At 64.9% G+C, this 57,671-nt stretch carries 34 protein-coding genes and 1 tRNA gene (1 of these 35 only partly in view); 12 read left to right on the top strand and 23 right to left on the bottom strand.

The window, feature by feature from the left end:
• Positions 1 to 38: 38 nt before the first annotated feature.
• Entirely contained in the window at positions 39 to 2,600 is a 2,562-nt protein-coding gene (locus U5709_RS09370) for an ABC transporter permease (RefSeq protein WP_321973269.1), read from the top strand.
• Positions 2,601 to 2,693: 93 nt separating this feature from the next.
• Here U5709_RS09370 and U5709_RS09375 read toward each other — a convergent pair whose 3' ends face one another.
• Together U5709_RS09375 and U5709_RS09380 are read right to left on the bottom strand one after the other, a co-directional pair.
• Positions 2,694 to 3,038 carry an Hpt domain-containing protein gene (locus U5709_RS09375; protein WP_321970819.1) on the bottom strand — a complete coding sequence of 115 codons (345 nt, stop codon included), beginning with the start codon at positions 3,036 to 3,038 and terminating at the stop codon, positions 2,694 to 2,696.
• A gap of 66 nt (positions 3,039 to 3,104) precedes the next feature.
• The gene (locus tag U5709_RS09380; RefSeq protein WP_321973270.1) at positions 3,105 to 5,006 is read right to left on the bottom strand and encodes a diguanylate cyclase; all 1,902 of its coding nucleotides are present in this window, start codon (positions 5,004 to 5,006) and stop codon (positions 3,105 to 3,107) included.
• 231 nt (positions 5,007 to 5,237) lie between these two features.
• Between U5709_RS09380 and U5709_RS09385 the strand changes: the two genes are divergently transcribed.
• Entirely contained in the window at positions 5,238 to 6,122 is an 885-nt protein-coding gene (locus U5709_RS09385) for a methionyl aminopeptidase (RefSeq protein ID WP_321970817.1), read from the top strand.
• A 333-nt stretch (positions 6,123 to 6,455) separates the two neighbouring features.
• Here the strand turns inward: U5709_RS09385 and U5709_RS09390 are convergent, their stop codons facing one another.
• A complete protein-coding gene (locus U5709_RS09390) occupies positions 6,456 to 7,130 on the bottom strand; it encodes a histidine phosphatase family protein (protein WP_321970816.1) in 675 nt (224 codons plus the stop codon).
• A 155-nt stretch (positions 7,131 to 7,285) separates the two neighbouring features.
• Here U5709_RS09390 and U5709_RS09395 point away from each other — a divergent pair, with 155 nt between their 5' ends.
• The 3 genes from U5709_RS09395 (at position 7,286) to U5709_RS09405 (ending at position 9,325) form a co-directional block, all read left to right on the top strand.
• Positions 7,286 to 8,197: a LysR family transcriptional regulator gene (locus tag U5709_RS09395; RefSeq protein ID WP_321970815.1), complete on the top strand. Its 912-nt coding sequence runs from the start codon at positions 7,286 to 7,288 to the stop codon at positions 8,195 to 8,197.
• A 67-nt stretch (positions 8,198 to 8,264) separates the two neighbouring features.
• Positions 8,265 to 8,888 (top strand): flavodoxin family protein, encoded by a 624-nt coding sequence (locus tag U5709_RS09400; RefSeq protein ID WP_321970814.1) that lies wholly within the window; start codon positions 8,265 to 8,267, stop codon positions 8,886 to 8,888.
• A 65-nt stretch (positions 8,889 to 8,953) separates the two neighbouring features.
• Positions 8,954 to 9,325 carry a MerR family transcriptional regulator gene (locus tag U5709_RS09405; RefSeq protein WP_321970813.1) on the top strand — a complete coding sequence of 124 codons (372 nt, stop codon included), beginning with the start codon at positions 8,954 to 8,956 and terminating at the stop codon, positions 9,323 to 9,325.
• 54 nt (positions 9,326 to 9,379) lie between these two features.
• Here the strand turns inward: U5709_RS09405 and U5709_RS09410 are convergent, their stop codons facing one another.
• A complete protein-coding gene (locus U5709_RS09410; RefSeq protein WP_321973271.1) occupies positions 9,380 to 11,626 on the bottom strand; it encodes an LTA synthase family protein in 2,247 nt (748 codons plus the stop codon).
• A 466-nt stretch (positions 11,627 to 12,092) separates the two neighbouring features.
• Here U5709_RS09410 and U5709_RS09415 point away from each other — a divergent pair, with 466 nt between their 5' ends.
• From U5709_RS09415 to U5709_RS09425, 3 genes are all read left to right on the top strand, one after another.
• The gene (locus U5709_RS09415; protein ID WP_321970811.1) at positions 12,093 to 12,728 is read left to right on the top strand and encodes a hypothetical protein; all 636 of its coding nucleotides are present in this window, start codon (positions 12,093 to 12,095) and stop codon (positions 12,726 to 12,728) included.
• Positions 12,729 to 12,898: 170 nt separating this feature from the next.
• On the top strand, positions 12,899 to 15,340 hold the full coding sequence (locus U5709_RS09420; RefSeq protein WP_321973272.1) for a glycoside hydrolase family 3 C-terminal domain-containing protein: 2,442 nt from the start codon (positions 12,899 to 12,901) through the stop codon (positions 15,338 to 15,340).
• A gap of 21 nt (positions 15,341 to 15,361) precedes the next feature.
• Entirely contained in the window at positions 15,362 to 15,856 is a 495-nt protein-coding gene (locus U5709_RS09425; protein ID WP_321970809.1) for a GtrA family protein, read from the top strand.
• 113 nt (positions 15,857 to 15,969) lie between these two features.
• Here the strand turns inward: U5709_RS09425 and U5709_RS09430 are convergent, their stop codons facing one another.
• The 3 genes from U5709_RS09430 to U5709_RS09440 all read right to left on the bottom strand — a co-directional run bounded on the left by U5709_RS09430 (position 15,970) and on the right by U5709_RS09440 (position 33,559).
• Positions 15,970 to 16,782, bottom strand: a complete 813-nt coding sequence (locus tag U5709_RS09430) for an ABC transporter ATP-binding protein (protein WP_321970808.1) — start codon at positions 16,780 to 16,782, stop codon at positions 15,970 to 15,972.
• 78 nt (positions 16,783 to 16,860) lie between these two features.
• Entirely contained in the window at positions 16,861 to 17,925 is a 1,065-nt protein-coding gene (locus U5709_RS09435; protein ID WP_321973273.1) for a glycosyltransferase family 2 protein, read from the bottom strand.
• A 514-nt stretch (positions 17,926 to 18,439) separates the two neighbouring features.
• Complete coding sequence (locus U5709_RS09440) at positions 18,440 to 33,559, bottom strand: SpaA isopeptide-forming pilin-related protein (RefSeq protein WP_321973274.1); 15,120 nt, start codon at positions 33,557 to 33,559, stop codon at positions 18,440 to 18,442.
• 537 nt (positions 33,560 to 34,096) lie between these two features.
• Here U5709_RS09440 and brnA point away from each other — a divergent pair.
• Positions 34,097 to 34,366: a type II toxin-antitoxin system BrnA family antitoxin gene (gene brnA / locus U5709_RS09445; RefSeq protein ID WP_321971740.1), complete on the top strand. Its 270-nt coding sequence runs from the start codon at positions 34,097 to 34,099 to the stop codon at positions 34,364 to 34,366.
• Positions 34,367 to 34,687: 321 nt separating this feature from the next.
• Here brnA and ilvC read toward each other — a convergent pair whose 3' ends face one another.
• The 8 genes from ilvC to U5709_RS09485 form a co-directional block, all read right to left on the bottom strand.
• Complete coding sequence (gene ilvC, locus U5709_RS09450; RefSeq protein WP_321973275.1) at positions 34,688 to 35,683, bottom strand: ketol-acid reductoisomerase; 996 nt, start codon at positions 35,681 to 35,683, stop codon at positions 34,688 to 34,690.
• Positions 35,684 to 35,863: 180 nt separating this feature from the next.
• A complete protein-coding gene (gene ilvN / locus U5709_RS09455; RefSeq protein WP_321971742.1) occupies positions 35,864 to 36,364 on the bottom strand; it encodes an acetolactate synthase small subunit in 501 nt (166 codons plus the stop codon).
• Positions 36,364 to 38,262, bottom strand: coding sequence for a biosynthetic-type acetolactate synthase large subunit (gene ilvB / locus U5709_RS09460; RefSeq protein WP_321973276.1), 1,899 nt, complete (start codon positions 38,260 to 38,262; stop codon positions 36,364 to 36,366). The genes ilvN and ilvB overlap by 1 nt, the downstream gene beginning before the upstream one ends.
• Entirely contained in the window at positions 38,259 to 39,923 is a 1,665-nt protein-coding gene (gene ilvD / locus U5709_RS09465; RefSeq protein WP_321971744.1) for a dihydroxy-acid dehydratase, read from the bottom strand. Before ilvD ends, ilvB begins: the two co-directional genes overlap by 4 nt.
• A gap of 806 nt (positions 39,924 to 40,729) precedes the next feature.
• Positions 40,730 to 41,095 (bottom strand): 50S ribosomal protein L20, encoded by a 366-nt coding sequence (gene rplT / locus U5709_RS09470; protein ID WP_321971745.1) that lies wholly within the window; start codon positions 41,093 to 41,095, stop codon positions 40,730 to 40,732.
• Positions 41,096 to 41,145: 50 nt separating this feature from the next.
• Complete coding sequence (gene rpmI / locus U5709_RS09475) at positions 41,146 to 41,340, bottom strand: 50S ribosomal protein L35 (protein ID WP_321971746.1); 195 nt, start codon at positions 41,338 to 41,340, stop codon at positions 41,146 to 41,148.
• Between the two features lies 1 nt (position 41,341).
• The gene (gene infC, locus U5709_RS09480) at positions 41,342 to 41,950 is read right to left on the bottom strand and encodes a translation initiation factor IF-3 (protein WP_321971747.1); all 609 of its coding nucleotides are present in this window, start codon (positions 41,948 to 41,950) and stop codon (positions 41,342 to 41,344) included.
• A gap of 260 nt (positions 41,951 to 42,210) precedes the next feature.
• Entirely contained in the window at positions 42,211 to 42,720 is a 510-nt protein-coding gene (locus U5709_RS09485) for a ferritin (RefSeq protein ID WP_321971748.1), read from the bottom strand.
• 96 nt (positions 42,721 to 42,816) lie between these two features.
• Here U5709_RS09485 and U5709_RS09490 point away from each other — a divergent pair.
• A tRNA-Leu gene (locus U5709_RS09490) sits at positions 42,817 to 42,898 on the top strand.
• Between the two features lie 193 nt (positions 42,899 to 43,091).
• Here U5709_RS09490 and U5709_RS09495 read toward each other — a convergent pair.
• The 6 genes from U5709_RS09495 to U5709_RS09520 all read right to left on the bottom strand — a co-directional run bounded on the left by U5709_RS09495 (position 43,092) and on the right by U5709_RS09520 (position 52,998).
• Complete coding sequence (locus U5709_RS09495) at positions 43,092 to 43,730, bottom strand: MBL fold metallo-hydrolase (RefSeq protein ID WP_321971749.1); 639 nt, start codon at positions 43,728 to 43,730, stop codon at positions 43,092 to 43,094.
• Between the two features lie 9 nt (positions 43,731 to 43,739).
• Positions 43,740 to 46,094 (bottom strand): bifunctional (p)ppGpp synthetase/guanosine-3',5'-bis(diphosphate) 3'-pyrophosphohydrolase, encoded by a 2,355-nt coding sequence (locus U5709_RS09500; protein ID WP_321971750.1) that lies wholly within the window; start codon positions 46,092 to 46,094, stop codon positions 43,740 to 43,742.
• A gap of 25 nt (positions 46,095 to 46,119) precedes the next feature.
• The gene (gene recJ, locus U5709_RS09505) at positions 46,120 to 49,431 is read right to left on the bottom strand and encodes a single-stranded-DNA-specific exonuclease RecJ (protein WP_321971751.1); all 3,312 of its coding nucleotides are present in this window, start codon (positions 49,429 to 49,431) and stop codon (positions 46,120 to 46,122) included.
• On the bottom strand, positions 49,431 to 50,960 hold the full coding sequence (secD, locus tag U5709_RS09510; protein WP_321973277.1) for a SecDF P1 head subdomain-containing protein: 1,530 nt from the start codon (positions 50,958 to 50,960) through the stop codon (positions 49,431 to 49,433). Before secD ends, recJ begins: the two co-directional genes overlap by 1 nt.
• A 474-nt stretch (positions 50,961 to 51,434) precedes the next feature.
• A complete protein-coding gene (gene tgt, locus U5709_RS09515; protein ID WP_321971753.1) occupies positions 51,435 to 52,622 on the bottom strand; it encodes a tRNA guanosine(34) transglycosylase Tgt in 1,188 nt (395 codons plus the stop codon).
• A gap of 103 nt (positions 52,623 to 52,725) precedes the next feature.
• Positions 52,726 to 52,998, bottom strand: a complete 273-nt coding sequence (locus U5709_RS09520) for an HPr family phosphocarrier protein (protein ID WP_321971754.1) — start codon at positions 52,996 to 52,998, stop codon at positions 52,726 to 52,728.
• A gap of 266 nt (positions 52,999 to 53,264) precedes the next feature.
• On the opposite strand from U5709_RS09520, the gene U5709_RS09525 reads away from it, so the two are divergent.
• Positions 53,265 to 54,758, top strand: a complete 1,494-nt coding sequence (locus U5709_RS09525) for a hypothetical protein (protein ID WP_321973278.1) — start codon at positions 53,265 to 53,267, stop codon at positions 54,756 to 54,758.
• 214 nt (positions 54,759 to 54,972) lie between these two features.
• On the opposite strand, the gene queA is transcribed toward U5709_RS09525, so the two are convergent.
• Entirely contained in the window at positions 54,973 to 56,133 is a 1,161-nt protein-coding gene (queA, locus tag U5709_RS09530; RefSeq protein WP_321971757.1) for a tRNA preQ1(34) S-adenosylmethionine ribosyltransferase-isomerase QueA, read from the bottom strand.
• Between the two features lie 239 nt (positions 56,134 to 56,372).
• Positions 56,373 to 57,134 carry a DeoR/GlpR family DNA-binding transcription regulator gene (locus U5709_RS09535; RefSeq protein ID WP_321973279.1) on the bottom strand — a complete coding sequence of 254 codons (762 nt, stop codon included), beginning with the start codon at positions 57,132 to 57,134 and terminating at the stop codon, positions 56,373 to 56,375.
• A 316-nt stretch (positions 57,135 to 57,450) separates the two neighbouring features.
• On the opposite strand from U5709_RS09535, the gene U5709_RS09540 reads away from it, so the two are divergent.
• Positions 57,451 to 57,671: the 5' portion of a class II fructose-bisphosphate aldolase gene (locus tag U5709_RS09540; protein WP_321973280.1), read on the top strand. It continues 631 nt past the right edge of the window; 221 of the gene's 852 nt are visible here — the first part of the coding sequence; its start codon is at positions 57,451 to 57,453; the stop codon falls past the right edge of the window.

A 57,671-nucleotide genomic window follows, 5' to 3' on the forward strand; every position in this document is an offset into this window, starting at 1 on the left:
CCCGCTGGCCGCCTCCGAGCTCACCTGGTAGGTGCGCCATGTCTCCCCTGATCAAGCGGCTCCCGCGCGAGCTGTACCGCAACCTGGGCAAGTACGTGGGCATCTTCCTTCTGATGTGCGGCGCCGTCGCCATGACGTCGGGCTTCCTTCTGGCCTGCCACTCCATCAGCGAGCTGATCGTAGGCATGCGCGAGACCTACAACATCGAGGACGGCCGCTTCACCACCACCTTCGAGGCCACGGACGCCCAGCTAGACGCCGCAACCGACGCCGCTGAGCCCGCAGGCGGCGTGACTATCTACAAAAACTACGCCATCGACGCGGACCTCAACAAGGCAGACGGCGACGACGGCACCAACCGCACGCTTCGCACCTACGCGCACCGCACCGAGGTCGACCTCGCCGCCTACGCCGAGGGCGAGGAGCCCGCGGGCACCGACGAGGTGGCCATCGACCGTGTCTTTGCCACCAACAACAACCTGGCCATCGGCGACAGGCTCGAGCTTGAGGGCCGCACCTACACGATCTGCGGCATCCTCACGCTGGCAGACAGCCAGGCGCTCTTCCTCAACAACTCCGACTTCACCGTGAACACGATCACGTTCGGCGTGGCCGAGGTGAGCGAGGCGGGCTTCTCGGCGCTCGAGGAGGCAGGCGGAGCCCCGGCCTACATCTACTCCTTCTGCTTCACCGACCGCGACCTCACCGTGGCCGAGCGCACCGACGCCGAGAAGGACATGGTCTCGGCGCTCACCGACGAGGGCGCGCGCGTGATCGACCTCACCGACGCCGACTCCAACCAGGGCATCTCCTACGCCACCGACGACATCGACGGCGACTCCGCGATCTGGGAGACGCTGCTTTTGATCATCGTGGCCATCATGGCGTTCATCTTCGTGGTGCTGACCTCCGGCACCATCGAGGAGGAGAGCGCGATCATCGGCACGCTGCTGGCAAGCGGCTACCGCCGCCGCGAGGTCGTGGCCCACTACCTGGCGCTGCCCACCATCGTGGGCGCCGTCGCGGCACTTCTGGGCACGGCGCTGGGCACGCAGTTCATGATGGAGCCCATGAAGAACCTCTACTACGGCTCCTACAGCCTGCCGCCCTTCGTGCTCAGCTGGGACTGGAGCATCGTGGCCAAGACCGCCGTTGCGCCCTTCGTGGTTCTCGTGGGCATCACCCTCGTTGGCCTTCTGCGCAAGATGGGCAAAACGCCGCTGCAGTTCCTGCGCCACGAGGCGTCAGGCAAGTCCGGCACCAAGCGCGGCTTCACGCTGCCCGAGTGCATGGGCTTCGTGGCACGCTTCCGCCTGCGCGTCTTCCTTCGCAACCTCGGCAATTTCGTCACGCTGTTTTTGGGCATCGCCTTTGCCGCGCTGCTCATGCTCTTCTCGCTTGGTGTGCTTCCCACCATGCAGCACTACGCCGACAACCTGAAGAACAGCCTTGTGGCCGAGCACCAGTACACGCTGAAGGCTCCGCTTGAGCTCGAGGGCACCTCCGGCGAGCGCGAGACCTGGCAGGCCGTGGCGCGCCTGCAGCAGGTCGACGGCACCAAACTCGACGAGCTCCAGGACGCGGCAGACGCGAGCGATCTGACCGCCCTCTACGAGAAACTCGATGACGTTGCCTCTGACCTGGGCGTTTCTCGCCAAGACGTGCTGGACATGGTCGAGAAGGTCGAGGACATTGACCTTGACGACGAGAACATCCACCCCGTGAACACCACCGACAACGGCGCCTCCAAGATCTCGCAGGCCGAGAAGTACGCCGTCTACACGCTGGAGTACGACCGCGGAGCCGACAACGGCACCGAGACCATCACGGTCTACGGCATCCTTGAGGACTCCGCGTACTGGAAGGACGTCAACGTCGGCGATGGGCGCGTGGTCGTGGGCTCGGGCCTCGTGGACAAGTTCGGCTGGCAGGACGGCGAGAAGATCAGCCTCGACGACAAGTACGAGGGCAAGACGCGCGAGGTCACCTACGCCGGCAGCTCCCGCACCTGGGGCGCCAACTCCAACATGAACCTGTACATGAGCCTGGCCGACTTCAACGAGTTCTTTGGCAACGACGCCGACTACTTCAACGGCTATGCCAGCAACGAGGCTCTGACCTTCGACTCCACCTACTACGCCGGCGACACCACCCCCGACGACATGCAGGCCGTGGGCGACCAGTTCGTAGACATGATGGGCGAGATGCTCGGCACGCTGGTGGGGCTCTCCGTCTTCATCTTCGTGCTATTCATCTATCTGCTGACCAAGGCCGTCATCGACCGCAGCGCCCGCTCCATCAGCTACATGAAGGTCTTCGGCTACCGCGACGGCGAGATCTCCAAGCTCTACGTCCGCTCGATCACCATCTGCGTGGTTGCGTCGCTTGTGCTCAGCATGCCGCTCATCATCGTGGGCCTTAAGGCCATCTTCAAGGCGATGCTCGTGAGCTACAGCGGAAACATCCAGATCTGGGCTCCGGCAAGCGTCATCGCCGAGACCATGGCCGCTGGCTTCGTGAGCTACCTGGTGGTGGCGCTTCTGCACATGCGCTCGATCAGGCGCGTGCCCATGGCAGAGGCCCTGAAGGTCCAGGAGTAGCAGCCGCCAAAAGGTCTGTCCCCAAACCGCTGCAGATTGGGGACTGTCCCCTTTCTGCAGCGGTTTGGGGACTGTCCCCTATTCGCAGGTGGTTTAGGCGCTGAGGGCGGCGACGGTCTTGTCGTACTGCTCCCCGACGGCCGGGAAAAGCTCGGGCGCTCGGCCGATCGTCTCGGCGCCGCGCAGCTCCTCGGTGATCTGGACCGCGGGGCCCGTCAGGTTCGAGAGGCCAAGATTCATGCAGATGCCTTTGAGCGTGTGCGCCGCGAGGAAAGCCGCCTCGGCGTCGCCTTCGGCCAGCGCGGACTTAAGGTTCGCGAAGCTCTGGTCCTGCAGGAACTTCTTGGCGAAGCGCTCGACCAACGCGTCTGAACCCAGGCGCCTCAAAACGTCGTCGTAATCGGCACCGATGCTCTCGTACGTGGCGCGCATATCCATAACAATTGCTCCTATCAAAGGTCGGGCGCGCAAAGGTGCCCGAGCGTTTCTCGATAAATCCAGCCGCTAAAAGGTATCGTCCTCACTCATCAGCTCTGAGGGGGGGGGTAATTCTTTTCCGATATCGGAGCGGATGCGCTCCTGCACGTCGATCAGGCACTGCAGCACAAGCGGGTTGAAGGCGCCGCACTCCCCGTGGATGATCATGTCCATGGCCTTGTCGTGCGAGTACGCGGGCTTGTACACACGCACGCTGGTGAGGGCGTCGTAGACGTCGGCCACGCTGACGACCTGCGCGGATATGGGAATCTCGTCGCCCTTGAGGCCGTCGGGGTAGCCGCGGCCGTCCCAGCGCTCGTGGTGCCATCGGCAGATGGCCTGGGCCGTCTTCATGAGCGGGTCGTCGCGGTACTGGTCGAGGTTCTCGAGCATTTGAGCACCCAGCGCGGCGTGGGTCTTCATGACCGCGAACTCCTCGTCGGTGAGGCGGCCCGGCTTGTTCAGGACCTCGTCCGGGATGGCCATCTTGCCGATGTCGTGCAGCGCGGAGGCCATGGCGACGGTCTGACGCTCGATCTGCGACATGCTGTACTTCTCGCTCTTCTGCGAGAGGCGCTCGAGCAGGATCTCGGTGAAGTTGCGGATATGCAGGATGTGCAGGCCGCTCTCGCCGTTTCGGAGCTCCATGGCGCCGGCCAGGATGTCGACGAGCATGCGGCTCTCGCGCTCGCGCTCGTAGAACTGCTGCTGCAGCATCGAGTTGAGGCGGCGCTGCTTGGCGTAAAGATGCATGATGTTGCTTACGCGATGGCGGACGACGCGGCTGTCGAAGGGGCGCGTGATGTAGTCGGAGGCGCCCAGCTCATAGGCGTTGAGCACCTTCTCCTCGTTGGTCTCGGCGCTGATCATGATGACCGGCACGTCATCGATCCAGCCCTCGCTCGTCATCTTGGAGAGGACACCGAAGCCGCTGATGCCCGGCATGTTGATGTCGAGCAGCACGAGCGACATCTCGTCGCGTCGGTCCTGCAGGATCTCCAGGCACTCCTCGCCGCTGCAGGCCTCGGTGATGTTGTACTCGTCCTCGAGCATGGCGCGCAGGATCTCGCGGTTGATCTCGGCATCGTCGACGATGAGGATGCGCGGGCGATGGTAGTTGGGAAGCGACAGCAGATCGGCCTCGGTGACCACAGAGTCCTTGCGCTCCTTGGCGCGATACATCAGCTTGTCGGCCTGGCGAAGCGCGTCGTCGACGGTGCGTCCGGCTGCCAGCACGCCGCCGATGGACGCGGAGAGCCTCAGCTGCGGATAGCCGCGCACCGTAGCCTGCTCGACCTTCATGGTGAGGAACTTCAGCCGCTTGGAGAAGTCCTCGCCTCCGATGCCGGGCATGATGAGGACGAACTCGTCGCCGCCGTAGCGCACGAGCGAGTCGGAGTCGCGGATACCCGAGAGCATGGCCTGCGAGACGGCCTTAATGGCCAGGTCGCCCACGTGATGGCCGAGCGTGTCGTTGATGAGCTTGAAGTCATCGAGGTCGGCGATGGCCACGCCGGCGTTTAGGTACTGGTGGCGCAGCTTGTCCTCGTAGTAGCGGCGGTTGTAGATGCCGGTGAGGACATCGTGGTAGGCGAGGTCGTCCGAGACGCCCTCGTCCTCCTCGGCGTCCACGGACGAAGCGAAGAGGAGCACGCGCGGCTCGCCGTCGACCTCGATGTAACGGGCGGTCGCGCGGTGATAGGTGTCGCCCATGCGCAGGGAGTTGGTCTTCTCGCCGCCGTGGGCGAGCACGTCGAGGGCGACCTGGCGCATACAAGGACAGTCGGTCCCGCAGAGCAGGCAATGGGAGTCGTTGGCGGCGGTCTGCTCGTCCAGAAGGTTGACGACCGGATAGAGCTCCTTGTAGCGGAGGACCTCCTCGTCGGCCTCTACCTTCGTCATTCGAATAACGTGCTGCTCATCGGCCATGCGCATACCCTTCCCAGCTGCTTTCTCGCGATGGCTGCCGCGGCGCGGCTATGAAACATTTTAGCGCAGCGCGCAGGACACAAATTGATCAAGGTCAAATTTATCGGCTATCGAGGGTGGGCCTCGACCGCTCGCCACGGGCGCCCACAAACGCACCATAGCGGGCGCACGAGCCGCCCGCGCCGCATAGCGACGTGGCATACTCTTGCAGGTGAAGAAAGGAAGTTAACCATGTATGACAACGACTTCGTCCCCGGCCGCAACGACGCCTGCTGGTGCGGCTCCGGCAAGAAATACAAGAAGTGCCACGCCCGCATCGACGAGCGCCTCGACCGCCTCTACCACAACGGCTACGAGGTCCTTCCCCGCGGGCTGCTCAAGACCCCCGAGGACATCGAGGGCATCAAGCGCTCCGCGGACATCAACATCGGCGTGCTCGACTACGTGGCCGAGCACATCCGCGCCGGCGTGACCACGGCCGAGGTGGACCAATGGATCCACGACTACACGGTCCAGCACGGCGGCATTCCCGCCGACCTCAACTACGAGGGCTACCCCAAAAGCGTCTGCACTTCCATCAACGACGTGGTCTGCCACGGCATCCCGAGCGAGGACGACGTGCTGCGCGACGGCGACATCGTGAACGTCGACTGCTCGACCATCCTCGACGGTTACTTCTCGGACTCGAGCCGCATGTTCTGCATCGGCGAGGTCTCGGCGGAGCGCCAGCGGCTCGTCGACGTGACGCGCGAGTCTGTGCAGCGCGGGTTGGAGCAGGTGCGCGCCTGGAACACGCTGGGCGATGTCGCACACGCGGTCCAAACGTGCGTCGAGGATGCGGGCTTCAACGTGGTCCGCGAGTTCGGCGGCCACGGTATCGGCCTCGAGTTCCACGAGGACCCGTTCGTCGGCTTCGTGGGCGAGCCGGGCGAGGGCGTCGTCCTCGCGCCGGGCATGTGCTTCACCATCGAGCCCATGGTGAACGCCGGCGCCCCCGACATCGACATGAACGACCCGAACGGCTGGACCGTGCGCACCAAGGACGGCTCGGATTCGGCCCAGTGGGAGGTCCAGCTCGTCGTGACCGAGGACGGCTACGAGCTTTTGAGCTGGTAGGACGCATAATCGCACGCAAAACCTATTGTCATCCGCATAAAACCGATTCCGGCGCACGGCGCCGCCGTCCGCAGGCCCGTCATGCGGTCTCGGCAGCAAAAAAAACAGGGATGGCGGCAGTTTTCCGCCCGCGGCCCGTGTAGACGAATTTCGAGCAAGCAGTTTACCTGCGGTTTTGTCGAGCGCAAAGCAAGGTCTACTCAGGAGGTCCGCGAAAAACTGCCGCCATCCCCGTTATTTTGCAGCCGGCCGGCCCAAGAGCGCCCAGCGGACCGTGATCTGTCCCCTTTCTGCAGCGGTTTGGGGACTGTCCCCTTTCTGCAGGCGAGGGATTTAGGGGCGCAGGACGTCGACGAGGCGGAAACGGGCGGCTGCCGCGGCCACATCGGCGGGCATCGGTGCGCCCAGGGCATCGGTCGCGCCCGCCTCGGCGCGGGCGCCCTCGTCCCACTCGTAGACGGCGCACACGCAGTTTCCCCAGCCGGCGGCGAGCACCTCAGCCGCGTTCTTCTCGACGGCGCGCAGGAAGTTGTAGGTGGCGCCGCCGTGGCTCACCACGAAGACGGAGTCGCCCGCCTCCGAGGCGGCCATGCGGTCGTCGAGCGCGAGCGCGAGCCGGTCGCGCACGGCGTCGGAGGACTCCCCGCCGAACTGCAGGTAATACGTGCGGCAAGCCTCGGGATCGCCCTTCGATAGGGTCTCGGGCAGGCCCTCGAGCTGGCCGAAGAACATCTCCTTGACGCGCCGATCGCGCTCGTAGGGGGCGTCCGCATCGGCGAGCCCCGCGGCGGCGAGCTCGGCGCGGACGATCTCGAGCGTGTCGGAGCATCGCTCGGCCGTGGAGCACGCGAACGACGCCGGCCGCACGCCTCGCTCGGCAAGAAGCGCGCCTGCCCGCTTGGCCTGCTCGCGGCCCTCGTCGGTGAGCGGGGAATCGAACCAGCCCTGGATCCGCTTCTGTGCGTTCAGCATGGTCTGGCCATGGCGCATGAGGTAGAGGGTCTTCATCGACGTGCCTTTCTCTCGACTTCGCTCTTTGCGGTTTCGATTATCGCTGGCGGGGCAGCAAATAACAAAGACTTATGTTGCATACTGTTGCATGAAGACTTCTTATGGTTGCGAAATCACCGCCGCCGCAGGCAAAAGCCAAGGAGATGAACCCCATGGATATCCGAGTGATGCGCTCGTTCATCACAATCGCGCAGGTAGGGAGCGTGACGGGCGCCGCTGAGGAGCTGCACGTGAGCCAACCCGCCCTCTCGCGCCAGATGATCGACCTCGAGCGCGAGCTCGGCCGCGAGCTCCTCGACCGCTCGGGCCGCCGCATTACCCTCACGGCCGACGGGCAGCTCTTCCTCAGCCGCGCGCGCGAGGTCGTCGGACTCTTCGACAAGACCTCCGAGGAGTTCCGCGCGGGCACGCTCGTCGGCGGCGACATCCACATCGGCGCGAGCGAGACGCAGGCCATGTGCTTTATCGGTATGGCCGCGGCCCGTCTCGCGCGCACCCACCCCGACGTGCACCTGCATCTCCACAGCGAGGACTCAGACGCCGTGACCGAGCATCTGGAACACGGCCTCTACGACTTCGGGGTGATGGTCGGGCCCGCCCGCACGGAGGTGTTCCGGACGCTCGCCCTGCCGCGCCCCGACGTGTGGGGTGTCCTTGTACCCGCCGAGGACGACCTCGCCAGCCGCGACGTCGCGACGCCCGATGATCTGGCGGCGCGCCCGCTCATCGTCCCCGAGAAGAGAATCGCCCAGAACCGCCTCGCCGACTGGTTCGGGCAGGCGCGGCCCGAGCTTTCGCCGCGCGCCACCTACAACCTGCTCTTCAATGCGTCGCTGCTCGTTCGCGAGGGCGTGGGCGCGGCCCTCTGCCTCGGCGGCATCGTGGCGCCCGGGAGCGAGACGAGCCTCGCGTTCGTGCCCCTCTCCCCTGCCCTGACTTCGCAGGTGGAGCTCGTGTGGAGCCGCTCCCACGAACTCGCCCCGGCGGGAAAGGCGCTGCTCGGCGCAGTGAGGGAACTGGTCAATCCGACTGAGCTGGCGGCAGAGGTCCGCGCACGGCCGTAGAATACAAACGTCTGGAACCCGCGCCGCGGCCTGAGGGGGCCGCGCGCACAAGCGAGAGGAAAAACGCATGAAGGTCATGCTCGTCAACGGCAGCCCGCACAAGGACGGCTGCGTCAACCGCGCCCTCGAGGAGGTCGCCCGCACACTTGAGGAGGAGGGCGTCGAGGCCGAGATCTTCTGGATCGGCAACAAGCCCGTGGGCGGCTGCGTAGCCTGCGGAGGCTGCGCCAAGCTCGGCCGCTGCGTCCACGACGATGCGGTCAACGAGTTCGCGGCCAAGGCCGCCGACGCCGACGGCTTCATCTTCGGCGGCGCCGTCCACTACGCGCACGCCGCGGGGTCGCTTCTCGGCTTCATGGACCGCCTCTTCTACTCCGGCTTCGGCAAGAAACACGCCCACCAGCCCGCGGCCGCCGTCACCTCGGCCCGCCGCGCCGGCACCACCGCCGCTCTCGACGACATCCAGAAGTTCTTCACCATCAGCCAGATGCCCATCGTGAGTTCGCGCTACTGGAACAACGTCCACGGCACGAGCGCCGCCGAGGTCGAGCAGGACGTCGAGGGCCTGCTCACCATGCGAATCCTGGGCCGCAACATGGCCTGGATGCTCAAGTGCATCGAGGCGGGCCGCGCCGCGGGCATCGAGGCGCCCGTGACCGAAACCGGCCCGAGCACGAACTTCATCCACTAAGCGAGCAAACCGCGAGACGAGGCGAAGGGGGCCGCCCCTTCGCCTCGCCCACGAGAGGACGTGCCATGAGAATCGCCGAGGTCTCCGAGAAGTACGGCATCAGCGCCGACACCCTGCGCTACTACGAGCGGATCGGGCTTCTTCCCCGCGTGCACCGCAACGCGAGCGGCATGCGCGACTACGACGAGAACGACCTCGGCCGCGTCGAGTTCGTCAAGTGCATGCGCGGCGCGAACGTGTCCATCGAGTCGCTCATCGAGTACATGCAGCTGTTCGACGAGGGCGAATCGACCTACGAGGCCCGCCGCCAGATCCTCATCGAGGAGCGGGAACGGGCCCAGGAGCGCCTGGCCGAGATTCAGGACGGCCTCGACCGCCTGAACAAAAAGATCGCCTGGTACGAAGGCCTTATCGGCAGCAGCTCCCGAGAAGACTAGCGCCCTTGCGTTCGAGCGGGGCGCGCGGCGGCGTCGCCCGGCCGTGCCGCGCCCCTATTCGTTGGCCTTGTCCTGCAGCTTCGTCGCGTAGACGTCCTTGCCGTCCCCAAAGAGATTGAGGTACTGCAGGGTCGCGAGGTCGGAGCGGGCCTGCTCGGTGCCCGAGACGCCCGAATCGTCGCTCGGGAAGTGCCAGCCGCCGAGGGCGTCGCGGTACCCGGCGATATCGATGGCGGGGAGCACTTCTCGCAGGCAAAGGCGGGCCTTCTGGAAGTCGGACAGCGGCGCGCCGATGAGCTCCATGAACGACGAGCCGAGCGCGCTCGAATCGAGGTCGACCACCTCGCTCACCTGCTCGTTGCCCGCCACGTCGTAGTTCGCCCAGATGATGTAGTTGGTCTGGTAGATGCGCTGCTGGTGCTCGTTGCTCTCCTCGTCCGTCGCGAACCGGCTGTTGTGCTCGACGGTCATGTAGGGCTGATGGTCACCGAAGAACACCACGACGACCTTGCGGTCGAGCTTTGAGAGCGCCTCGAGGAAGTCGGCGAGCGCCTGGTCGGACTTGGCGACGCTCGCCGCATACTCGTCGATCAGCGGGTCGTCCGTGCCGTCGGCCAAGGTGTAGTTAATAAGTTCGTCCTCCGGAATCAGGCCCGTGTCGTAGCCTGAGTGGTTCTGCATGGTCACGTCGAAAATAAACTGCGGGTCAGAATCGGTATTTAGCAGGTCAAGGATCTTGTCGTACGTAGCAGCGTCGCTCACGTGGCCGCGGTACTCCTCGCTTTCGGAGAAGTCGGAGAGCGACAAGAACTCGTCGAAGCCGAAGATCTCGTAGACATTCTCGCGATTCCAGTTCTGGCGGTTGTACGGGTGCATGGCCAGCGTGTCGTACCCGAGGCCCTTGAAGAGCCGCGCGAGGTTGTCTGTGCGCCCCATGTTGTAGGTGTTGTAGGGATAGACGCCGACGCCCAGGTTAGCCGTGGAGTTGCCGGTGAGGAACTCGAACTCGGTGTTCGTCGTGCCGCCGCCGTTGACCGGGACGTAGAGCACGCCGCGCTGGAGGCAATCCGCGATGGATTTGAAGTAGGTCGGGCCCTGGTAGTTCTCGTCCATCCAGTCGAAGATGGAAAGGTCGGAGAAGGTCTCGTTCATGACGGCCACGACGCAGGGCTTCTCGGCATCGAACTGGGCGGCAGCGGCGGCGCGAGACTCCGACGCGCCGAGCCCGAGGTCCTCCTCGTAGCTGGCGGCGTATTGCGCGAGCAGGCCCTTGGCGGCTGCTGGGTCGTAACCCTCGGGAGCGTACGGAATCATGCCCTGAAAAGCCGAGATGAACGTCGGCAGGTAGGCCTGCTGAGTATAACTGTCGGCCGTGTACCAGGCGCTCACCGTGATGCCGTACTCCTCCGCGTAGTCCACCCCGGTCACATTGGAGGCGACCGCGGCGATAAGCGCGAGGCCTACGGCAAGGTTGGCGAGCACGCCCAACGGGCGCAAGGTGAGGGGGGGGGTCGCGGCAGGGCCGGCGGCTGCAGCGGCGGGCGACGGGCAGCTCTGCCCGGCAACGCTCAACTTGGAATGCGAGACGAGGCAGAGTAAGGTCATCGAGACGACGCACGAGGCCAAGGCCCACAGGCAATGCGACGAGAGAACGTAGGTGTAGCCGTCGGCGACGGTGGCCGCGGTGCTCACGGCGAAGAGGTCGCCCGGCTGCAGCGGCTGGCTCTTGAACATAAAGACGAAGTACTCGGCGATGCCGAACCCCGTGCAGGTCAGGGGCACCAAAGCAGCGAGAAACCCGCGTCGCTGCCCAATGAAGTAGAGCGCGACGGCGACCGCGGCGACAAGCGCCCACTCTATGAAGAGGGTCAAGGGGTTAACCTGCGCAAGGTCGTGGTTGTGGGGCAGCTCGAGCGCGAGGACCGCGAAGACGGCGGCCGCGAACACCATGATGAGGTCAACGGGGAGGCTCGCCGCGCGATACGCCGCCGACTCGCCTTCCCCGGAGATGCCGCGCATGCAGCGGGCGAACCTGCGTCGCGATAGCGCGAGATGGGCCATAAGCATGCAAGCGGCGCCGAGGCCGACCACGGAGACCATGAGCTCGGAGCCGTCTCCCCATTCGAGGAGGCCCTGCTTGCACCATGCGAAAACGAATACCTGGGCCGCGACGGGGGCGAGCGCCCACAGAAGGTCAATCACGTGGAAGTCGTGCTCGGCTGCCACGGCACGCAGGACGTCGAGGACGGCGACGAGGCAGGTGCACGCGAGGCACACGCTGCAGATGGTTGTTATATCCATGTATAGGCACCTGTTCAGGGTCATTTTGCTAATTGATTAATTATAGGGCAGAAAGACAGTCTCTTCGTCTTATTTGCACTCTGTCCGCACGCCTGCAGTTTGGGGACAGTCCCCAAATTGCAGGCGAACCACCATTTCAAGCAACTCGTCCAACGGTTCGGCGACGGGGCCGCAGCGACCACGCGCGTGCAAAAAAGGTGACTGTCCCCAAATTGCAGGCGTCCGCAAAACAACAGGTGCCTGAAGGAATTGTGTGCACACGGGAAGAATTCGGTAAGAACTCCAAAGAGGCGCCGCACGCGGGCAAATCGTAGCCGCTTGCCGACGAAGCGCTCGTGAAGCGCGGGCAAAAACCACCCTTTACCTGCACGGGAAGATTCCAGTAAGAATTCGGGAAGACACCGGCGCCGCGCGGCGCGCTAACGTGCATGGCCACATCAAACCTAGGCGAGAGGAGCCGTGCATAATGAGCATCTATTTTCCCGAGGCCCATGTGGCCGTCGAGGTCATCCCGGAGCCCGAAGGCCTGCCGCAGGCACAGTGCCCGCCGGACACCGTGCGCCTCTATGTGAGCGAGGAGCAGGTAAGCGACCCGATGATCGTCGAGGCCCTGGGCGACCTCGTGCATCAGCGCGAGAAGAAGCTCAACCGCGAGCGCAGGGCCAAGGTGTGCTCCGCGCCACTCGACCCGGCCTTCGCGGGCGTCGCCACCCCGGATTGGCGCGGCCACAAGGCATCCCCCCTCGACGGCTCGGCGGCAGGTGCGACCGAGTGCGATCGCCGCGGCGAAGACCGCCCGCCGGCCGAGGACGAGGCGCGCAGCCCCGAGGAGCTTATCGAGGACCTTCTCGACGCGCAGGACGAGCTGGCCGCGTCGCTCGCCGAACTCACAGGCGAGCTGCTCATATCACCCGATCTCGATTGCTTCGAAGGGGATGACGAGGATGAGGACGAGACGGACACCTACGACGACCTCGGCGCCTACGACTCTTGGTTCCAGGATTGGTTGGACGAGCTCTGCTGTGCCCGCACGCGCAGCATGCGTAGGCCGGGGCGCGAGATCAACATCGGCGGCTGCAGGAACCTGTACCTAAGCGTTTAGAGAACCCGAACAGGGCACAACGCGAAGGCGGCGCCCGCCTGCCGGCGACTCGGCGGGCGGGCGCGAGAGCCAATCGTGTCATGTTTTCGGCCGATTGTGACGTCAGCGACGGCCTCGGGCGCCCCGCGCCGTAGCATCATGGGAACAAGCACCCGCAAAAGGAGTCCCCCATGAGGCACAAAGAAATCATCGACGAGCTCTCGCTCGAGGAGAAGTGCGCCCTGCTGCAGGGAGCGACGGCGTTCGGCTCTTGGCAAAACGAGCGCGCCGGCATCCCGTCCGTGCAGTTCTCCGACGGCCCCAACGGCGTCCGCCACCAAGCCGGCGCAGCTGACCACCTGGGCCTCAACGGCTCGGAGCCCGCCACCTGCTTCCCGACCGCGGTAACCGTGGCCAACAGCTGGGACGAGGCGCTCGCCGAGCGCGTGGGCGAGGCCATGGGCGCCGAGGCGGCGAGCCAGGGCGTCGACGTGCTCCTCGGGCCCGGCCTTTGCATCAAGCGAAACCCTCTCTGCGGCCGAAACTTCGAGTACTTCTCCGAGGACCCGCTCGTGGCCGGCAAGATGGCTGCCGCCTACGTGCGCGGCATCCAGGAAAACGGCATCGCCGCCTGCCCCAAGCACTTCGCCGTGAACTCGCAGGAGACGCGCCGTCAGGCCTCCAACTCCATCGTGGACGAGCGCACCCTGCGCGAAATCTACCTCGCCGGCTTCGAGACCGTGGTCCGCCACTCCGCGCCGAAGACCATAATGAGCTCCTACAACCTGGTCAACGGCACCTACGCGAACGAGAACGAGCACCTGCTCAAGGGTATACTCCGCGACGAGTGGGGCTTCGGGGGCGCCGTCGTCACCGACTGGGGCGGCTCGAACGACCATGCCGCGGGCGTGGCCGTCGGCTCCACGTTCGAGATGCCCGCGCCGGGGCTGGGGTCGGTCCGCGAGCTTCTTGCCGCCGTGGCGGCCGGCACGCTCTCAGAGGCCGACATCGACGAGCGCGTGGACGAGGTCATCGAGCTCGCCAGTACGGTGCACCCCGCCGTCCTCGCCGCGCCGTCGAGCTTCGACGCGGAGGCGCACCACGCGTTGGCGCGCGAGGCCGCGACCGAGGGCTGTGTGCTGCTCAAGAACGACCCCACGGCCGGCGGATCTCCCCTGCTGCCGCTCGCTGCGGGCACGGGCGTCGCGCTTATCGGCGACTTCGCCAAGACCCCCCGCTACCAGGGCGCCGGGTCCTCCGCCGTCAACTCCACTAAGGTGGACTCGCTGCTCGACCTTATCGGCGAGACGAGCCTCGACTTCAAGGGCTACGAGCCCGGCTTCGAACGTCACGGCGGCAATAACGACCAGCTCAAGAACGCCGCCTTAAAGCTCGCGAAGGCCGCCGACGTCGCGATCCTGGCCTTGGCCTTGGACGAGATCGCGGAGTCCGAGGGCGCAGACCGCACGGGCATGGCGCTCAACGACAACCAAGTCGAGCTTCTGCGAGACGTGACCGCCGTCAACCCCAACGTCGTCGTGCTCCTGTCCGCCGGTTCCTGCGTGGAATCCGACTGGATGTCCGACGCGCCCGCCGTCCTCTACTGCGCGCTCGGCGGCCAGGCGGGCGCCGGCGCCGCGCTCGACATCGTTACCGGCAACGTCTGCCCCTCCGGCAAACTCACCGAGACCTGGCCACGTCGCTTGGCGGACGTCCCCTCTTCTGCTGCCTTCCCCTCCGACGAGAAGCAAGCGCAGTACCGCGAGGGCATCTACGTCGGCTACCGCTACTTCGATACGGCCGGCGTCGACGTCGCCTTCCCCTTCGGCCACGGCCTCTCCTACACGACCTTTGCCTACGGGAACCTCGAAGCGAGTGAGCGCGACGTCACCTTTACCGTGACGAACACCGGCAAGGTGGCCGGTGCCGAGGTGGCGCAGGTGTACGTGGCCAAGCCGGAGCACGAGGTGTTCCGCGCGGCGCAGGAGCTCGCGGGGTTCGCCCGCATCGAGCTCGCTCCCGGCGAGTCGAAGGTCGTGACGATACCCCTGACCAGCCGTTCGTTCGCGTATTTCAACACGCAGACCAACGCATGGGAAACCGAGGGCGGCGAGTACGAGCTGCGTGTCTCCGCGAGCAGCCGCGACGTTCGCCTGATCGCCCGCGTGACGCTCGAGGGAACGGGGGCGCCGAACCCCTACGCGGGGCGCGACGTTTCGGCCTACGAGTCGGCCGACGTCCTGTCCGTCTCGGATGCCTCCTTCAAGGCGCTTCTAGGCCACGCGATACCCGCCGAGGGTGCCGCGATCGGACGCAACATGTGCTTCCGCGACCTTAACCACGGCCGCTCCCCCATCTTCTGGATCGTCTGGCTCGTGCTCAAGGGCATCAAGAGCCGCGCCGACAAGGCGGGCAAGCCCAACCTCAACGTCCTCTTCATCTGGAACATGCCTCTGCGCGCTCTCGCCAAGATGACCAACGGCATGGTCAACATGCGTATGGTCGACGCCCTCGTCATGGAGATCCGCGGCTTCTGGATCATCGGCATCCTGCGCTTCATCGTCGAGTTTGTCGTCAACCTCATTCAGAACGCCATCCTGTCCAGCAAAATCGCATCCGCATCAAAGAAGTAACGATACACGGGAGGAAACGTCATGAGCTTCAAGCAGTGGACCGAGGAGCACCAGGGAGTCTGGGAGTTCGTCAAGTTCAACGTGTTATCGAACATCTCGACCATTACGCGCATCGTGTGCGCCGCGGCCGGCGCCGCCATCTTCGTGAACGCGCTCGGGCTCACCCAGCCGTTCAAGTTCCTTATCTTCAACTACTCCGACCCCGGCACGAACGGTCTCGGCGGCTTCCTCACCTTCCTCGTAGCTGAGGTCTTGGCGCAGGTCGTCAACTTCTTCGTGCAGATGAAGTGGGTCTTCAAGTCGAGCAACGGCTACGGCGACGCAGCGTGGAAGTACGCGATTCTCGCCGTGCTCATCGTGGTCGTCAACCTCGTGCTTCCCGGCTACGTGACGAGCTTCTGCCAGAACAGCTTCGGCATGGACGCCGCGCTCTCGAGCACCATCGCGTCCGTCGCCAACACCCTGCTCGCCGTCGTGGTGAGCTTCCCCCTCCTCAAGTTCTGGATCGCCAAGTAAGCTTCACCTGCAATTTGGGGACTGTCCCCAAACCGCTGCGGTTTGGGGACAGTCCCCTTTCCGCTGCAATTTGGGGACAGTCCTTTGGCCGCACCTGGTGACGGCCCGCGTCCCTAGTACCGGCCGCGCAGGGAGTACCAGCCGTCGTTCTCGCCGACGACCAGCGGCACGTCGAAGAGGTCGGACAGCACGTCGTCGCGCAGCATATCGGACTTCTTGCCGTCGGCAAAGATGCTCGCGTCCTTAATGAGCAGCACGCGGTCGATGGCCGGGATGATGTCTTCGGGGTAGTGGGTCACGAGGACGAGGGAGCGGCCCTCGTCGGCGAGCGTGCGCATGGTGTCGCGCACGTGGTACATGCCCTCCGGGTCGAGGCCGGTGCACGGCTCGTCGAAGACGAGCACCTGCGGGTCGCGCACGAGCTCGCGCGCCACGAGAACGCGGCGCACCTGACCGGTCGACATCGTCATGATGTCCTGCTCGGCCAGGTCGGCGATGCCGAGGCGCTCGAGGGCGTCCATGCCGGTGGCGCGGTGCGCCTCGGTGACCTCGCCGCGCATGGGCAGCCCCAGCGTGCCGAAGATGCCGCCGACGACGATCTCGAGGGCCGGCAGATGGACGCGAACCTGCTCATGCATGGTGGAGCTCACCACGCCGAGGGTGGAGCGAATGTCGGAGAGAAGCGGTCGGGCGGCGCCGCGGAAGCGCACGGGAGCCTCGTCGCGGTAGAGCGGCATTATCTCGCGCGTGAGCAGCTGGATAAAGGTTGATTTGCCGGCTCCGTTAGGGCCGAGCAGCGCCACGTGCTCCCCTGCCGCGAGCTCGAAGTGGTCGACCGCGAGGATCGTGCGGTCGCTTCTTACCACCTGGGCGTCGTTGATCTCGAAGAGGGGCGCCTCGGCGCGCGCCGCCGTTGTGTCTGCCATGAGCAGGGCCTTTCTTTGCTTTGGTTCATTGCCTTTCGCATGCTTAGCGATTACCAACTATACACGCGCCGCGCGCGACTACGCGAAGACCCAGGCATGCTGCAGCTTGTAGTTAACGAAGAAGAGCGCGAGGTCCACCACGACCTTCGTGGGCACGGCCGGCGTGCCGAACACGCCCGTGAGCACTGTCGTGCCGGCGGCGCTCGCGCACATGATGCCCGTGGCCAAAACGGCGTAGCGCACGACGCGAACAGCTGACGAATCGGCGCCGAAGACGCGCCGGCGGTTGACAGCGAAGTTCGCGCCAGCCGAGACGACGCGGGCGGCAACCGTGGCCACGCTCACCGCGGCAACACCGATACCGGCCGCGCCGAATACCTGCATGAGCAGCGCGAACAGAACGATGTCGAGCGCATAGCACCCGACCGACGTGAGCGTGCACTTAATAAAGAGCTCAACCATCACCCCGAGGATCCGGGCCGTGTCGCGCAACGGGTCGAAGTGCGTCTCGGGGCTGTTCGGGTCCGCCACGTAGCTGATGGGCACCGCGAGGATGTCAATCTTGGCCTCGCGGGCTTCGCAAAGAAGCGCGCACTCGAACTCGAAGCCGTTCGCGGGTTCGCTGATGAGGTCGCGCGCGAAGGCCATAGGGAGCGCCCGAAGGCCGCTCTGCGTGTCGCGCACATCGACGCCGCAGAAAAAACGGATGGCCAGGCACGTGAACGTGTTATAGGCGCAGGTCGCCCGGGGCACCGCGGCATGCGTGAAGTCGCGGACGCCGACGTGCACGGCGGCCTGATCGGCGATTAGGGCCGAAGCGACGGCGAGGACATCCACGGGCATGTGGCGCCCATCGCAGTCGCAGGTCACGACGCCGAGGGCTTCCGGCCAGAGCTCCGCGGCGCGGGCGAACCCGGTCTTGAGGGCGGCGCCCTTTCCACGCGTGCGGGGGTGGGAGACGACCTCGCAGCCGAGGTCTCGGCACTTATCGAAAATATGGGCGCAGCCGTGGCGGCTCCCGTCGTCCACGATGACGATGCCGCCTTGCCATCGACCGTAGAGGCCGATCAAAAGCTCGACCAAGCGTGCGTCGGGGTCGAGCGCGGGGACAACGAGCACGACGTTCTCAACGGCTTCGGCCATGCGCTCTCCTCTCGGACCTTACATTTTCCTTAACGCGACAGTATAACGGCGAAGACCCTCCAGCGGCGACTTGCCGGAAGGTTAGCGACGGAGGCCTTCGAGTGGTGACTAGCTCGGGCTGCATGCGCGTGAGCGCGGCGAGAAGGGCGTCGAAACATGGAGCCGAGGATTCCTTGCCCGGCACGATGTGCGGCCCGCGTCTGTCACCAATTGCAGGCCGGGCGGCGGCGCGAGCCCGCGGCGCCAAGAAAACGCGGCGGCTTGGTCGAATCGGGCCCGCGGCGCCAAGAAAACGCGGCGGCTTGGTCGAATTGGGACCAAGCGGACCGTTTTCTTGGCAAACAGGCCGCAAACCGACCAAGCGGAGCCGTTATCTTGGCAAACAACGCTCACCCGCCAATGGTGACAAGCTCGCAGTGGACAAAGAGACCGTCCCTTTGTCCACACGAAGGCACCCGCACGCGGGCTGCGTACGGGCGCCTGAACTGCGATTTATTGCCCCACAGATGGCTCGTTACTCATCTTGGCGACGGCGCAGCCCGCTGACCACGAGGCCCGCGCCGGCAACGACAACGATACCCATGCCGGCAAAGGCGACATCGCCCGTGCTCGGGGTCGCGTACGACGTGCGGGTAGCCGTCGGATACGAGGTACGGGACACGCCCATGCCGGTGCCCGCGCCCAAGCCGTTGCCCGCGACCGAGCCGGTGCCCTCAACCGAGCCGCCAGGCCTGCCCGAGCTTTCCGTCGAGCCCGCGACCGCAACGGCGAGGTCCTTCGCCACGATGCAGCGGCCATCCGCCGTCACCTCGAAGCTGCCGTTGCTAAAGCCGCTCTTGTCGGCCACGAGGGTTCCGTCGTCGCCCACTGTGAAGGTCATCTTGCCGAAGATGAGCTGGTAGCCCTCGGGGGCCTTGGTCTCGCACACGCGGTACGTGCGGTCGTAGACGAGCTTGGCGGAGAGCTCAGCGTGGCCGTTCTCGTCCGTGACGACGGTCTGCGAGAAGGCCTCGCCGTCGTCCACGGACTCAATGAGAAGCTCGGCGCCCGCAAGGCCGCGGCCATTCTCGTCAGTCTTGAGGAAGCTGACCTGGATGGGATCGTCCACGACGCTGACGGAGAGCACGGGTGTGCCGGAGGTAGAGTCGGTGGCCATGGTGACGGGGCCGTCGGTAGCGCCCTCGAAGTTCCAGGCCTCGACGGAGCGCCCGTCGGCGGACACGCTGAAACTCAGCGTGCCCTCGAGCAGCTCGTAGCCCGACGGGGCCAGCATCTCGGTGAGCTCGTATGAGCCGCCGGCCACAAGCGCCCCGTCAAGCTGCAGGGTGCCGTCGTCGCCGGTCGTGACAAAGAACCAATCGTCGTCCTTGTGCTCGCCGGCAAAGGTGCTGCCAGCGGCGGCGGAGATCTTGAAGGAGGCGCCCGCCATGGCGGCACCGGAGGCACCGTCGGAGCCGGCCTTGACGAGGCGGAGCGAAATCAAGTCGTCCTTGGCAGAGACAACGGCCACGCCGGACTCGTCGGAGGAGACGGCAAAGCCATCCGCCGCCTCGACGACCTCGAGCGTGCCGTCGCCCTTGACCTTGACCTTCAGCGTGCCGGCCAGGGCCATGTAGCCGTCGGCTGGCTTGGTCTCGGCGATGGCGTACTCGTTTCCGACCACAAGCTCGCGCGCGAGGGTCTCGGTGCTGTTGTCGCCACCGATGACAAGCGTCTTGGTGCTGGCCTCCTCGGAGCCCGCGAAGACGCCTGTGACGGAAAACTCGGTGCCCGCCATCAAGGCCTGGTCGTCCTCGGAGGCGGACTTGGAAATCTTGAGCTCGACCGGCTCGTCGGTGGCGATAAAGCCGAGCCTGTTCTCGGCGGAGCTCATGTTGCCGGACTTGACCTCAATGGTGCCGTCCTCCTTGACCTCAAACGTCGTGGGAGTGGTGTCCGGCTCGTAGCCCGCGGGGGCCAGGGTCTCGGTGATGGTGTAGGTCCTGCCGGCGACAAGTCCCTCGATCTGGGTGGCCTTGTCGCTGGCGGAGGTGAGCGTCTTGGTGTCGGTCTTGGTGCCGCCCTTGCCGTCGGCAAAGTCGCCCTCAACCTTGAACTCGGCGCCGGCGAGAAGAGCGGCGCCGTCGTCTGCGCCCACCTTGGAAATCTCGACAACGATGGCCTCGTCCACGGCGTTGACCTGGGCGTTATTGCCATCAATGGACCAGCCGTCAGGGGCCTCGCCCACAAGGGCGATGGTGCCGTCATCGGCAACCTCAACGCTAACCTCGCCCTCGAGCTTCTTGAAGCCGGCCGGGGCCTGGGTCTCGGAAATCTTGTAGGTGCGACCGTAGACGAGCTGCGCGGACTCGAGGGACCCCGTGCCGTCCTCGCCGATGGTAACGGTCTTCGTGGACTCGGAAGCGGCGTTGGCGAAGGTGCCCGTAACGCTGAACTGGGCGTCCCTCATTGCGGTGGCGTCGGACAGAGCCAGAGAGGTGCCCTTGGCCGCGGACTTGGAGACCGTGAGCTCGATGGGGTCGTCAGTCACGGCGATGGAGACCAAGTCCTCATCGATGGACCAGCCAGCAGCGGCAGAGTTCGAGTAGATGGTGCCGTCGTCGACCACGGCGAACTCAAAGGTGGACTGGACGAGCTTGTAGCCCTCAGGCGCGGTCTTCTCGGAGAGCTTGTAGGTGCCGTCGGCGACAAGGCCGGAGATGGTGGCGCCCTCGTCAGAAACACTAATCTCGCGCGCGTCGGTGGAGCCGTCGGAGAACGTCGACTCACCCGTGGGAACGATCTCGAACTTGGCACCGGAGAGCTTCTCGCCCGCGGCGCTCTCCTTGTTGAGGGCGATCTCGATCGCGGTGTCCTTGGCCGAGACGGTCGTCAGGTCGTCGCCCGTGACGCTCATGTTGCCGGCCATGACGCTGATCTTGCCGTCAGTGCCCACGGTGAACGTGGTGGGCGTGGTGTCCAACTCGTAGCCCGCAGGGGCCTTGGTCTCGGTCAGGGAGTAGACGGTCTTGCCGTCGGCGACGAGAAGGGCCTTCTCAAGCGTGGCGACGCCAAGCTCGCCCTCGGTCGTGAGGACCTGCTTGGTGCTGCCGTCGGCAAAGGCGCCGGTGAGCTCGAAGGTCGCGCCCTCGAGCTTGACGGCCGGGTTGGAGGCGTCGACCTTCTGGATGCTCATAATGGTCGGGTCGTCCAGGACGCCGCCGGCAAAGACGGAGACGGCGCCATCGGAAACCGTGAAGGCCGCCGGGGCGTCGCCCTGGACCTCGAGGCTGCCATCGGTGGCAACCGTGAAGGTCAGCGAGCCGGAGACGAGCTTGTAGCCCGCGGGAGCCGTGGTCTCGGCCAGGGTGTAGGTGCCACCCACGACGAGCTGGCCCACAAGCGAGGCCTTACCGTCCTTGTCGGTGGCGGCGAGGTCCTTGGCGGCCGCGCTGCCGTCGGCGAACGTGGAGCCTTCGGCAGGCGTCACGGTAAAGGCGGCGCCGGAAAGCACGACCTTGGTCTCGGGGTAGCCCTCGGCGGAGTACTTGGTGATGTTGAGCTCGACCTGCCTGTCGGAAACGGTCAGCTTACTCCCGGAGAGCGTGGCCTGCGGGTCCTCAGAATCGCTGTCGGTGAGCGTCAGCGTGCCGTCATTGGCCACCTTAAGGGTGACCTCGTGGGTGAGGGCCGCGTATCCGGCCGGGACCTTGGTCTCCGTCACCTTATAGGTGTGGCCACCGATAAGTCCGGAGGTCCAGACGCCAGCGCCAGAGCCAAGGTCGACAACGATGTCGGCGCGGCTCTTGTCGGTCTGGTCGGAGAGGGTGAGCTCGGCGCCAGCGACGGCGTTGCCGTCAATGTCGGCCTTGACGAGCTCGACCTCGATGGGCTTGTCGGTCATGGTGAGCGTCACGCCGTCAGAGGAGATGTCGTAGGCGTCGGCAAGCTTGACGATGGTCATCTTGCCATCGGTGCCCAGCTTGAATTTGAACTCGGAGGAGTCGAGCGCAAAGCCCTCAGGCGCCACGACCTCCTTCAGGGCGTACTCCCCCGCCGTGAACTGCAGCTCATTGAACTCGGCAACCGTCACGCGCTCGGCCTTGAGCTCCCTGGTGGTGCCGTCGGCTTTGGCCACGGTGCCCGTGAGCTCGAAGACGGCGCCGTCAAGCGTGGCAGCCGCATCCGTGGCATTGCCCGCAGCGCCAGCCTTGACGAGGGTGAGCCTGATGGCCTCGTTGGGCTTCACAACGACGTCGCCGCCGGAGATGGTGAAGCCGCCCACAGCCTCGCCGACCTGCTCAATGGTGCCATCGGCGTTGGCCTTCACGGTAATGGAGTTATCAGCGAGCTCGTAGCCCGCGGGGGCCTTGGTCTCGGCGATTGTGTATTCCTTGCCGGCAACGAGACCGGGAACGGTGACGGTACCGTCGGTGCCGGTGGTGAACGTCTGCTCGAAGCCGGAGACGCTGAACTCGGCGCCCCGGACGAGCTTACCGCCCACACCCGTCTTCTTCAGCGTGATGTTGAAGGACTCGTCGGTGGCGACGATGGTGGTGGTGCTCGTACCAGAGACCTCGATGGCGCCGTTGGACGTGACCTTCTCGCCAGCCACGGTGCCGTCGTCGTTCACCGTGAAGGAGAACGTGCGCGCGATGACCTCATAGCCATCGGGAGCCGTGGTCTCGGTGAGGGCATAGGTCTGGCCGGCAGCGAAGCGCAGCTCGGAGAAGGTGTCAACGGTGACGTTCTCAACGACGGTCGACTGGGTAGACAGGTTGCCCTCGGGATCCGCGAAGCAACCGGAGACGCTGAACTTGGCGCCCGTGAGGTCGTTGCCGGTGGCGTCCTTCTTCTGGAGGCTGAGGCCAATGCGGAGGTCGGTGACGTTGATCTGCGAGCCACTGGCCGCAATGGCGCCGTTGGAGTTGACGGCCGTGCCGCTCACGGTGCCTTCGGTGTTGACGACGAACTTGAAACTCTTGGTGATGAGCTCGTAGCCGTAAGGCGCCGTGGTCTCGGTCAGCGTGTATGCGGTGGCCCCATCTGCCTTGAAACAGAGGTCGTCGATCTCGTCGGCGCTGAGGCCCTCGCGCGAGTCCGACCAAGTCGAGCCGTTGTCGGCGCTCGTCTTGCCCGTGAGGGTATAGACGGCATTCTTGAGCACGATGTCCCCATCGGACTTGACCACCGTGATCTGCGCGAGCTGGTCCGTCAGCGTGATGGTGGAGCCATCGGCCGTGGCGGAACCATGGACGCCGTCGGCGACGTTGAGGTCCGTGACGCTGCCGTCATCGCCGACCTTGAAGGTCACCGAAGCACCGAGAAGCTCGTAGCCGTCGGGGGCCGCGGTCTCGGTCAGCGTATAGGTCTCCCCCACGATGAGCTGGTCGGTGATCGTGACGGTTCCGTTGGCGTCAGTCGTGAGGGTCTTCTTGCTCTGGCCGTCCTGGAACGTGCCCGTAAGCTCGAACACGCCACCGGCAAGAGGCGTGGCGGACTCGCCCGCAGCGACCTTCTTCAGGGTCACGGAGACGGGCTCGTCCACGGCGGTGATCGTCACGGACTCGCCGTTGGAGACGCCCCAGGCATCGCTGCCGATGGTCTTCTCAAGCTTGCCGTCGGAGCCGACCTTGAAGGTCATGGAGCCGGAGATCTTCTTGAAGCCAGCCGGAGCGGTGGTCTCGGTGATGGTGTAACTGTTGTTGGCGATAAGCACCGCGGAGAGCTCGGTGCTCTCGCCGACCTTGAGGGTCTTGGAGGTGTTCTTGCCGTTGCTGTCGGCAAAGACGCCCTCGACCGTGAACACGGCGTCGTTCATGCGCCCAGCGTCGTAGCCGCTGGCGGACTTGGACAGCGAGACGACGATCTTCGGGTCGGTCAGGCTGACGGAGACGGCGCCGTCCTTGACCTGCATGTCAGCGGGCTGCTCGCCCACGGCCTCAATGGTGCCGTCGTCCTTGACCTCAAAGGTGAGCTTGTTCTGGCTGATCTGGTAGCCGTCCGCGCTCTTCTCGGTCAGCTCGTAGGTGACGCCCTGCTTGAGCTCGGCGCTCACGGTCACGTTGCCGTCCGCGCCGGTGGTGTAGTCCTTGGTGGTCGTCTTGCCGTCGGCGAACGTGCCGCCGTCGGTGGCCGTGATGGTGTAGGTGGCCTTCACGGCGGAGGAGTCGGCGGAGTCGCGCTTCTCGAGGACGATGGAGATCGGCTCGTCGGCCTTGCTCACGGTGGTGCCGCTGAGCGAGAAGGTGTCGTTCGAGCCGGTAAGCTCAACGGAGCCATCGTTCTTGACCGTGACAGTGACCTCGGAGGTCTCCAGCTCGTAGCCGGCGGGTGCCACGGTCTCCTTGAGCGTGTAGCTGTTGCCCACGACGAGCTCGCCGGAGATGGTGACGCTGCCGCTGGTGGTGGTGTACTCCTTGGTGCCAGCGGTGCCGTCGGCAAAGGCGGAGCCGTCCTTCGGGGTAAGCGAGAAGGTCGCCGTGCCGCTGGTCAGCAAGCTGCCGCCACTCGTCTTCTGGAGCGTCAGGCCGGTCTTGCTGTTCGTCACGGTACCCGCGCTCAGGGGCGTGGTCGCCGAGCCGTCGACGTTGTTGCGGTCGATGGTGACCTCGCTCGTGGTAGCGGTGCCGTAGTAGCCGGCCGTCGGCGTCACCTCGACGAAGCGATAGGTGCCCCAAGCGAGGTCGGATACGGTGATCTTGCCGTCCTCCCCAGTAGTAAGGCTCAGCTTGCCCGCAACGTCAGACCAGTTGTCGTCTGCGCCCTTTACCTGCAGCTTGAACGTGGCGCCGGCGATCGGCGTGGTCGTGCCCGCCTCGGTCTTGAGCATGGAGACGGTGCCAGTCTTGCGGGTGTTGGAGAGGGTGCCGCCCGTGGTGAACGTAAGGGCCTTCCCCTGGTCGTCGTTCGTAACTTTGAGAGTCAAAGGCGTGCTGGTGACGTTGTAGCCCTTGTTGGACACCTCGGTGAGGGTGTAGGTGCCCTTCTTAAGGCCATTGATCACGAGCTTGCCCGTGGTGGTGGACTTTGTGGCATCGCCCTCGACCGAGGTGCCCCTGGCGGTCAGGCTGTAGGTGTAGCCGGACTTCAGCGACTCGGAAATAGTGACGTCCTTCGCTCCGGCCTCGCCCGTGTTGTACACGAGCTTGAACACCGCATCGTCGACGCCGGCGTCGCTGTTGTTAGAGTCGACCTTGGTCAGCGAGGCAGAGGCATTGAACTCTTCGTTAGACATGCGAAGGTTCTGATCCTTCGGCTGCGACGTTCCGTTCTCGGAGATCGTGAACGAGATACTCGCAGTGGAGTCAACGGTATAGGGAGTCGTGCCGGTTTCCTGGAAGTAGTAGGAGCCAAGTGGCAGGCCATCGGCAAGGGTCTTGTAATAAGCGCCGAGGCCAGCGCTTTCAATGAAGGGAACTTTCAAATTCCCGCTGCCCCAACCTCCGTTATCCAAAGTCTTGATATCCGTGGCGATCTTCACATCGGCAGCGCCGTTCTCGCCCTTCTTGTACAGGTCGAATGACATTGGCATGCCGCAGGCAGTTTTGCCGTGATAGAAGACCTTTCGTAGTGTCACCTTACCGCGAACCACCTGGTCGGTCACCGTGACCAGGGTGGACTTGGCGTTGTTGTCGTCGTTGTCGGAGGCGACGGCGATATCTGCCACCCCGCCCGCGGCGCGGCTGACGCTGACGGAGCCGTCAGCGGCGATGGTCAGCGTGAAGTCCGCGACGGCCACGTGGTTTTCCGGGGTCTTGGTCTCGGTCACGGTGTAGGTGCCAGCAGCAAGGCCGACGATGTAGGCCGGGCTGGACTCAGTCTGCTTGTAAGCCTTGCAGCCCACGCAGCCGGTCACGCTCGCGCCGGTCGCGGAGTTGCTCCAGACGGCCACGATGTTGCCGCTTGCGTCCTTGACGGTCAGCTCGACGCCGGAAAGCGTGGCGCCGGAAACGCCTGTGCCCTTGCCCTCGGCCTCGTCCACCTTGTTGAAGGTGAACTTGGTGGCCGTGTTGGTGATCGTGGAGTTGACGAGCGTGTTCTCTGCGCTGCCCACGCTGGCGGCCGCGGTGACCTCATTTGCCCAGTAGCCGGAGGGCACGTTGGTCTCGTTCACGCGGTACTGGTAGAGCGTGCCGTTGGAGTCGTACTTGGGCAGGCCGGTGATGGTGTAGATCCAGCCATCCGTGACGTTCTTGTTCCACGTGAGATCAGTCACAAGCTTGGAGACGTCGGTCCACGTCTTGCCGTCCATGGACTGCTCGATCTTGAGGGTGACCGCGTCAGGCTGGTCGGTGCCGTAGCGCTTCCAGTTCTTGGCGCCCGAGAGAACCACGGTCTGCATCTTGTTGGTGAAGCCGTAGGCACCGCCGGTGGCGTTGGGCGCGCTGAGGGCCCACAGGGCGAGGGTGTCACTCGTGGCCACAGCATCAACGCCCTCGGTGGTGTTCGCGTAGCCAGAGCCAACCGGCAGCGCCTCCACCACGCGATAGGTGTATGCGGCACCGTTAAAGTCGCACTTGGGAAGCGCCTCGGTCGTAAGCGACCAGGGCCCGGCCGTGGCACCACCCGTGGCCGTCAGCTGCACCAGGTTGGTGTTGAGCGCCTCGTCGGAGAAGGGCGAGTCGATGGCGATGTTGTTCTTGGTGACCCACTCCCACGTGCCCGTCCCGCTCTTGCGCTGCAGCAGGAAGGTGACGCTCTGGGGACGCGTGCCCCAGGCGTTCTTCTGGTCGTCCCACGTCTTGGTGACGTTCAGCTTGACGGTGGTGTCCGTGAGGGTGTTGGTGATGGCCGTGGTGGAGCCGGTCGGCGTGCCGGAGCCGTCGTAGGTGACGGTCTGGGAGGGCGTGTATGCGCCCGTCACGTCAGAGTAGGCGTTGTTGGCGCCCACCGTGGGCGTGACGACCTGCGTCTCTCTGCCGGGGTTGTTGCCGCTTGCGTCCTTGGAATCATAGGCGATCTTGGACTCGACGGCACGGTACTGCAGCGTGAGGGTGTCGTCACCGCTCTTGATGTAGAGGGGCAGCTCGGACCAGGTGAAGGCCTTGGTGCCGGTGCCCGTCCACGGGGACCAGTACTGCGTGAACGAGACGGACTTGCCGCCTGCCGTGTAGGAGTCCTTCCCAAAGAGGTCAGCTGCGTTCTTCCAGGTGACACCCTTGTCGGAGCTCACCTGCAGCGTCACGTAGACGCGCGGGCGCTGCAGGTAGGCGTCGCCGTTGTCGCCGGCAAAGGCCTTGGTGACCTTGGCGTAGCACTTCAGCGTGTTCTTGAGCGCGCGGTTGAAGCTGGCGCCGTCCTTGCTGGCGTCGGCGGTCACAGAGCCGGAGTCGAGGTTGTACTGGCTCGCCGCAAGCACGGTGGGGTCAGTGACGGGGATTTCGTCGGTGCTCTCCTCAAGCGCGTAGATCCAGCCGCTTCCGTCAGGAGCCCACTTCTCGATGTTGGAGATGGAGAAGGCAGTGTACTCGCCCTCGCCAGAGGTCCAAGCAAAGTAGTTCTCGCCCTTGGGGTCCTTGGTCTGGAGGGTGACGACCTCAACCTCCTTGGTGGACTTGTCGGCGTCCTTGGCGCTGTAGCGCACCACCTGCAGCAGCGGATAGATGTCAAAGCGCGAGCCAAAGAGGTTGTCGGAGTCGCCCCAGGCCTTGCGACCGGTGATGGCTGCGATGTCCGCGCCGTAGTCGTTCTTGAAGGTTGCCTTGGCAGTCTCCGGCAGCGTCTCGTCGGAGGATGCCGCAAGGCCCTCAACCGCACCGGCGACCACGGTCACGTCGGCGGCGTCCTTCTCCCCTGCCGAGGCGTAGGTCGTGTAGCCGTTAATCGGCGTCTCGACGACCTTGTACTCATACTGGTTGCCGGCCGGGTCGTAGATGGCAAGGTCCTCGAACGTGACGGTGCCGGAGCCGTTGGTTTCCATGCCCGTGGTGTCAAGGTTCTTGGTGGCAACCTTGGTCCAAGCATCGCCGGCCTTGCGATACAGCGTGAACTCGACCTCGGGGAAGGCGTCGCCCCTGGTGCGGCCGGCAAAGATCTTCTTGACGGAGATCTGGCCGCTCTGGTTGGACTTGAACGCGTTGTCGATGCGGAACGAGCGACCGTTGCCGCTGGAGGTGATCGTCGGCGTATAGACCTTGTAGTCGCTGCTGGCCTGCGCCTGCTGGGCGATCAGGTCAGAAACGCTGATGCCGCCGACGGGGTTGATGCCATCCTTCTGGACCAGGCCGTCGATGACCTCGCGCGAGTTGTAGGAGTAGCGCTTGCCGTTACTGTCGTAGAGCGGCAGCTTGGTTGCGGACGCAGCGTCATCACCCGCATAGCTGCCGTCGGCGTTGTTCTTGCCGCAGAAACCAAAGGTGAAGGTGGTCGAGAGGGTCGAGGAGCCCGTGCACTGCATGCCGGAAAGCGTGGTGTAGGCCACGACCTTCTGGCCGTCGGCCTGCCCGGACGTGAAGTCACACGTGACGTCATAGCCCGCGCCGGTGAGGCCATCGCCCGCAGCCACGCTCATCTGGAGGCCCTGCCACTGGGTGTCGGGGTTGTCCACGTAGCCACGCTGCAGGAAGACGGAGATCTGGGGCAGGCTGCCCGTGAAGTCGCCGGGGATGTTGGTCCAGGTCTTGGTTCCCTGCACCATGATGGCGTTGGACAGGCGATAGATGAAGGTGCCCTCCTCGCGCAGGATGACGTCTCCCCCGTCAACGAGGTCGGAGGCAGCCGCCCTCTTCACCTCAGGGCCAACGCTGTTCCACTCGGTGCTGGCGTTGTCGGCGTCGCCGGAGTAGTCGTCATCATCGGTCTTGGTGGGGTTGGTGGCGTACTGCTGTTTCTCGTAGTCGAGATTGACGTAGGTGTCCTCGCTCACGGAGGTGGTCATCTTGGCGTAGTAGACGTACTCGGCGCCGTTCTCGTCATACTTGGGCAGGTTGTTGATGGTTGCGTACTGGGCGTACCTGGCATCCTCGCCCTGCTCGCCGAGGCCCTGCCACTTGTAGCTCTCGTAGCCGGTGACGGGGGTCGGGTTGATGGTTGTGATGGTCTTGCCGTCTGCGTCGGTGGTCACCACGCCGCGATACAGCGTGATGTAGACGTCAGGGCGCTGGGTCAGGTCCTCCTTGACGTACTGGTCGTACCAGCGGGTGTGGTAGGTGACGTCCTTGGAACCGGAGCGGGCGTTTCTGAACTCGGCGACCTTCTGGTCGGCGTGCTGGTAGACGCTGTCATAGATGCTCTCGTTCTTGACGGTCTGGGCAACGTAGGCACCGGTGTCGCCGTGGCAGCCCTCGCTCAGCTCGTAGGTGAAGGCGCTGCCGTCCATGTTGTACTTGGGCAGTCCGTAGAAGTTGAAGGTGGTCTTGACGCCAGAGTCGGCGGTCTTGTCCATGGCAATTGTAAGTGACGCATTGTCACTTGCCACGGTGGCGTCGTCAGTGGTCAGGTGCTGGGTGTGCGCGGCATCCTTGTAGAGGTAGTACTTCATGCTCTGGTCAAAGCTGGGAAGCTTGACGTAGATGCCCTGGTCGTCGGAGAAGAAGACGGCCTGGTCGCCCTCGGCGGAGACCTTGTAGTAGGCATCGGGGCGGGCGTTCTTGTCTGCGCCCTGGTCGACCCAGGTCTTGGACAGCTCGACGTCCACCAGGCCCACGCGACGGTTGGTGGTCTGGATGACGGAGACCTTGTGGTCGCCCACGGTGCGCTGCGCGGTCTCATAGGAGATCTCGTAGGCGTAGCTGGAGCCTGTGGTGGTGTCCTTGCTCACCAGGCGCTTCTCGCCGGCCCACGGGGAGAGCTTCACGACGTCGGGGGCGCTGTTGTAGTCAACGACATCGTAGTAGTCGTTGCCGACCTCCTCGACAGTGTAGGTGAAGCCCGAGGTCGGAACCACGGTGCTGTTGGCGGCAACGTAGTAGCCACCGCTTGCGGCCACGCCCGTCTCGGCGTACCAGCCGTTGGCGTCGTTGAGGGTCACCGTGGTGATCTCGTCACCCTTGGAGAAGAGCTTCTCCCCCGCCTTGTTGGTGACGTCGGACATGGAAATGACCTTGATGGAAACCGGGTTGCGGCCGGTGGTGTTGCCGTCGTCGACCCAGTTCTTGGAAAGGCGGATCGTGGTGCCCTCGCCGGGATAGGGAGAGTTGCTGTAGGTGGTGAGGTTCACCGTGTTGGTGCTTTCCCCGTTCTGGCGAACGAGCTGGCTTGCGTCACCTGCCGACGAGAAGCTCGAGCTGGCGCTGAAGCCGGCAGGCACCTGCTCGAAGCACTGGTAGAGGTACTTGGAGCCGGAAGCGTCGTACTTGGGCATGCCGTCGAAGTCCAGCTGCCAGGGCGCGGACTCACGGTAGTAGAAGGTGGTCTTGTCGGAGGCGGTCACGCTCTTCCACTCGGTGTCAACCGTGCCGTCCATGACAAGGCCCGAGGCGTACTCGGTGTTGTTCTGGTACATCGAGAAGGTCAGCGAGGCCGGGAAGACCTTGTCCACCTGAACGGTCTCGCCCTCGTCGTTAACGTCCTCGACGGTGAAGTGGAGCTGGCCGTCAGCTCCGAGCGTTGCACCGTACGGGTTGGCGGGAGTCGCACCCTCCGGGGTGCCCTGGACGTTCCAGTACTTGGTCACGCGCGCGACGGTCTGGCCGGAGTAGCGATTGGTAATGGTGTTGTTATCGGCGTCGTAGCTGCCGACGAAGGTGACGGTGTCGTCATGGCCGTTCTCGTCCGTGAGCTTCAGAACGGAGGTGAGCGAGATCTCGTCATCGTTCTGCGTGCAGGAGATGACTTTGCCCTCGGTGGTGGAGGTGATGCTCGTCTCGGCCCAGCGGTACTCGTACTCGCGGCCGAGCGCGTCGTACCTGGGGACGGAGGCCTCCGCCGCCTGCGAGAAGTTGCCGGCAGTCCAGCCGGTAAGCTCCCTGGTCAGATCCGTGCTCTCCCAGGCAGAGCTCTCGACGCCCTTCAGGCGACGCTTGAGCGTCATGATGACCGTGACGTCCTTAAGCTGGTCCTGGTAGGAGCCGGCCTCCCAGGTCTTGGTGGCCTCGGCGTGGGTGGTGTCGGTGCGGAGGTTGCAGATGGTGCCCGTGTTGTAGACGCAGATGCTGTTAGCGGAGGCCGCGTCGGAAGTGATCTCCTTCTTCCAGCCACTGCCCTCCTCGACACCGAAGTAGACGGCTTGGTCGTAGGTGACGGTACCGTCCTCGGCAACGGTGCCGGCCACGCGCAGGTAGCCGTCGACGGCATTCTCGCGAAGGAAGTAGATATAGGGATGGCCGTCCGGGTCGTACTTGGAGAGCTTGCCCTGGAGGTCTTCCATGTAGGTGGTGAGATTGATCGTTTTGGTCGCCTTGTTGGTCTCAGCGTCCACCGTGAACTCCACGTACTTGCCGCTTGAGTCTGCGACCTGGGCTGCCGTCGTGGGGCTGCCGCCGTTGACGGAGTAGCGCCAGAGCGAGTAGGTGGTGGTGTCGCGGCCGGAATCGTCATCGTTGTCGAGCCAGACCTTGGTGGCCTCGAAGGTGGTGGTGCCCGCGCGGGTCAGGTACACCGTGCCGCCGTTGTATCCGGCCGTGATGTCGCTGCCGTGGTTGGCCACGCCGGCGTTGGAATACGAGACCTGGTAATAGTCGCAGGTGCCGTCGTCGTGCTTATTGACCTCGCCCTCGCTGTGCTCGATCTTGTAGTCGATGGCGGTGTTGTCGGGCAGATACGCTGGGGCCTTGTAGGAGATGGTGCCGCTGCGGTCGGCTGAGATGAACTCCGCTCCAACGCCCTTGAGGTACTCATAGAGGTTTTTGTTCGCGTCGGAGTAGGTACCGAGGGCATCGCGCCCCTTCTCGACCGTAATGGTCACCTTGGAGCCGAACATGCTGTACCAGGTGTCCAGGTCGTTGAAGGTTGCCGTGCTTTCAGTGCCGTCGCGCAGGGTCAAGTTGAATTTGACCGGCTCGAGCAGCTGGAACACGTCGGTTGTGCCGTTAAGATAGGAATCGTAGTCGCCGTTGTAGTCGCCCTTCGCCAGCTCCTGGTAATCATCGCTGACGGAGTCGACATCGTGCTCCATGGTCCAGGTGACGGTGTAGTACTCGGTCTTGGGCTGGTCGTCATCGCCATCCGGGGCGGGGGCAACTTCCGCGGTGTAGGTGTGCTTGATCTTGTTGGGGAGCTTGGAAGCGCTCGCTACATACTGCCCGTTGCTCGAGGTCGAGTCGATGGTCGTAGCCATGGCTGCGGCCTGCTCGGGGGTCAGGCCGAGAATCTTCTGGTCGAGCTCGGAGCCGGTGAATTCCGCCTTGGAGGTCGTCTCATCGCCCTTGGTCACGGTGTAGTAGAGCTTGTAGCCGGCCTTGAGGCTCTCGGCAGAAGGCCTCACGCCGCCGGCGTTGTTGTTGTCGGCGAAGATCGTGGTGAACGACGCGGTGCCGGTGAGGTCGACGGCCTCGTAGGTATCCGTGGACGAGTCGTCGGATGCGACGGCCGCGGCATTGGCGACGTCCTTCTCCTCGCCGTTCGCCTCGTCCGCCGCGGCCGGTTCCTGCCCCAGCTCCTCGGCGGTCATGACGAGCCCGAGCTTATCGGCCACGTCGGCCTTGGCCGGGACGTCAAGCCCCGCCTTGCGGTCGGCGGCTTGCTGAAGGACCCATTCGATGGTCGAGGCCTCGTGGGCCACCTTGGCGGAGTCGAGCTTGGCGTCGAGCGCGATGTTGACGCTCAGCATCGCGGGAAGCTCGCCCTCGGTCAGCTTGAAGGAGAGCTTGTTCTCCCCCACCACGGCCTCGGCGACCTTTTGGTCGGTGGCGTTGCCCTCGGCATCGGCCTGGTACACGTCGAGGACCTTGGCACCGTCGACGTCGCGCAGGGCGTCCGAGTCGAGATCGGCCGTCACGCCCTCGGGAAGCGCGACCTCAAAGGTGTCGCCGGCGAGCAGCGTATTGTGGTCGGCGTTGCCGTCGCGGCCGTTGGCGGCGGCGGGGTCGAGGGTCGCCTTGACGCTCAAGGCAACGGGCAGCGCCGAGGGGAGAACGACCTCGGCGGCGTCGGTCGCGGGAGCTCCGAACTGGACGACGTCTTCGTCGCGCTCGTTGGCAAGAACGGCCGCTACGTAGTCCTTGACCTGCGCGGCGAACTCAGAAGCGGCCTCATCGTCGAGGGCCAGGCCGTCGGTTGAGAGCACGAGGTTGTCGGTCGCGTCGCCCCATGAGCGGGCGGCGGCCGGGGTCTCGTCGGCGGGCTCGGCCTCAGCCTCGCCGGCCTCCGCAGCGGGCGCGGCGGCCGCAGTAGCAGCGGCGCGCGCCTCGGCGACCTCGGCTGTGTCGGCCGCGGGGGCGTCGTCCGCAGCGGGATTGGCCGCCTCGGCGGAAGCGTCCTCGGCAGCATCGGCCGAGGCCTCAGCCTCGGCCTGCCCCCCCGCAGCCTCTTCGCCCGCGGCGGCGACCTCGGCCTCAGCGTCGTCGCTCAGCACGACGGCGTCCTCGCCGCCCGCGACCTGCTCGTTTGCGGTCGGCGTGGCCGCGCTCTGGAGTTCCTCGGCGATTGCCGTGGCCGACCCGTTGGCAAAGAGGAGCTGCGCGGAGAGGACAAGTGCCAGCGCACCCGCCGTTGTCCTGCGCAACCCCTCGGCAACAGCCTTGCCATTCGGGCGGTTCTTATCAAAAGACAGCATTAAGTTCTCCTCCTTTAGCTGCGTTTATGCTCAAGGTGCATACAAAACACTTTAGTATAAACCTATAACAACCCTGCCGGATCCCCAACAAGCCCCAAATTCCCTCTTTACCAGCGCTTTGTAAGACAAAGAGACGGCTCCTTCGTCCTGTTTCGCGGCAGAACTCTGTTGCCAGATGCCCGGCCCGCCATTGGTGACAGGCACGGGCCGCACATCCGCCCGAACATCGAATCGTCGGCTTCATGATTCGCCGCCCCGCTCGCCACGCCCACGCGCATGCCGCCCGAGCCAGTCACCACTGGCAGGCCCACGTCGCCCGCAAAGAAAACGGCCCCACTTGGTCCGTTTGCAGAGAAAACGGCCTCACTTGGTCCAAATCAGACCAAGCGAAGGCGTTTTCTTTGCAAAACCGCTCCACACACACCAAGCCGACGCGTTTTCTTGGCAGCGCGGCTCCACACACCGGGCTGGTCCGTAAGACAGTGGGGCAATCCCTCCGTCTAAATTTGAGATGTATATAAAAGGAGGTCGCATACTATGACCGCGAAAAAGCAAATCAGCTTTGAGGAATTCGAGCGGATCTTTGACGAGGGAGAAGAAGACATCATCGACTACCTCGACCTTGACACCACCGTCGTCGAGTCCGGCCGCAAAACTCGTAAGCGCCCCAAGCGCGTGAACGTCGACTTCCCCCAATGGATGATCGAGGAACTCGACCGCGCCGCTGAGCGCCTCGCCATCAACCGCCAGGCCGTCATAAAGACCTGGATCGCCGACCGCATCAAGCAGGAGAAAGCGTCGTCCTAGCCTGGCGCTGGCGCACACGCCTGCGATTTGGGGACAGATGCCTTTTCGCACGCGCGCCGCGGCATCGGGCTCGTCGCCGAGTCTTTGGGCCAATCCGCCGACGCCGGGGTCGCCTGCGATTTGGGGACAGATGCCTTTTCGCACGCGCGCCGCGGCATCGGGCTCGTCGCCGAGTCTTTGGGCCAATCCGCCGAAACCAAGGTTCGTGTGCGAAAAGGTGTCTGTCCCCAAATCGCAGGCGACCACTGGACCACCGACGCAAAAAAGGGCTCCGCCGCAAGCGCGACGGGGCCCTTCACCTTGCCTTTATTGGCAAATAACCTACTTCTTGATCCAAGAGAACATGGAGCGGATCTTCTCGCCGGTGGTCTCGATGGAGTGGGTGTTGATGGCCTCACGCTGCTCGAGGAGCCACTTGTGGTCGTTGTTGCAGTCGTCGACGAACTCCTGCGCGAACTCGCCGTTCTGGATGCGCTTGAGGATGAGCTTCATGGCCTCGCGGGACTGCTCGTTGATGACCTTCGGGCCGGCGTAGTACTCGCCGTACTCGGCGGTGTTGGAGATGGAGTAGTTCATGAAGTGGATGCCGGACTCGTACATGAGGTCGACGATCATCTTCATCTCGTGGTAGCACTCGAAGTAGGCGAGCTCCTCGGGATAGCCGGCCTCGGTCAGGGTCTCGAAGCCAGCCTTGACCAGCTCGACGAGGCCGCCGCACAGAACGGCCTGCTCGCCAAAGAGGTCCTCCTCGGTCTCCTGGGCAAAGGTCGCCTTGATGATGCCGGAGCGGGCACCGCCGACGCCCCAGCAGTAGGAAAGGGCGATGTCCCAAGCGTCGCCGGTGGCGTCCTGGGCAACGCAGGCCAGGTCAGGCACGCCGGAGCCCTCGGTGAACTGACGGCGGACGATGTGGCCGGGGCCCTTGGGGGCGCACATGATGACGTTGACGTCCTCGGGGGCCTTGATGTAGCCGAAGTGGATGTTGAAGCCGTGGGCGAAGGCCAGGGTGTCGCCGGCCTTCAGGTGGTCCTTGATGTGCTCCTCGTAGACCTTGGGCTGGGTCTCGTCGGGGGTCAGGATCATGATGAGGTCCGCCTCCTCGGCGGCGGTGTCCATGTCCACGACCTTGAGGCCGGCCTCGGCGGCCTTCTTGGCGGACTCGGAGCCCTCGCGCAGGCCGACGCGGACGTCGCAGCCGGAATCCATGAGGTTCAGCGCGTGGGCGTGGCCCTGGGAGCCGTAGCCGATGATGGCGATCTTCTTGCCCTGGATGATCTCGGGGTTGACGTCGTTCTCGTAGTAGATGGTGACGGCCATGCTTAAAACTCCTTAGTCTTTGTGGTGCATGCGGGTAGAGCCTATATTTCCCCGCCTGGCCGGGCGGCAGAAATCGAACATGTTGCAAGCGTAGCAAACGGGTTTTTCGCGCATGTTACGCCTGCGAATAAGTGCAAGGTCGACGCAATGTTTTGCGCCGGCCGACGTGTCCTGCGGCGCCTAGGCGTCGTGGCCGCGGCCCATGGCGATCTTGCCGGTGCGCGTGAGCTGACGGATGCCGTAGCCGCGAAGCAGGTTCTCCATGGCATCGAGCTTGGAGACGGTGCCCGTGGCCTCGATGGTCAGCGTGTTCTTGCCCACGTCGACGACCTTGGCGCGGAAGACATTGGCGATCTCGATGATCTCGTGGCGGCGGTCGGGGGTCGACTGCACCTTAAAGAGCACGAGCTCGCGCTCGATGGCGTCCTCCTCCGAGAAATCGCTGATGCGGAAGACGCTCACGAGCTTGTGGAGCTGCTTCTCGATCTGCTCGAAGCCGAGCTCGTCGGCCTCGACGATGATGGTCATGCGCGAGAGGCCCTCGTCCTCGGTCGGCGCGACGGTGAGCGACTGGATGTTGAAGCCGCGGCGAGAGATCATGCCGGTCACGCGCGAGAGCACGCCGGGCTTGTTCTCAACGGTGACGGAGAGAATGTGCTGGCTGGACTGGGTATCGGACATTACTCCTCCCCTCCCTTCTCGTCGATAAGGTCCGCGGCGTGGCCGCCCTTACCCTTCTCGTGCGCGTCGCCGAAGCCCTTCTCGGATACGCGGACGCCGCCGAGCGTGACGTCGAGGGCGCCGATGATGTCGTCGATGGGGGCGCCGGGGGCGACCATCGGGTAGACGGTCTGGTCGCGCGGGATCATGACGTCGAGCAGGTAGGGCTCCTCGGAAGCGAGCATCTCGTCGAGCGCCGAGTCAATCTCCTCGGGCTTGGTGATGCGGCGGGACTTCCAGCCGTACGCATCGGCGAGCTTAACGAAGTCGGGGTTGTCGGCGAGCTCGGTGAAGGAGTAGCGCTTGTTGTAGAAGAGGCTCTGCCACTGGTGGACCATGCCGAGGGCGCGGTTGTCGATGACCATGACCTTGACGGGCACGCCGTTAATGGCGGCGGTGGCCATCTCCTGCGAGTTCATCTGGAACGAGCCGTCGCCGGCGATGCAGACGACCTCGTCGTCGGGGCAGCCGATCTTCGCGCCGATGGCCGCCGGGAAGCCGAAGCCCATGGTGCCCAGGCCGCCGGAGCTGATGAAGGTGCGCGCGTGCTCGCGGTGGATGTTCTGGTGCGCCCACATCTGGTGCTGGCCGACCTCGGTGGTCACGATGGAGGCCTCGGGGTCGAGCTTCTCGGAGAGCTCGTGCAGCACGACCTCGGGCGCGATGGCGTCCGGGTAGTCGGCGAAGTCGCTCGTGTAGAACGGCCAGCGGTCGCGCCAGCTGAACACGTCGGCGACCCACTCGGCGTCGATGGGCTTGGCCTCGGCCTTCTCGAGGCGTTCGACGAGGTTGCCGAGCACGATCTTCGCGTCGCCGACGATGGGCACGTCGGGGTTGATGATCTTGCCGATCTCGGCCGGGTCGATGTCGATGTGGATGACCTTGGCGTGGGGCGCGAACTCGGAGACCTTGCCGGTCACGCGGTCCGAGAAGCGGGCGCCCACGGTGATGAGCAGGTCGCACTCGGTCACGGCCATGTTGGCGTACTTGGAGCCGTGCATGCCCACGGGGCCCAGGTTCAGGGGGTTCGAGCAGCGCATGGCGCCCTTGCCCATGAGCGAGGTGACCACGGGGATCTGCATGAGCTCGGCGAGCGCGGTGAGCTCGGCGCAGGCGTGGCTCGTCACGATGCCGCCGCCGGCGTAGATCAGCGGCTTTTTGGCCTGGCAAATAAGCTCGGCGGCCGCCTTGACCTGGCGCGCGTTGCCGCGATAGGTCGGCTTATAGCTCGGCAGGCTGATCTTGTCGGGATAGTGGAAGACCATCTCGGCGCCGGAAAGGTCACTCGGGATGTCGATAAGGACGGGGCCCGGGCGGCCGGTGCTCGCGATGTAGAACGCCTCGCGGAACGTGCGGGTGAGGTCGTCGGTGGACTGCAGCAGGAAGGAGTGCTTGACCACGGGCATGGTGATGCCCACGATGTCGGACTCCTGGAAGCTGTCGGTGCCGATGACGCCGCGGGTGACCTGGCCCGTGATGACCACCATGGGCACGGAGTCCATGTAGGCCGTGGCGATGCCGGTCACGGTGTTGGTGGCGCCGGGGCCGGAGGTCACGAGGACGACGCCGACCTTGCCCGTGGCGCGGGCGTAGCCGTCGGCCATGTGCGTGGCGCCCTGCTCGTGGCGGGCGAGCACATGGTGGATCTGCTTGGAATCGTAGAGCGCGTCGTAGATCTTGATGGCCTGGCCGCCGGGATAACCGAAGATCGTGTCCACGCCCTCGGCCTCGAGCGAGGCGATGATGGCCTGGGCGCCGGTCATGGTCTTGCCCTCGTGCTCGGTCTTGTTGCCGAGGCCGAACGGGCGGCCCTCAATTGCGAGCTTGCGCATGGCAAGCTTCTCGTCGAGCGTCGTCATGAGAGATAAGCCCCCTTGTCTGCACTGGTGACCAACTTTGCGTAACGGGAAAGGACTCCCGTGGTGTACTTGGGCGCGGGCGGCTGCCACTTCGCGCGGCGGGCCTCGAGCTCCTCATCGGAGACCTCGAGCTCGAGCTTGCCCGCGTCGATGTCGATGGAGATCATGTCGCCCTCCTGCACGAGGGCGATGGGGCCGCCGGCCGCGGCCTCAGGCGAGACATGGCCGATGGCCGGGCCCTTGGTGGCGCCGGAGAAGCGGCCGTCGGTGATAAGAGCACAGGACTTGTCGAGGCCCATGCCGCAGATGGCCGAGGTCGGGGTGAGCATCTCGCGCATGCCGGGGCCGCCGGCCGGGCCCTCGTAGCGGATCACGATGACGTCGCCGGCCTTGATCTGGCCGCCGAAGATGGCCTTGCAGGCGAGCTCCTCGGAGTCGAAGACGCGGGCGGGGCCGCGGTGCTGGCGCATGTCCTCGCCAACGGCGGACTTCTTCACGACGCCGCAGTTGGGGGCGAGGTTTCCGCGCAGGACCTTGAGGCCGCCGTCGGCGGAGTAGGCGTTGTCGACGCTGCGCACGATCTCGCCGTCAACGGCAGGCTGCTCGGCGACCCACTCGGCCACGGTCCCGTGGCAGGTCACGGCCTCGAGGTCGAGGTGGCCGGTGCGGCCGAGCTCGCCCACGATGGCGCCGACGCCGCCCACGGCGTTCAGGTCCTCGATGTGGAGCGGCCCCGCCGGCGCGATGCGCACGATGTTCGGGGTGGCCGCGCAGACGTCGTCCCAGTCCTGCATGGTGACGGGGCAGCCGGCGGCCTGGGCGATGGCGGTGAGGTGCAGCATCGTGTTCGTGGAGCCGCCGAAGGCCATATCGAGCGCCATGCCGTTGCGGATGGACTTCTCGTTGATGATGTCCAGGGCGCACGTACCCTTCTCGAGAAGCTCCATGACCTTCATGCCGGCGTGCTTGGCCAGGCGGATGCGCTCGGAGTAGACGGCCGGGATGGTGCCGTTGCCGGGAAGCGCGATGCCCAGGGCCTCGGAGAGGCAGCAGATGGAGTTCGCGGTGAACATGCCGGAGCAGGAGCCGCAGGTGGGGCACGCGGTGTTCTCGAGCCACTTGCACTCGTCCTCGGTCATGGTGCCGGCGGTGACCTGGCCCACGGCGTCGAAGAGACTGTTGAGGTCGGTCTCCTCTCCCTTACGGCCGCGGCCGGCGAGCATCGGGCCGCCGGAGACGAGCACCGTCGGGATGTTCAGGCGGCAGGCGGCGATGAGCATGCCGGGGACGATCTTGTCGCAGCTGGGGATGAGCACCATGGCGTCGAACTGGTGGCCCTGGACGGCGCACTCCACAGAGTCGGCGATGACCTCGCGGGAGGTGAGCGAGTACTTCATGCCCTCGTGGTTCATGGCGATGCCGTCGCACACGCCGATGGTGTTCACCTGCAGGGGGCAGCCGCCTGCCATGCGCACGCCCGCCTTGACGGCGTCGGCGATCTGCTGGAGGTGGAGATGGCCCGGGATGACCTCGTTTTGCGCGGAGACAACCGCTACCAGGGGCTTATCGAGCTCCTCGTCGGTAAGGCCGTCGGCCTTGAGCAGGCTCCTGTGCGGGGCACGGGCCAGGCCCTTCTTGATGGCATCGCTTCTTAGCTGCATTTCCTCTCGCTTCTTCCCTCTCGCTTCTTGCATTCATGCGTGAGAAACGCGAGGCAGGCGCAGTGCAGCCGCTCGATGCCCAATAACGGAGGACGCCGGCCCGAGGTACTTGCGCGTGCGTTGCCGGTGGTGTCCGTGCTCGGCGCGCGTGTTCGTTCGAGCTGCTCGAGGGTATCTTCGTCGCCGTCCGCCGCGGGTTCTCAGACCCAGCCCGCTTGCTGTGGGACGGATGAGGCGTCTACTTGCCCTGTCGTCGCATTTGCTCAATATTTAGTAGGCTACCACAACATCCGTCGCCGCACCAGCAAATGGCGATAGTGCGGACAAGTGGGACAGTCCCTTTGTCCGCAAAGGGACTGTCCCCTGCCGGCGCCAGGTTCCGTCGCGACGCAAAAAAAGCGAGGGGCCGTCGTATGGCCCCTCGCGCTTTACTTGTCCTTTGGAATCGCCTTCGTTTCTGAAATAGAAGGAACTGAGACGTAGGTTAATCGTTTGGACCCGCTATCTGTTTCAGATTTGGCTTCTATCCGAGGAATCGTCGATGGAAGGTGGCGAGTATGCTCGCCTTGTTTATTGAGCCTCGGAAACGGAAGCGGGTCCGCTCGATATTGAATCTTCGTTGTTCACTGGACTCGCCTCCTTCGTCGGTCGCTTTGTGGGTAGCGACGATTTGTTTGTTGTCATGATTCTTTCCAGCTCAAAGGGGGTTATTCACGTGCTTCTCCCCCACCCGGCAAGCGGCACAAAAAATGCCCCCGAACGGTCACGAAAACCATTCGGGGGCAAGAAAGACGTCTGTCGAACGCTTACTGGGCGTCGGCGATGGCCTTCTTGGCCTGCTCGGCGATGTCGGCGAAGGTGTCGGCGTCGGAGTAGGCAATCTCGGCGAGGACCTTGCGGTCGAGCTCGATGCCGGCCAGCTTGAGGCCGTGCATGAAGGTGGAGTAGCTCATGCCGTTGATGCGGGCCGCGGCGTTGATGCGCTGGATCCACAGGGCGCGGAACTCACGCTTCTTGGCGCGACGGTCGCGGTACTGGTACTGACCGGAGTGACGGTCCTGCTCCATCATGCCGCGGAGGGTGCGGGAGGAGGTGCCGTAATAACCCTTGGTGCGCTCCTGGAGAGTGCGGCGCTTCTTCTTGGAATTCACTGCGCGCTTAACACGTGCCATTGATAATCAACTCCTTGGAAAGTAAGTCTCGGGACCTGGTTTGTCGCCGATTAGTGGTTCATGCGGGCGGCGATGTTCTTGACCTGCTCGCCGGTGAGCTCGGTCTCCTGACGGAAGCCGCGGATGCGCTTCGGGGACTTCTTGGTGAGGATGTGGCTCTTGAAAGCCTTGGCGCGCATGATCTTGCCGGTACCGGTCTTGCGGAAGCGCTTGGCGGTACCCTTGTGCGTCTTCATCTTGGGCATGCTAGTTCTCCTTCTCGTTCTTGTCATCGTCAGAGGGCTTCTCGTCGAAAGCGCCCTTGATGGGGACGATGAGCATGTGCATGTTGCGGCCTTCCATCTGAGGCTTCGACTCGACCGTCGCAACGTCCTTGAGGTCCTCTGCGAGGCGGTCGAGCACAATCCGACCCTGCTCCGGGTGGGCCATCTCGCGCCCGCGGAACATGATGGTGATCTTGACACGGGCGCCCTTCTTGAGGAAACGCACCACGTGGGCCTTCTTGGTCTCGTAATCGCCGACGTCGATCTTGGGACGGAACTTCATCTCCTTGATCTCGACCTTGGCCTGGTTCTTACGGGCCGCCTTGGCCTTACGGTCCTGCTCGTACTTGTACTTCTTGTAGTCGAGCACCTTGCAGACCGGGGGCTCGGCGTTGGGAGCGATCTCCACCAGGTCGAGACCCTGGTCGTTGGCGATGCGCAGGGCGTCGCGAACACCAAAGAGGCCGAGCTGGGAGCCGTCGACGCCGATGAGGCGACACGTGCGCGAAGTGATCTCCCCGTTGATGCGAGGACCGTCGTTTCTGGCTATCTTACACACCTTCCCTTCGTGGAAGCCCTGGTGGGCCGCCATAGAAAAATCTCCCGGAGCCAAGCAGCATCCAGGAGACATGAATCCACCCTGAGGCGGTAACTGTTTTGTCTTACCAGACAGCTGCAACGAGGCGCCGTGTAGGTGGGGCCAAAGCTCGGCCCGCTTTTACAAAGGAGAATGTTAGGGCAAGATGAGCCCGGCGGCAAGGGCCAATTCCCAAAGCCGCCGGGCCAGCACATAAATGCTCCAAAAGACGCCGGCACGCCGCGGCCCGTTGTGCGGCGAGCCAGGCCCTTATCCTACATCGGCATCGTCGGGGCGACGAAGACGCGCGTCTGGTACTCGCGGTCGAGGTCGTAGAGGCCCTTGGGGTCGCTGCCGAAGAGCTTCATGTTCTTGATCATGTCCGAGGCGTTCGTCTCTTCCTCGCCCTGCTCCTTGACGAACCAGTCGAGCATCTGCATGGCGCGGAAATCGTGGACGTCGTTGGCCGCCGCGTAGCAGCGGTTGATGCACTCGGTGATGTGCTTCTCGTGGATCATGCCCGCCTCGAGCGGCTCGAGGTCGTTCTCAAAGACCTTGTCGGGCTCGGCGATGGCGAGCATCTTGACCTGTGCATCGTTGTCCAAAAGGTAGCGGCGCAAGATCTTTGCGTGGCTGACCTCCTCCTGCACCTGGACCATGTACCAGTTGGCGAAGCCCTTGAGGCCGCGGTCCTCGTAGTAGTCGGCGAAGGTGAGGTAGAGATAAGCGGAGTAGAGCTCCTCGTTGATCTGGGTGTTGAGGAGCTCGGCGAGCTTTGTGTCCATGGCATGTCCTTTCTGCGTGACGGCAGTCTTAGGAGTTCTATACCCAGATGCGGCGGATGGAAGCGCGGCTTCTGCTATACTCTTCTGCGCACTCATGCCCGAGTGGCGGAATGGCAGACGCGGCGGTCTCAAAAACCGCTGGGAGACCGTGTGGGTTCGAGTCCCACCTCGGGCACCAGAAAATAACGGCGCAGGCGACCTCAAGCGAGGCGCCTGCGCTTTTCTTGTGATGTGCCGCCTGCAATTTGGGGACAGCCCCCTTTTTGCACACGAAGCGCCGCTTCGAGCATTATGCCCGACGATTCGGCGACGAAGCCGCAGCGGCCACGCGTGTGCAAAAAGGGGACTGTCCCCAAATTGCAGGCTGCTGGTTAGGCGCGCATGAAGGGGTTGTAGGCCAGTTCGCGCTTCATCGTGGTGGCCTCGCCGTGGCCGCAATAAAGTACGGTCTGGGCCGGGATGCGCGCGGCTAGGCGGCGAAGCGTCGCCATGATAGTGGCCTCGTCCCCGCCGTCGAGGTCGGTGCGGCCGTGGCTACCGGGAAATACGGTGTCGCCGACGAAGGCCACGCCCTCGGCCGTGCCGCCGCCGAGGAGCACAACGCCGCCGGGCGTGTGGCCCGGCGCCCCGAGGACCTCGAACGTGGCGGAGCCGACGCGAATGACGTCGCCCTCGGCAAGCTCGCGGTCGGGCAAGGGCGCGCCGTCGTCGTAGGCAATACCCAGCACAGAGACCTCGCCCGCATGCGTCGCACGCTCGGCGTCCGCGGCATGGATAAGGAAATCGGCGCCGGTCCGCGCCTTGAGCGCCGCCACCCCGCCCACATGGTCGCCGTGGCCGTGGGTGGCCACGATGGCCTCGACGTCCACGTCGGAGAGCGCATCGGCCACGGCGGAGCCGGAGGCCCCCGGGTCCACGACCATGCAGGCGCCCTCGCTCACGTAGGCATAGCAGTTCGTCTGGATAGGCCCCACCACGAAGCAGCGGAGCTCGTCTTTAGCCTGAGCCATGGCTCTCCCCTACCGCTTCTTCTTGCCGAGCTGCTGGGAGCCCTCGCCGGGCATGAGGCGGCGCGCGTCGTAGACGGAGGGCACGCGGCTCACGATGGCGAGAAGCGAGTCGAGCAGGCTCGCGTCCGAGATGGAGACGAGGAAGCGGAGGCGCGCGATGCCCTGACTCGAGGTCTGCGTGGCGGCGGACATGATGTTTCCGCCCGCGTCGCCGATGGCGATGGTCACGTCCTTGAGCAGGCCCATGCGATCGGTCGCCTCGACGACGATCTCAACGCGGAACTCGGTGGCGCCGGAGGTGTCCCAAGCCACATCGATGAGGCGCTCGGGGTTGTTCATGAGGTCGGCCACATTCGGGCAGCTGGCGCGGTGGACCGACACGCCGCGTCCGCGGGTGATGAAGCCCACGATCTCGTCGCCGGCCACCGGGTTGCAGCAGTGCGCGAGGTGCACGAGCAGGTCCGCGTCGCCCTTGACAACGACGCCGCAGTTGGAGTGCCTTTTCTTGCCCTTGGCCGTCTGCGAGATGGCATAGGACTTCATGACGGGCTTGTCGCCCTCGAGCGCGCGGGCGCGGGCGGCCTTGGCCTCGGCCTCCTTGGCCGCGGCGGCGAGCTGCTCGGGCGAGCCCTCGTTCAGGATCTCCTCGATGCGGTTGGCCGCGAGGTTGGCCGTTACCTTGCCCGTGTGGACGGCGGCGAACAGGTCGTCCGCGTCCTTGGTGTTCAGGGCCTCGCAGGCACGGTCGATGGCCTTCATCGTGCGCTTGGCGCCGATGCCGTAGCCGCGGCGGCGAAGCTCGCGGGCGAGCTCGTTTCGGCCCTGCTCGGCGTCGTCGCTCTTGGACTCGACGGAGAAATACTTGCGGATCTTGGCGCGCGCCGACGGCGTGGCCACGATCGCGAGCCAGTCGTGGCTGGGCTTGGCGTTCTTGTTGGTGAGGATCTCGACGCGGTCGCCCATGCTGAGCTTATAGGTGAGCGGCACGACCGAGCCGTTGACCTTGGCCCCGACGCAGTGGTTTCCCACCTCGGTGTGGACGGCGTAGGCGAAGTCGAGGGGCGTCGAGTCGCGGCGCAGGCTCATGACCTCGCCCTTCGGCGTAAAAACGAAGATATCGTGCTCGAAGAAGTCGACGCGCAGGTTGTCGAGGAACTCGTGGGCGTCCTCGACGTCGTCCTCCACGGCCCAGTCGAGGCTGCGGCGAATCCAGTTGATGGTCGAGTCGATGGAGCGGTCCTCGGCGCTCATCTTGCCGCGCGAGTTGCCGGATTTCTTGTAGAGCCAGTGGGCGGCGATGCCGTACTCGGAGGCCTCGTGCATCTCGACGGTGCGGATCTGGATCTCGATGGGGCGCCCGTCGGGGCCGACGACCGTTGTGTGCAGCGACTGGTAGAGGTTGGCCTTGGGCGTGGCGATGTAGTCCTTGAAACGACCGGGCAGCGGGTGCCACAGGGTGTGGACGGCGCCCAGCGCGCTGTAGCAGTCCCCCACCGTCTGCGTGATGACGCGCAAGGCGATGAGATCGTAGATCTCGGAGAACTCGCGGCCCTTGCGAGTCATTTTCATGTAAATGGACCACAGGTGCTTAGGCCGGCCCGTGATCTGGAAGTCCTTGAGGCCGACGCGCTTAAGCTCGTCGGAGAGGGTCTTCATGGCGACCTCGGCGTCGTCCTCGCGCTGCGCGCGTGAATCCTGCACCATACGGGCGATGCGCTGGTACTCCTCCGGCTCGAGCCAGAAGAAGGCCAGGTCCTCGAGTTCCCACTTGACCGAGCTCATGCCGAGGCGGTCGGCGAGCGGGGCATAGACGTCCATGGTCTCGCGTGCCTTGAAGACGCGGCGGTCAGGCGGCAAAGCCGCCAAGGTGCGCATGTTGTGCAGACGGTCCGCGAGCTTGATGATGACGACGCGGATGTCGTGGCTCATGGCGAGGAACATCTTGCGCAGGTTCCAGGCTTGCTTTTCGTCCATGGAGGCAACCTTGACGTTCGTGAGCTTGGTCACGCCGTCCACAAGGTCGGCCACGGTCTCGCCATAGAGGCCCTTGAGCTGGTCGAGGGTGGCCGAGGTGTCCTCGACCGTGTCGTGCAGCAGCGCGGCGCAGATGGTGTCCTCGTCCATGCGGAAGTCTTTGGCAAGGATCAACGCCACCTCGACCGGATGGTTGATGTAGGGCTCGCCGGAGCGCCTGCGCTGGTCGCGGTGATAATCGGCCGCGAAGCGATAAGCGCTCTCGACCTTGGCGAGGTCGTCGGCTGCCATATAGGATTTGCAGGCCTGCTCGAGGAGGCGGAAGTTCGCCGCACCGGGGGCCTGCTTGATAGTCGGCTTGTGCGCCGCCTTGTTCTCGGCGTCGTCCATGGCTCGTCCTTTGCTACACGACCGCTCACGAACTAGGCGAGATGGGCCTGGCTATGGTGTCGGTCAGCTCTTCTTGGGAACAATGTAGCACCCAATCGCAGAATTGGCCGAAGTCTTCGCGGCCCTGTAACCCCTCGCGGTAACGGACCGAGAGCTCGAGGTCCATGTGCTCGGGGCTGGGGGCCATGCGGACACGGCGGGCGTCGCCGAAGCCCTCGACGGAAAGAAAGCCCAGCTCGGAGAAGACGCCGAGGCCGCCCTCGATCTCGGACTCGTCTATTGCGCGGGTCGCGTCGAAGTGCGCCGCCATGGCGATGACGGCGTGCTTGTCCAGGGCGAACGTATCCTCGGCGCACGAGCGGTCGAGAGCCACGAGGGAACGCCAGAGGACGACGAGCTCGGGGCGCTCCGGGGCGCCCGCGGCGATGATCTTCTCGTTGAGACGCACGTCTCGGCCGCCGAAGAGCAGGTGGACGCGGGCAAGAAGACCGTCGCGACCGGCGCGGCCGCTCATCTGGTTGAACTCGACGCGGCCGAAGGGCAGCGTGTAGAGGACGACGTTGCGCACATCGGGGAGGTTCACGCCCTCGCCGAATGCGGAGGTCGAGACGATGCAGGTGAGCTCGCCCGCGCGGAAAGCGCCCTCGACTCGGGCTCGGACGTCGCGCGGCAGGCCCGCGTTGTAGAAGGCTATGTTGCCAGCGAGATCGGGCAGTCGGTGGCGCAGCAGGCGCACGACCTCGACGGATTGCTGGCGGCTCGTCACGTAGACGATGGTCTTCTCGCCTGAGGACACAAGGCTCACGAGGGCGCTCTCACGATCGTGGATGTTGCGGCGATCGACAACGGCGAGGTTCTCACGCAACCCGTCGTCGACGAGGACGTCAGAGCCGACCACGCCGAGAAGGCGGCAGATCTCGCGCGAGGCCTCGGCTGTGGCCGTGGCCGTGACGGCGAGACAGACGGGCTCCCCGAGCTCCTCGCGGATACGGGGGAAGTCCTGATAGGCGCTACGATGGCCTGCCTTGGAGGCGCCGGCGTGGTGGGCCTCGTCCACGACGACGAACCGGACGCGCCCGCACTCGGAGAAGCGGCCGGTGTGGATGGCCAGGAACTCGGGCGTGGTGAGCACGATGTCGACGGCGCCGTCGCCGAGGCCGGCAAAGATGCGGCGGCGCTCGTCCTCAGGCGTCTCGCCGGTGAGCACGCAGGCAATTAGCCCGAGCTCAGCCAAGGTTTTGCACAGGTGGAAGGACTGGTCGGCCACAAGCGCGCGCAGCGGGTAGACGAAAACGGAGGCCGCACCCTCGAGGATGGCCTCGCGGGCGGCGTGCACATGGAAGATGAGCGACTTACCGCGGCCCGTGGCCATGACGGCCATGGTGGAGCGGCCGGCGGCCAGGCGGTCGAGCGCCGCTTGCTGCGTCGGCAAAAGGTCGTGGTCGCCGATCATGCGGCGCACGAGCTCGCGGGTAAGCTCGGGCACACCCAGACCCTCGAGGGCGCGGGCGTCGGGCACATCGGAGACCGGGGCCTCGCCGGCAGCGGGCGCCGCCTTGACGGAGTCGTCGGCGAGTGCGGCCACCTCAGACGCGAGGTCTCCTTGCTCGGTAGCTATTTCGCCCTCGCCGCGCACAAGCACGTCCTTGACCATGAGTTTGGCCTTCGTGCGTCCCTGCCAAGTCTCGTTGACGGCCTCGAACACGAGGTCGACGGCCCCGTCGCAGTCGACAAGGCGGGCCGGATCGGGCGCGCGGAACATGATCGCGGGCACCATGCCCACGCCGTCGGTGGCAAAGAAACGCAGGTGGTTGCCCTCGGCGCCCACGCGCGAGCGGTTGCGCATGCTCACGCCGTGCGAGGCGAAGAGCGGCTTCTTGTTGCCTTGGCCGAAGGGCTGGAGCGCCTCGAGCGAGGCAATGGTCTCGACGGAGAGCTCGTCCAGGCCGATGACGGCGGCGACCTCCTCGGTCGAGACGAATTTCTCGGGATCGAGCTTTGAGAGGACCTCCTCGAGGCGGTCGCGAAACTCGTCGAGGCGCGACGCCTCGCAGGTCACGCCCACGGCCCCCGCGTGCCCGCCGAAGCGAATGAGGCAGTCGGAGCACTGCTCGACGGCGTGGAAGAGGTCGACCGAGCCCGCGGAGCGGCCGCTTCCGCGCGCCACCCCGTCGACGATGGAGAAAAGGATCGCCGGCACATGGAAACGGTTGACGATGCGCGAGGCCACGATGCCCTTGACGCCCTCGTGCCAACCCTCGCCACCGACGACAATGGCGTGGACGCCCTCGTGCGGCAGCGCCTCGATGGCCGCCATGGCCGATTCGGTGAGCTGCGACTCGATGGCGCGGCGCTCGGTGTTCGTCTCCTCGAGCTGCACGGCGAGAAGCCGCGCCTCTCGCGGGTCCTCAACCATGAGCAGGTCAAAGGCCACGTCGGTCGTGCCCATGCGTCCCGCGGCGTTAAGGCGAGGGATGATGGAGAACGGAAGCGAGTCGGCGGTGGCCTCCTCGATACGGATGTTTGCGGTGGCCGCGAGCGCCGCGACGCCAGGGCGCGGAGACGCCTTCATGCGCGCGATGCCCTCGGCCACGAGGGCGCGGTTCTCACCTTGCAGCAGCATCATGTCCGAGAGCGTGCCCAGCATGGCGACGTCGGTGTAGTCGCGCCACATCTCGGGCTCGCCGCGGCGACGCCCAAGCTCGTGCACGAGCTTGAGGGCGACGCCTGCGCCAGCAAGCTCGCGAGAGGGGCAGTCCTCCGAGAGCTTGGGATCGGTTACGGGGACGCCCTGCGGGACCAGGTCGGCGGGCTCGTGGTGGTCGGTGACGACCACATCGATGCCTCGGTCCAAGATTGCCTTTACCTCGGCCGCGGCCGCGACGCCGTTGTCCACGGTCACGATGAGCGAGGGCTCGCAGTTGGCGAGCACGCGCCCGACGGCGGTCTCGGATAAGCCGTAGCCCTCTCCGAAGCGGTGCGGGATGAAGGGATGGACCTCGGCGCCCATACGACGAAGCGCGAGCGTGAGCAGGCAGGTGGAGCTCATGCCATCGACGTCGAAGTCGCCGAAAACAGCGATGACCTCGTGTTCATTGACCGCGCGCTCGACGCGGTCGGCCGCCTCTCGCATGCCGGGGATGACGAGCGGGTCGGCCCAATCGCGCTCGAGCGAGGGCGAAAGGAATGCGCGCGCCTCCTCGGCGCTCGAGCAGCCGCGCGCGGCGAGCACGCGCGCCACAAGCGACGACAGCCCGAGCTCGCGGGAAAGCTCAAGCTCGGCTGCCGGATCAGGCGGGAGGACCGACCAGCGTCGGCTCCCCGCGAGGCCTCCCACTACTCCTCGCTCTCGGCGGGGGCGGCGTCCTCGTTGTCGTTGTCGTCGGCAGGCTCACCGGAAGCCTCAGCAGCGCCTGAGCCGGCGGCCGCGAGGGCGCCCTTGACGCCCCAGAGGCCGGGCTTCTTGCTGGCGGCGCCCAGGCCGAGCACGCGAAGGGCGGGGACGGCGAGAAGGACGATCGCGGCGCCGTCGGCTGCGATGCCGAACGCGAGAGCAAGCGCGATGCCCTGGATCTGACTGGAGCCGACGAAGAGCAGGATGCAGCCGATGACGAACGCGACGCCGAAGACGACGGCGGCCGGGCGCTCGGCGGCGTCGGCCACCTTGAGAGCGGCGCTGCGGATGCTCAGGCCCGAGGCGACGCCGCCGCGGAAGCGAACGAGCATGGCGAAGACCGCCACGAGCTCAGCTGCGGCCGCGGCAAAGATGGCGATAAGCGCGCCCAAGGTCAAGATGAAGGAGGCGCCGGCGGCAGAGGTGATGCCGAACCAGCCCATGGTGAGGGAGCAGGCAAGCGCAGGCGCGCCCGCGAGCACGAGGCCCGAGAGGCGGAAGACGACGAAACCGACGAGAATGACGCAGGCGAGCGCTATGCCGAAGCCGATGCAGGCGCGGCGAAGCGAGAGCACGGGGTCGACAGCGCGTGTATCGTCATGGGTCAGGGTAACGAGCAGGCTGCCGGAGCCGATCATACTGTTGAGCTGCGAGGCCTCGTCCAACGTGAAGTCACCGGAGATGGAGACCTGGCCGCCCGTGATCTCCTCGGAGACGGACGGGGCGGACTGGACCACGCCGTCGACGACGATGGCGATCTGGCCGGAGCTCTCGGCGAGCTCCTTGGTCACCTCGGCGAAGGTGGTCGAGCCCTCGTCATCGAAGTTGACCACGACCACGTAGATGATCGAATAGCTGCCGTCGCTCGAGGTGCTGGAGCTCGTGGTGTAGGAGACCTGCGAGCTCTTGATGTGGGTTTCGTCGAGGAAAGCGGTGTAGGTGCCGGCCTCGAGCTGCACGTCCTCGGTACCGTTCTGGATTTTGGCCATGGCCTCGGCGTCGCCGATCTGGTCGACGCGCACGAACTCGACCTTGCCGGTCTGGCCGATGGTGCTGAGGGAATCGGTGTCGGCAGAGAACGGCACGTCGACGAGGAGCTTGCCGTCGGACTGGCTCACCTTGTAGCCCTTGATGCTCCTGCCGTCCAGGCGCGAGGAGATGATCTTCGAGGCCTCGGAGAGCTGCTCGGAGCTCACCTCGGCGGTGTCGCTGCTCGCCGCGGAGAAGACAAGCTCATTGCCGCCCGTCAGCTCGACGGAGCGCTGCAGCGAGCCGAGAAAAGCGTAGCAGCAGCCGAGCGCCGCCACGGCGAGCACGACGACCACGGCGAGGAGGCGGACGTTCTGCCTAGCGACGTTGTTCTTGCGCTTCTTGGACTTGGAGGAGGACTTGCCGTCAACCTCTGTGTTGGTGGCGGCGCGCCACCTGTCGACGCCGGTCTTGGTCTCGGCGGAATCGACCTTCTTGGCCATAAGAAAACCTCTTAAGTTGTAGGGGCCGTCGGCCCTCGCTGTTTTAACTCGAAAAGTATAGACCAGCGTATGCATGGAAGGCGACGGAGACGGCGAGTTTGTCTCCGTGCCCAGACAGTCCTGTTCGCGCAGATACCACATTAAGTGGCCTCCGGCTCATGCGGAACTGCGCGCGAAGGTAGGGCTCTTCTCAACCGCTACGTCGCCGGTAGAGGCTCCGCAGCGTAAAAAGAGGGGCGATGGCCCCTTTCGGGGATAGTTTCTTACGGCCAATCTTTATGCAGGGGAGGGAAAGCGTGTTGTCGCGCTTAGGCATGACTTTTGGACTGCTATTGGCAACAGGTCTCCGTCGCCCGCAAAGAAAACGCCTCCGCTTGGCCCAAATCGGACCAAGGGGACGCGTTTTCTTTGCGGCGCAGCGCCGCACGCACCAACCCGCCGTGTTTTCTTTGCGTCGCGGCCTAGGCGCGACTACTAGTAGTCGTTGGAGGCGGAAGACGACATCCAGTCGGAGACGAAATCGGAGTAGGTGCCGGCGATGATGGACTCGCGGGCGCGGCGCATGAGGTCGAGAAGGTACCAGATGTTGTGCTGCGAGATCAGGATGCCGCCGAGCATCTCCTTCTGGCGGACCAGGTGGTGGATGTAGGCGCGCGAGAAGCCTCCGGCGCACGACGGGCAACCGCAGCCCTCGTCAAGCGGGCGCGGGTCGTCGCGGAAGCGGGCGTTCTTGAGGTTGATGCGCCCCTCATTCGAGAAGGCAGTGCCGGTTCGCGCCGTGCGGGTCGGCAACACGCAGTCGAACATGTCGATGCCGCAAGCGACGCCGCGCACGAGCGTGGTCGGGTTGCCGACGCCCATGAGGTAGCGCGGCTTGCCTTTGGGCATGTACTCGGCGCAGAGGGGCTCCAGGCTCTCGAACATCGTCTCGTGGTCCTCCCCCACCGAGTAGCCGCCGATGCCGTAGCCGGGGAAGTCGCCGGCGTCCTCAAGGTGCTGCAGGCTGCGAAGGCGCAGGTCGAGGTGCATGCCGCCCTGCACGATACCGAAGAGCGCCTGGTCCTTGCGCGTGTGCGCGGCAAAGCAGCGGTCGGCCCACATGCTCGAGAGCTCGACCGAGCGCGCGACCTTCGCGCGGCTCGCGGGGTAACCCACGCACTGGTCGAGCTGCATGGTGATGTCGCTTCCGAGCTTCTGGGCGATGGCCATGTTCTCCTCAGGCGTCCACTCCACCCAGCGCCCGTCGTAGTCGACGGCGCGGAACTTGACGCCCTGGTTCGACAGCTTGAAGAACTCCTCATGGCTGAACACCTGAAAGCCGCCCGAGTCGGTGAGGATGGGCCCGCCCCAGCGCATGAAGCCGTGGACGTCGCCCATCCGCGCAACGAGGTCGGCACCGGGCCGTTGCGAGAGGTGATAAAGGTTGTTGAGCAGTATCTTGGTGCCCATCTGCTCGAGCGTGGCGGGCAAGATGCCCTTTACCGTGGACTTCGTGCCCACCGGCATGAAGATGGGCGTGGGGATGTCGCCGTGCGGCGTGTGGAAAACGCCCGCCCGAGCATGGGTCTTGGGGTCCTCGGCCACGATGTCGTAGGTGAACCAGCGGCTCTCGTCGACGACCTCGCCCGCGCCCGCGAGCCCCGCGCATCCGTTTTCGCACATGCTAACCACTCCACTCCTGGGCGCGTCGGCGCCTCTTCGCACAAAGAAAGCCCGGCGCGGTCGGGCGCCGGGCTTAACAGTTTAGCCTTATTCGGCCTTGTGACTACTCGCCGAAGCGGGAGTCGATGAGGGCGATGAGGGCGTCGAGGGCGGCCTGCTCGTCCTCGCCGTCGCAGGCGACCTCAACGGTGGTGCCGGTGCCGAGGCCGGCGGCCAGAATCATCATGATGGACTTGGCGTTAACGGGAGCGGAGTCCTTGTCAACGTTCTTGATGGTGACGTTGGACTGGTACTTCTTGGCCTCGGTGACGAAGAGCGAGGCGGGACGGGCGTGAAGGCCGGTGGCGTTGGTGATGCTGGTCTGCTTAGAAACCATGATGGGGACTCCCTTTCCGATGTGCTGATGGGGGTGCTGTCCCCCCAACCTGTGGGACATATTAGCAAAGGTTGGCAAAAAGAAAACCGAGGATGTCGCAGAGAGCCCAAAGTAGGGCGCTCACCGCCGTCACGTGCACGCTCACCCTTCTTTGCTGCACAATAGCAATAATAAATGGAACGGCGACACTGCCGGGCGGTGAGGCTGATGCCTCGCCGCCCGGCGCCCACGAATCGTAGTCGCAGGCAGCAAGAAACGAGGAAGCCATGGCAGAGGACCAGATCGGCGATGTCGAAGAGACCGAGGAGACGCAGCAACTCGCCGCCTCCGCCGAGAACAAGGGCGCCGTGACGGCGCTCGATGCCGCGGTTGCCCCCGACCAGATGCGCGTCGCAGACGACCCCGCGGCCGACGAGGCGCAGGAAGAGGACGCCGCCGGCCTTGTTGCCGCGCAAGCCGACGACGACGCTGATCAAGTTGCGTCCGCGAGCCCCGCCGAAAACGACGAGAACGCCGTCATAGAGGCGCAGGGCGAAAACGACGTCATCGAGGCGCAGGCTGAGGTGATCGACGACGGGCTCGCCCCGTCCGAAGCCAACAAAGCCGCCGAGGCCGCCCTCGGCGTGGCCAAAGAGGTGGCCTCGGCGCTTCGCGCCGGCGTCTTCGCCGTCCGCGACGTCCACCACGCCTCCAAGCAGAGCGCCGACGCCCGCGCTCAGGCGCGCACCATCCAAGATGCCCTCGTGCGCGACCGGGCCACCCTCGGCCACCGCAAGCAGATTGAGGCCTCCTTCGACCAGATCGTCTCCGTGCAGGCAAAAATCGTCGAGGACAGCAAGGCCTCCATCGAGGCCGATCAGCAAAAGATCGACGGCCTCGCCGAGGAGCGCTCGGCGCTCGTGGCCGACCTCGACGAGCTCAAGGCCTCGAACGCTTCGGCCATCCGGCCCTACAAGCACCTGATCGAGTCCTCAAAGAGTGAGCTCGACGACGCGCAGCGCACCCTCACCGAGGCGAAGCGCGCGGTAAAGACCGCCGAATCTCAGCTCAAGGAAGCCAAGGAACGCCGCGACTCCTCGTATGCGATTGCGAACCGCAGCTACGACAACTCGCAGACCAGGCAGCGAAAGGTGCAAGAGGAGCTCAGGCGTCTGCAGAGCTCGGGCGGCTCGGCCGCGGCTATCTCGCAGCTTCAGTCCGACAACGTGGCGGCGCTGGCCGGCGTTGACAGCGCAAAGGCAGAGGTCGCGCGCGCGTCCAAGGACGGGCAGAGCGCCGTCGACAACGCCCAGACCCACCTCTGGGCCCAGAACCAGTCCCTCGCGAGCGCGCAAGCCAAGTACGACGACGCGAAGGCCAAGCATGAGGCCCACAAGGCGGAACACGACAAGATGGCAGACAACGCGTCCGCGGAGGAGAAGAAGCTTCAGGAGCGCATCAATGAGAAGAAGCGACTGCTTGACTCGCTGCGCTCCAAGGTCGACCAGACCCAGAAGGTGCTCGACGAGGCGCAGGGGCTCATCGACGAGGCGCAGCTCATCCGCTCGACGCCCCAGGAGACGAAGCGGCTCGAGGAGTCGATCGCTTCTCAGCAGGCGGACCTCGACGAGGCGAACAGCGAGGTCGAGCACCTCGCCGCGACCGAAAAGGAGCTCAGGCAGGCCACGCGGGGGTCGCGCGCCGCGCTTATCGCCGTGGCGGCCGCCGTTGTGCTCGTCCTCGTGTTCGTCGTGGTAAGCTGCGCCGGCGGGGCTAAATAGTCGATGTTGCAAGTCAGGCGGATAAAAGGGCGGGTCCGGTAAGCTCGGGCCCGCCCTTTTATCCGCATAACCCTTCTTCTTAGCCCTGTCGTAGTTTAGACGTAAGCCTTTCCCGGTGCCCCAGGTGGGGAGCGACAATCCCGTGGATGCGTACTCGGGTACGTGACGAGGGTTGCAGCCCCCAGATGGGGCGCCGGGGAAGGCTAGAACTTTATTACTTGATGAGCATTGCGTCGCCGAAGCTGAGGAACCGGTACCGCTCGTCGATGGCGGCCTGGTAGGCGGCCATGACCTGTTCGCGGGTGGCAAAGGCCGAGACAAGCATCATGAGGGTGCTTCTGGGCACGTGGAAGTTCGTGATCATGGCGTCCACCACGTGGAAGGCGGAGCCGGGCATGAGGTAGAGGTTGGTGGTGGCGTTCTCGCGCGCCACGATGTCTCCCGGCTCCGGCGAGAAGCGAAGCGCCGAGACGCCCGCGCACTCCCCCGCGACGCCCGCCTGCCAAGCGCTCTCCAGCGAGCGAACCGACGTGGTGCCCACGGCGATCACGCGGTGCCCGGCCGCCTTGGTGGCGTGCACGGCGTCCACGACCTGCTGCGAGACGTGGTAGCGCTCGGTGTGCATGACGTGCTGGGTGGGGTCGTCCTCGCTGACCAGGCGGAAGGTGTCGATGCCCACCTCGAGCTCGACCGTGGCCCACTGGACGCCCTTCTCGCGGATGCGCTCGATGAGCTCGGGCGTGAAGTGCAGGCCCGCCGTGGGCGCCGCCGCGGAGTGCTCCTCATCCATGGCGTAGACGGTCTGATACTTCTCGGGGTCGCCCTCGTATTGCGTGATATAGGGCGGCAGCGGCACGTGGCCGGCGGCGTGGATGGCCTCATCGAGGGTCATGGGCTCGCCGTCGGCGTGGGTGCCCACGGCGTCGAAGCGAACAAGGCGGCCGCCCTTGGAGTCCTCGACGAAGTCGATGATGGTGCCGGTGAGGACCACGGGCGCGGTGTCCGGGGCGTGGAGGCCGCCCGCGCGGTACTCGATGACGATGCCGGGCTGCTTCAAGCGCTTTCCGGGGTTGACCAGGCACTCCCACACGTGACCCATAGCGTCCACGTCCTCACGTCGCTTGAGCAGAAGCGTCTCGCAGACGCCGCCCGTGCCGCGCTTCTTGCCCACGAGGCGCGCCGGCAGCACGCGCGTCTGGTTGGCGACGATGAGGTCGCCCGGCTCCAGGTAGTCGATGACGTCGCTGAAGACCTTATGGCTGACCTCGCCCGTCTCGCGGTCAAGGACGAGCAGGCGGCAAGAGTCGCGGGGCTCGGCCGGGGCTTGGGCGATAAGCTCGTCGGGTAGCGGGTAGTCGAAGTCGTCGGTGCGCATGTGTTTCCTCTCGTCAGCGTTTCCGCAGGCAAGTTTAGCGCTCAATGAACAGCTCTGGAGCGATTCAAGGGCCTGGGCCACGGTGCTGCAGTCACAAAGTCTGATTTTTCACACTTTAAATTTGAAATTGCCAAGTATCGAGGGTCCTCCAACTGGCAAAACGAAGTGAAATCGGCCTCTTCTACTCAGCATTACGAAGTTTAAAGTGCGAAAAGTCAGACATGATACGAATCGGCGCCTCAAACCTGTGCCACGAGCACCTCGCAGGCGACCTGCTCGGCGATCTTCGGCGCGAGCGGGGCCTCGACCACGAGCAGATCGACGTCGGCAGTGTCGGCGAAGCGCATGAGGCCGGAGCCTCCCACCTTGCTCGTGTCCATGAGGACGACGCGCCGCTCGGCACAGCGCAAAAACGCCCGCTTGACCTCGGCCATCTGCTCGTAGTTGGTCATGAAGCCGCGCCCCGGGACGTAGGACGTGGGGCAGATGATGGCCACATCCGGGTGCAGCGCCTCGATGCCCGCGAGCACGAGCGGGCCGTATAGATAGCGGTGCCCCTTTCGAAGCGACCCGCCGAGAAGCACGACGTCGACGGCAGGCAGGCTCCTGTCTATGTAGTCGGCGATGGTGAGGTCGGCCGTCACGACGGTCACGCCCTCCTTGCCCGCGAGGTTCCGCACGAATTCGAGCGCCGTCGTGCCGGAATCCACGAGCACGGACTGTCCGTCGGACACGAGCTCGGCGGCGGCGCGGCCGACGGCGACCTTCGCGCCCACGTTCAGGTTCACACGGCGGTCCTGGACCGACACCGTGAGCGTCTTCGAGAGCGAGACCGCCCCTCCGTGGGTACGCCGCAGCTTGCCGTCGTGCTCGAGCGCCTCGAGGTCGGCGCGGACCGTCACCGCGGAGGCGCCGAGCAGCTCGATGAGCTCGCTTACCCTAACCGAGCCCGTGCGGTCGAGCTCGGAAAGAATAGCGGCGCGCCGCTCGTCTCTCATCATGTCGTGGCCCCAATCGACGCAGCTATGAAGAAACCGTGGAGTCGTCTGCGAATTTTTGCCGTGCGCACGAAACGTAAGCGATTCACGAATCCTTTCGTTTGCTGAACGCAATTTTACGATATTTCGTTTCGTTTTGCCTTCGGACGTAAATCTACTTTCTTTTTTCTTCGCTTAAGGAACAAGGCGTCGAAAATACGAGAGCCACAACACCCCTATAGTCCAACTCAGCAACACAGAGAGCGGCCGCCCTCGAACAACAAAGCCCGCGCGAACGCGCGGACCCACCAGTCAACGCTGTTCGAAAGAGGGGACCATCATGCTCGTCACCACCACCCAGATGCTCAAGGACGCCCAGGCCGGCCACTACGCCGTCGGCGCCTTCAACGTCGAGAGCCTCGAGTTCGTCATGGCCGTCATCCGCGCCGCCGAGGACAAGAAGAGCCCGGTCATCATGCAGACCACCCCGGGCACCGTCAAGTACGCGAACCTCGACTACTTTGCCGCCATGGCCAAGGTCGCGGCCGAGCAGGCGAGCGT

This window comes from Paratractidigestivibacter sp. (genome assembly GCF_963660155.1).
In the GTDB taxonomy this organism is placed as follows: Bacteria; Actinomycetota; Coriobacteriia; order Coriobacteriales; family Atopobiaceae; genus Paratractidigestivibacter.

Bases quoted from the DNA above. Each gene is read 5' to 3' on its own strand.
- U5709_RS09420 (WP_321973272.1), top strand. From the start codon at position 12,899: ATGAGGCACAAAGAAATCATCGACGAGCTCTCGCTCGAGGAGAAGTGC.
- U5709_RS09500 (WP_321971750.1), bottom strand. From the start codon at position 46,094: ATGGACGACGCCGAGAACAAGGCGGCGCACAAGCCGACTATCAAGCAG.
- U5709_RS09425 (WP_321970809.1), top strand. From the start codon at position 15,362: ATGAGCTTCAAGCAGTGGACCGAGGAGCACCAGGGAGTCTGGGAGTTC.
- U5709_RS09495 (WP_321971749.1), bottom strand. From the start codon at position 43,730: ATGGCTCAGGCTAAAGACGAGCTCCGCTGCTTCGTGGTGGGGCCTATC.
- U5709_RS09440 (WP_321973274.1), bottom strand. From the start codon at position 33,559: ATGCTGTCTTTTGATAAGAACCGCCCGAATGGCAAGGCTGTTGCCGAG.
- U5709_RS09410 (WP_321973271.1), bottom strand. From the start codon at position 11,626: ATGGATATAACAACCATCTGCAGCGTGTGCCTCGCGTGCACCTGCCTC.
- ilvN (WP_321971742.1), bottom strand. From the start codon at position 36,364: ATGTCCGATACCCAGTCCAGCCAGCACATTCTCTCCGTCACCGTTGAG.
- rpmI (WP_321971746.1), bottom strand. From the start codon at position 41,340: ATGCCCAAGATGAAGACGCACAAGGGTACCGCCAAGCGCTTCCGCAAG.
- infC (WP_321971747.1), bottom strand. From the start codon at position 41,950: ATGGCGGCCCACCAGGGCTTCCACGAAGGGAAGGTGTGTAAGATAGCC.
- U5709_RS09375 (WP_321970819.1), bottom strand. From the start codon at position 3,038: ATGGATATGCGCGCCACGTACGAGAGCATCGGTGCCGATTACGACGAC.
- U5709_RS09485 (WP_321971748.1), bottom strand. From the start codon at position 42,720: ATGGACACAAAGCTCGCCGAGCTCCTCAACACCCAGATCAACGAGGAG.
- secD (WP_321973277.1), bottom strand. From the start codon at position 50,960: ATGGCCAAGAAGGTCGATTCCGCCGAGACCAAGACCGGCGTCGACAGG.
- rplT (WP_321971745.1), bottom strand. From the start codon at position 41,095: ATGGCACGTGTTAAGCGCGCAGTGAATTCCAAGAAGAAGCGCCGCACT.
- U5709_RS09520 (WP_321971754.1), bottom strand. From the start codon at position 52,998: ATGGTTTCTAAGCAGACCAGCATCACCAACGCCACCGGCCTTCACGCC.
- U5709_RS09395 (WP_321970815.1), top strand. From the start codon at position 7,286: ATGGATATCCGAGTGATGCGCTCGTTCATCACAATCGCGCAGGTAGGG.
- ilvC (WP_321973275.1), bottom strand. From the start codon at position 35,683: ATGGCCGTCACCATCTACTACGAGAACGACGTCAACCCCGAGATCATC.
- U5709_RS09390 (WP_321970816.1), bottom strand. From the start codon at position 7,130: ATGAAGACCCTCTACCTCATGCGCCATGGCCAGACCATGCTGAACGCA.
- U5709_RS09435 (WP_321973273.1), bottom strand. From the start codon at position 17,925: ATGGCCGAAGCCGTTGAGAACGTCGTGCTCGTTGTCCCCGCGCTCGAC.
- ilvB (WP_321973276.1), bottom strand. From the start codon at position 38,262: ATGACGACGCTCGACGAGAAGCTTGCCATGCGCAAGCTCGCAATTGAG.
- U5709_RS09400 (WP_321970814.1), top strand. From the start codon at position 8,265: ATGAAGGTCATGCTCGTCAACGGCAGCCCGCACAAGGACGGCTGCGTC.
- U5709_RS09380 (WP_321973270.1), bottom strand. From the start codon at position 5,006: ATGGCCGATGAGCAGCACGTTATTCGAATGACGAAGGTAGAGGCCGAC.
- U5709_RS09405 (WP_321970813.1), top strand. From the start codon at position 8,954: ATGAGAATCGCCGAGGTCTCCGAGAAGTACGGCATCAGCGCCGACACC.
- tgt (WP_321971753.1), bottom strand. From the start codon at position 52,622: ATGTGCGAAAACGGATGCGCGGGGCTCGCGGGCGCGGGCGAGGTCGTC.
- queA (WP_321971757.1), bottom strand. From the start codon at position 56,133: ATGCGCACCGACGACTTCGACTACCCGCTACCCGACGAGCTTATCGCC.
- U5709_RS09525 (WP_321973278.1), top strand. From the start codon at position 53,265: ATGGCAGAGGACCAGATCGGCGATGTCGAAGAGACCGAGGAGACGCAG.
- U5709_RS09535 (WP_321973279.1), bottom strand. From the start codon at position 57,134: ATGATGAGAGACGAGCGGCGCGCCGCTATTCTTTCCGAGCTCGACCGC.
- U5709_RS09415 (WP_321970811.1), top strand. From the start codon at position 12,093: ATGAGCATCTATTTTCCCGAGGCCCATGTGGCCGTCGAGGTCATCCCG.
- U5709_RS09430 (WP_321970808.1), bottom strand. From the start codon at position 16,782: ATGGCAGACACAACGGCGGCGCGCGCCGAGGCGCCCCTCTTCGAGATC.
- U5709_RS09385 (WP_321970817.1), top strand. From the start codon at position 5,238: ATGTATGACAACGACTTCGTCCCCGGCCGCAACGACGCCTGCTGGTGC.
- ilvD (WP_321971744.1), bottom strand. From the start codon at position 39,923: ATGCAGCTAAGAAGCGATGCCATCAAGAAGGGCCTGGCCCGTGCCCCG.
- U5709_RS09370 (WP_321973269.1), top strand. From the start codon at position 39: ATGTCTCCCCTGATCAAGCGGCTCCCGCGCGAGCTGTACCGCAACCTG.
- brnA (WP_321971740.1), top strand. From the start codon at position 34,097: ATGACCGCGAAAAAGCAAATCAGCTTTGAGGAATTCGAGCGGATCTTT.